Annotated in this window: 47 protein-coding genes (2 of these 47 running past the window's edge); 37 read left to right on the forward strand and 10 right to left on the reverse strand. The window is 67.2% G+C overall.

Annotated features, from left to right (window positions below; all coding sequences use genetic code 11):
- The 3 genes from A5688_RS05255 to A5688_RS05265 all read left to right on the forward strand — a co-directional run.
- Window positions 1–1,001 carry the 3' portion of a CaiB/BaiF CoA transferase family protein gene (locus tag A5688_RS05255; RefSeq protein ID WP_207546605.1) on the forward strand. The gene continues 256 nt to the left of window position 1, outside the view, so the window shows 1,001 of its 1,257 coding nt (coding positions 257–1,257); the start codon falls outside the window, past its left edge; the stop codon is at window positions 999–1,001.
- Window positions 1,002–1,131: 130 nt separating this feature from the next.
- Window positions 1,132–2,496, forward strand: coding sequence for a wax ester/triacylglycerol synthase domain-containing protein (locus A5688_RS05260; protein ID WP_067838853.1), 1,365 nt, complete (start codon window positions 1,132–1,134; stop codon window positions 2,494–2,496).
- Between the two features lie 239 nt (window positions 2,497–2,735).
- On the forward strand, window positions 2,736–3,023 hold the full coding sequence (locus tag A5688_RS05265) for an ANTAR domain-containing protein (RefSeq protein ID WP_067838856.1): 288 nt from the start codon (window positions 2,736–2,738) through the stop codon (window positions 3,021–3,023).
- A 240-nt stretch (window positions 3,024–3,263) separates the two neighbouring features.
- Here the strand turns inward: A5688_RS05265 and A5688_RS05275 are convergent, their stop codons facing one another.
- Window positions 3,264–4,055, reverse strand: coding sequence for an IclR family transcriptional regulator (locus A5688_RS05275; protein ID WP_120312476.1), 792 nt, complete (start codon window positions 4,053–4,055; stop codon window positions 3,264–3,266).
- A gap of 21 nt (window positions 4,056–4,076) precedes the next feature.
- Between A5688_RS05275 and A5688_RS05280 the strand changes: the two genes are divergently transcribed.
- Window positions 4,077–5,417: an FAD-binding oxidoreductase gene (locus A5688_RS05280; RefSeq protein WP_067913347.1), complete on the forward strand. Its 1,341-nt coding sequence runs from the start codon at window positions 4,077–4,079 to the stop codon at window positions 5,415–5,417.
- Complete coding sequence (locus A5688_RS05285; RefSeq protein WP_067838869.1) at window positions 5,417–6,247, forward strand: DAPG hydrolase family protein; 831 nt, start codon at window positions 5,417–5,419, stop codon at window positions 6,245–6,247. The genes A5688_RS05280 and A5688_RS05285 overlap by 1 nt, the downstream gene beginning before the upstream one ends.
- 7 nt (window positions 6,248–6,254) lie before the next feature.
- On the opposite strand, the gene A5688_RS05290 is transcribed toward A5688_RS05285, so the two are convergent.
- Complete coding sequence (locus A5688_RS05290; protein ID WP_067913350.1) at window positions 6,255–8,084, reverse strand: DUF4407 domain-containing protein; 1,830 nt, start codon at window positions 8,082–8,084, stop codon at window positions 6,255–6,257.
- Between the two features lie 224 nt (window positions 8,085–8,308).
- Here A5688_RS05290 and A5688_RS05295 point away from each other — a divergent pair, with 224 nt between their 5' ends.
- Window positions 8,309–8,866, forward strand: coding sequence for a hypothetical protein (locus tag A5688_RS05295; protein ID WP_067838875.1), 558 nt, complete (start codon window positions 8,309–8,311; stop codon window positions 8,864–8,866).
- Between the two features lie 110 nt (window positions 8,867–8,976).
- Entirely contained in the window at window positions 8,977–9,405 is a 429-nt protein-coding gene (locus A5688_RS05300) for a type II toxin-antitoxin system Rv0910 family toxin (RefSeq protein ID WP_067838878.1), read from the forward strand.
- A 15-nt stretch (window positions 9,406–9,420) separates the two neighbouring features.
- Here A5688_RS05300 and A5688_RS05305 read toward each other — a convergent pair whose 3' ends face one another.
- The 5 genes from A5688_RS05305 to malQ form a co-directional block, all read right to left on the reverse strand.
- On the reverse strand, window positions 9,421–9,696 hold the full coding sequence (locus tag A5688_RS05305; RefSeq protein WP_067913353.1) for a hypothetical protein: 276 nt from the start codon (window positions 9,694–9,696) through the stop codon (window positions 9,421–9,423).
- A 98-nt stretch (window positions 9,697–9,794) separates the two neighbouring features.
- Complete coding sequence (locus tag A5688_RS05310) at window positions 9,795–11,537, reverse strand: molybdopterin-dependent oxidoreductase (protein ID WP_067913365.1); 1,743 nt, start codon at window positions 11,535–11,537, stop codon at window positions 9,795–9,797.
- A 306-nt stretch (window positions 11,538–11,843) separates the two neighbouring features.
- Complete coding sequence (locus tag A5688_RS05315) at window positions 11,844–12,314, reverse strand: nuclear transport factor 2 family protein (protein WP_067913368.1); 471 nt, start codon at window positions 12,312–12,314, stop codon at window positions 11,844–11,846.
- On the reverse strand, window positions 12,311–13,192 hold the full coding sequence (locus A5688_RS05320; protein WP_067913371.1) for an LLM class F420-dependent oxidoreductase: 882 nt from the start codon (window positions 13,190–13,192) through the stop codon (window positions 12,311–12,313). Before A5688_RS05320 ends, A5688_RS05315 begins: the two co-directional genes overlap by 4 nt.
- Window positions 13,193–13,227: 35 nt before the next feature.
- Window positions 13,228–15,387 (reverse strand): 4-alpha-glucanotransferase, encoded by a 2,160-nt coding sequence (gene malQ, locus A5688_RS05325; protein WP_067913374.1) that lies wholly within the window; start codon window positions 15,385–15,387, stop codon window positions 13,228–13,230.
- A gap of 428 nt (window positions 15,388–15,815) precedes the next feature.
- On the opposite strand from malQ, the gene eccB reads away from it, so the two are divergent.
- Window positions 15,816–17,333 carry a type VII secretion protein EccB gene (eccB, locus tag A5688_RS05330; protein ID WP_067913377.1) on the forward strand — a complete coding sequence of 506 codons (1,518 nt, stop codon included), beginning with the start codon at window positions 15,816–15,818 and terminating at the stop codon, window positions 17,331–17,333.
- Entirely contained in the window at window positions 17,330–21,490 is a 4,161-nt protein-coding gene (gene eccCa, locus A5688_RS05335; RefSeq protein WP_067838895.1) for a type VII secretion protein EccCa, read from the forward strand. The genes eccB and eccCa overlap by 4 nt, the downstream gene beginning before the upstream one ends.
- Before the next feature lie 42 nt (window positions 21,491–21,532).
- Here eccCa and A5688_RS05340 read toward each other — a convergent pair whose 3' ends face one another.
- On the reverse strand, window positions 21,533–22,696 hold the full coding sequence (locus A5688_RS05340) for a cytochrome P450 (RefSeq protein ID WP_067838898.1): 1,164 nt from the start codon (window positions 22,694–22,696) through the stop codon (window positions 21,533–21,535).
- A 289-nt stretch (window positions 22,697–22,985) separates the two neighbouring features.
- Here A5688_RS05340 and A5688_RS05345 point away from each other — a divergent pair, with 289 nt between their 5' ends.
- The 23 genes from A5688_RS05345 (at window position 22,986) to A5688_RS05450 (ending at window position 49,080) form a co-directional block, all read left to right on the forward strand.
- Window positions 22,986–23,180, forward strand: a complete 195-nt coding sequence (locus A5688_RS05345; protein ID WP_067838900.1) for a ferredoxin — start codon at window positions 22,986–22,988, stop codon at window positions 23,178–23,180.
- 497 nt (window positions 23,181–23,677) lie between these two features.
- A complete protein-coding gene (locus tag A5688_RS05350; protein WP_067838903.1) occupies window positions 23,678–24,937 on the forward strand; it encodes a PPE family protein in 1,260 nt (419 codons plus the stop codon).
- A 73-nt stretch (window positions 24,938–25,010) separates the two neighbouring features.
- On the forward strand, window positions 25,011–25,310 hold the full coding sequence (locus tag A5688_RS05355; RefSeq protein WP_067838906.1) for a PE family protein: 300 nt from the start codon (window positions 25,011–25,013) through the stop codon (window positions 25,308–25,310).
- Window positions 25,311–25,317: 7 nt separating this feature from the next.
- Window positions 25,318–26,541: a PPE family protein gene (locus A5688_RS05360; protein ID WP_067838909.1), complete on the forward strand. Its 1,224-nt coding sequence runs from the start codon at window positions 25,318–25,320 to the stop codon at window positions 26,539–26,541.
- 458 nt (window positions 26,542–26,999) lie between these two features.
- Window positions 27,000–28,250 (forward strand): PPE family protein, encoded by a 1,251-nt coding sequence (locus tag A5688_RS05365; RefSeq protein ID WP_067913380.1) that lies wholly within the window; start codon window positions 27,000–27,002, stop codon window positions 28,248–28,250.
- A 332-nt stretch (window positions 28,251–28,582) separates the two neighbouring features.
- Entirely contained in the window at window positions 28,583–29,803 is a 1,221-nt protein-coding gene (locus tag A5688_RS05370) for a PPE family protein (RefSeq protein WP_067838915.1), read from the forward strand.
- A gap of 479 nt (window positions 29,804–30,282) precedes the next feature.
- Window positions 30,283–30,582 (forward strand): PE family protein, encoded by a 300-nt coding sequence (locus A5688_RS05375; RefSeq protein WP_007771419.1) that lies wholly within the window; start codon window positions 30,283–30,285, stop codon window positions 30,580–30,582.
- A gap of 319 nt (window positions 30,583–30,901) precedes the next feature.
- The gene (locus A5688_RS05380) at window positions 30,902–31,198 is read left to right on the forward strand and encodes a WXG100 family type VII secretion target (protein WP_007771418.1); all 297 of its coding nucleotides are present in this window, start codon (window positions 30,902–30,904) and stop codon (window positions 31,196–31,198) included.
- 51 nt (window positions 31,199–31,249) lie between these two features.
- Complete coding sequence (locus A5688_RS05385; protein WP_007771417.1) at window positions 31,250–31,534, forward strand: WXG100 family type VII secretion target; 285 nt, start codon at window positions 31,250–31,252, stop codon at window positions 31,532–31,534.
- Between the two features lie 94 nt (window positions 31,535–31,628).
- Window positions 31,629–32,531, forward strand: a complete 903-nt coding sequence (locus A5688_RS05390) for an ESX secretion-associated protein EspG (RefSeq protein ID WP_067834975.1) — start codon at window positions 31,629–31,631, stop codon at window positions 32,529–32,531.
- A gap of 267 nt (window positions 32,532–32,798) precedes the next feature.
- Window positions 32,799–34,310 (forward strand): type VII secretion integral membrane protein EccD, encoded by a 1,512-nt coding sequence (gene eccD / locus A5688_RS05395; protein WP_067834972.1) that lies wholly within the window; start codon window positions 32,799–32,801, stop codon window positions 34,308–34,310.
- Window positions 34,288–36,141, forward strand: a complete 1,854-nt coding sequence (locus A5688_RS05400) for a S8 family serine peptidase (RefSeq protein ID WP_067913385.1) — start codon at window positions 34,288–34,290, stop codon at window positions 36,139–36,141. Before eccD ends, A5688_RS05400 begins: the two co-directional genes overlap by 23 nt.
- 19 nt (window positions 36,142–36,160) lie before the next feature.
- A complete protein-coding gene (gene eccE / locus A5688_RS05405; protein WP_067834968.1) occupies window positions 36,161–37,369 on the forward strand; it encodes a type VII secretion protein EccE in 1,209 nt (402 codons plus the stop codon).
- Complete coding sequence (gene eccA5, locus A5688_RS05410) at window positions 37,366–39,198, forward strand: type VII secretion system ESX-5 AAA family ATPase EccA5 (RefSeq protein ID WP_067834965.1); 1,833 nt, start codon at window positions 37,366–37,368, stop codon at window positions 39,196–39,198. The genes eccE and eccA5 overlap by 4 nt, the downstream gene beginning before the upstream one ends.
- Window positions 39,199–40,694: 1,496 nt before the next feature.
- Complete coding sequence (locus tag A5688_RS05415; protein ID WP_067834963.1) at window positions 40,695–41,954, forward strand: PPE family protein; 1,260 nt, start codon at window positions 40,695–40,697, stop codon at window positions 41,952–41,954.
- Window positions 41,955–42,022: 68 nt separating this feature from the next.
- On the forward strand, window positions 42,023–43,426 hold the full coding sequence (locus A5688_RS05420) for a PPE family protein (protein ID WP_067913388.1): 1,404 nt from the start codon (window positions 42,023–42,025) through the stop codon (window positions 43,424–43,426).
- A gap of 49 nt (window positions 43,427–43,475) precedes the next feature.
- The gene (locus tag A5688_RS05425) at window positions 43,476–43,802 is read left to right on the forward strand and encodes a DUF732 domain-containing protein (RefSeq protein WP_082951229.1); all 327 of its coding nucleotides are present in this window, start codon (window positions 43,476–43,478) and stop codon (window positions 43,800–43,802) included.
- Window positions 43,803–43,921: 119 nt separating this feature from the next.
- Complete coding sequence (locus A5688_RS05430; RefSeq protein WP_067834957.1) at window positions 43,922–44,245, forward strand: DUF732 domain-containing protein; 324 nt, start codon at window positions 43,922–43,924, stop codon at window positions 44,243–44,245.
- A 247-nt stretch (window positions 44,246–44,492) separates the two neighbouring features.
- Window positions 44,493–45,209, forward strand: a complete 717-nt coding sequence (locus A5688_RS05435; protein WP_067834952.1) for an MgtC/SapB family protein — start codon at window positions 44,493–44,495, stop codon at window positions 45,207–45,209.
- Window positions 45,210–45,383: 174 nt separating this feature from the next.
- A complete protein-coding gene (locus A5688_RS27520; RefSeq protein WP_131812157.1) occupies window positions 45,384–45,806 on the forward strand; it encodes a hypothetical protein in 423 nt (140 codons plus the stop codon).
- Window positions 45,807–46,188: 382 nt separating this feature from the next.
- Window positions 46,189–47,292 (forward strand): cytochrome P450, encoded by a 1,104-nt coding sequence (locus tag A5688_RS05440; RefSeq protein WP_067913391.1) that lies wholly within the window; start codon window positions 46,189–46,191, stop codon window positions 47,290–47,292.
- Window positions 47,293–47,362: 70 nt separating this feature from the next.
- Window positions 47,363–48,307, forward strand: a complete 945-nt coding sequence (locus A5688_RS05445; protein ID WP_067913394.1) for a sterol desaturase family protein — start codon at window positions 47,363–47,365, stop codon at window positions 48,305–48,307.
- Between the two features lie 92 nt (window positions 48,308–48,399).
- Window positions 48,400–49,080: a hypothetical protein gene (locus A5688_RS05450; protein ID WP_067913397.1), complete on the forward strand. Its 681-nt coding sequence runs from the start codon at window positions 48,400–48,402 to the stop codon at window positions 49,078–49,080.
- 6 nt (window positions 49,081–49,086) lie between these two features.
- On the opposite strand, the gene A5688_RS05455 is transcribed toward A5688_RS05450, so the two are convergent.
- Window positions 49,087–49,533, reverse strand: coding sequence for a nitroreductase family deazaflavin-dependent oxidoreductase (locus A5688_RS05455; RefSeq protein WP_067834944.1), 447 nt, complete (start codon window positions 49,531–49,533; stop codon window positions 49,087–49,089).
- 122 nt (window positions 49,534–49,655) lie between these two features.
- Between A5688_RS05455 and A5688_RS05460 the strand changes: the two genes are divergently transcribed.
- The 3 genes from A5688_RS05460 to A5688_RS05470 all read left to right on the forward strand — a co-directional run bounded on the left by A5688_RS05460 (window position 49,656) and on the right by A5688_RS05470 (window position 52,537).
- Entirely contained in the window at window positions 49,656–50,342 is a 687-nt protein-coding gene (locus A5688_RS05460; protein WP_067834942.1) for a TetR/AcrR family transcriptional regulator, read from the forward strand.
- A gap of 130 nt (window positions 50,343–50,472) precedes the next feature.
- Window positions 50,473–50,973: a VOC family protein gene (locus A5688_RS05465; RefSeq protein WP_067834941.1), complete on the forward strand. Its 501-nt coding sequence runs from the start codon at window positions 50,473–50,475 to the stop codon at window positions 50,971–50,973.
- Between the two features lie 70 nt (window positions 50,974–51,043).
- A complete protein-coding gene (locus A5688_RS05470) occupies window positions 51,044–52,537 on the forward strand; it encodes an FAD-binding protein (protein WP_067913400.1) in 1,494 nt (497 codons plus the stop codon).
- A 59-nt stretch (window positions 52,538–52,596) separates the two neighbouring features.
- Here the strand turns inward: A5688_RS05470 and A5688_RS05475 are convergent, their stop codons facing one another.
- Window positions 52,597–54,516, reverse strand: a complete 1,920-nt coding sequence (locus tag A5688_RS05475; RefSeq protein ID WP_067834938.1) for an ABC transporter ATP-binding protein/permease — start codon at window positions 54,514–54,516, stop codon at window positions 52,597–52,599.
- Window positions 54,517–54,609: 93 nt separating this feature from the next.
- On the opposite strand from A5688_RS05475, the gene A5688_RS05480 reads away from it, so the two are divergent.
- Both A5688_RS05480 and secA2 read left to right on the forward strand, forming a co-directional pair.
- On the forward strand, window positions 54,610–56,253 hold the full coding sequence (locus A5688_RS05480; protein WP_067913403.1) for an acetolactate synthase: 1,644 nt from the start codon (window positions 54,610–54,612) through the stop codon (window positions 56,251–56,253).
- A 124-nt stretch (window positions 56,254–56,377) separates the two neighbouring features.
- Window positions 56,378–57,671, forward strand: the 5' portion of a protein-coding gene (gene secA2 / locus A5688_RS05485; protein WP_067913406.1) for an accessory Sec system translocase SecA2. It continues 1,037 nt past the right edge of the window; the window shows 1,294 of its 2,331 coding nt (coding positions 1–1,294); it begins with the start codon at window positions 56,378–56,380; its stop codon lies off the right edge, out of view.

Consider the following 57,671-nt stretch of genomic DNA (forward strand, 5'->3'; position numbering starts at 1 on the left):
GCAGCATCGCGATCGACATCAAGACGGACACCGGTCGCGAGTTGTTCGGGCGGCTATTGGCCAGTGCCGATGTGTTCCTGACCAATTGGCTGCCGGGTGCGCTCGAACGGGCCCGGCTGACCGTAGAGGACATCCGCTCGTTCAACCCGAACATCATCATCGCGCGCGGCACCGGGCTGGGCGTCCGCGGACCCGATCGCGATCGTGGCGGATTCGATGCGGCGACGTACCTGGCGCGCGGTGGGGTCGCATACACGCTCACGCCCTTCGGCAGCGAGACACCCGCCGTCCAGGGGCCCGGCTTCGGTGACCTGCAGGGCGGGGCCACGCTGGCCGGGGGCGTCTGCGCCGCGTTGTTCCACCGGGAGCGCACCGGCGAACCGAGCATCGTCGACTCGTCGCTGCTGGCGCAGGCGATGTGGTCGATAGCGCCGTCGATTTCGGCGGCCGACTTCTTCGATATCGACGGGATCCCGGGCGCCCCGCCGGGCCTGGCCATCAATCCGCTCGTCAACCGGTACAAGACCAAGGACGACAGGTGGATCCAGCTGGTGTTCCTGCAGCCCGACAAGTTCTGGGTGGGCTTCTGCCGGCGCATGGGTCTGGCGGAACTGGCCGACGACGAGCGGTTCGTCCCGTCGGCCAACCTGATCGCCAACGCGGCGGCGGCGACCGAGCTGCTGGCCGACACCTTCGCCCGTCACGACCTCGCGCACTGGCAGGCGGTGCGCGAAGACGAGCCGGGCGTGTGGGGTGCGCTGGCGACGCCCCGGGAGACTTTGAACGATCCGCAGGTGGAACCCAACGGATACGTGGTGACCAACGTCGACGACCACGGCGAGAAGTACCGAATCGTCGCCGCGCCAGTCCAATTCAACGAGACTCCACCGTCTCCTGCGCGCGCCCCGGAGCACGGGCAACACACCGAGGAGATTTTGCTGGAACTCGACGTCGACTGGGACGACATCGCCAGGGCGAAGGACAGCAAGGCGATCCTGTAGGGCGGCCCTGTCCAGGGGAGCCGGGGGAGTCGACGAAAGGCGCAATCTGTGAGGACCAAAGTCATCGCCTGCCGGTAACCGGGTGACCCAGAGCGCCCGCAGTCGTACGTTCGGTGCAAGGAGCACTGATATGGCTGTATTCATGCGCGCAAGCGACGCGTTCACCTGGGCGATGGAGAGCGACCCGCGGCTGCGATCGACCGTGGTCAGCGTCGTGCTCCTGGACCGAACTCCGGACTGGGACGAGGTGCGCAAGCGGTTCGACCTGATCAGCCGCAAACTGCCGATGTTCAGGCAGCGGGTGGTGCAGTCACCCCCGCCGGCTCCGCCGCGGTGGGAGCATTACCGGGATTTCGAGCTGGATTACCACCTGCGGAAGGAAACCATTTCCGGCGCCGGAACCCTCGACGACGTGCTGGAAGTGGCGCGAGTGGCCGAGATGCAGGATTTCGATCGGGCCCGCGCGCTATGGGAAACGACGTTCATCGACGGTCTGGAAAACGGTGGCGCGGCCGTGATCTGCAAATTTCACCACGCGCTCACCGACGGGGTCGGCGGAATCCAGATCGCGATGCACCTGTTCGATCTCTCCGAGGAGATCTACCCCCTTGAACCCATGCCGCCCGAGCCACAGGTCGCGGCGTCCTCGCCGCTGAGCGGCTACCGCGATGCCGTGCGCTACGACACCGGCTTGCTCAACAGCGCCCTGGCGGGCGTGGCCACCCGCGTGCCACGGGTCATGTACGACGGGGTACGGCGGCCCGTCGCGACCATCAGGTCCGCGGCGACCACCGCGGCATCGGTCTACCGAACGGTCCGGCCGATCAACCGACCCGGGTCATGCTTGGCGACGGATCGCGGCCTGATCCGGCGTCTCGGGGTGCATGAGGTGCCGAAGCGGCCGCTTCGGGAAGCGGCGCACCGTTGCGGTGGGGCGCTGAACGACGCCTTCGTCGCCGGGGTCGCGGGCGGCCTGCGCATCTACCACGAGAAACACGGCGTGGCGGTGGGCGACTTGCACATCACGATGCCGATCAGCCTGCGGACCAAAGACGACGACATCGGTGGGAATCGGATCACGCTGATGCGCTTCGACATTCCCGTCGGCGAGCCCGATCCGGCCAAGCGGATCAAGGCGATACGGGAGCGCACCGCCGCGGTGCGCAACGAAAGATCGCTGCCTTACACGCAATTGATCGCCGGGGTGCTGAACCTGGCGCCGCGGTGGTACATCGGTTCGGTGCTGCGGCACGTGGATTTCGTGGCCAGCGATGTGCCGGGCGTTCCCGTGCCGGTGTTCCTCGGCGGTGCCGCGGTCCGCGCGCAGTACGCGTTCGGGCCCACCATCGGTGCGGCGGTCAACATCACCCTGCTCACCTATGTCGATACTTGCGGGCTCGGTTTGAACATCGACACCACCGCGATTCCCGACTATGACGTTTTCCATGACGCCATTGTCGGCGGCTTCGACGAGTTGCTCTCTTTGGCAACGTAATTCGGCATCCGCGTGTTCGAGCACCGGCCTTGCGCGGTGCGGGAGTCGTTGGTGAGCAGCAGATTCCGAAACGGTCACAGCCGCATATCAATGTCAGTGGCGGACTGGCACAACGCGGGGGATCCGCAAATCATTGCACAGGGCGCCTTTTGGGGATTGCGGCCGCGACGAAGCAGACGAATTCCTGCCGCTATGCGTGTAGCGGTTCCGCGAGGGCGCAGCAGGAGGTATCACACAGCATGACGACGAACTGGGTTCCTGCCCAAACTTCATGCGGACCGAACTCCGGTCGCATTCTCGACACCGCGCGGGGCATCCTCATCGGACTTCGCCGGTGTCCTTCCGAGGCCGCATTGGATGAACTGCACAGCGCGGCGATACGGCACAAGGTGCCGGTGTTCGCGATGGCGTGGGCGCTGGTCCACCTGGCCGGCGATGGTGAGAAGACTCCCAGCTTCGTCGACGCGCAGTCCGCGGCCCGCCACGAATGGGGTCCGCTGTTCAAATCCGCCGCCCTGACGGGTTGAGCGCGCATCAAGACGTTGGGGCGGCCGAGCTTTCGAGGGGTAACCCGGCCGTCTCCAATTACAACAACATCGACCCGACGGCGCGCACGGAAGTCAGTGCCTTGCGGCTCAGGTTGCAGTGGCCGACGCGGGGACGGGGTGTGCGGCGCCGGCGAAACCGGCGCGCGGTCAATCCGCCGGCGCCCGAAATCGACTACGGGATCCGGCTGTTCCGCTAGTCGTGCCGCGCACCGGGCGCGCCTAGCGTGTCCAGGCCGGCGAGTCGGCGGCCGCGCGCAGCGCATCGACGATGCGCTGTTCCTTTTCCGCGAAGCGCTCCGTGGGCGCCGGCACCGAGATGGCGACGACGGTGCCGCCGACGGCCCGCCGGGCGACGGCCGCGGCCGAGATCCCCGGGGTGTGTTGGTCGCGGTCGAACGCGATGCCGGTGCGTCGTATCTCGGCGAGCTCGGCCCGCAGCGGGTCCGCGTCTTCGGGTCGGAGCCGGGTCACCACGGCCTCGGCATCGGCGTCGTCGAGCGCGGCGAGGGCCGCTTTTCCGTTGGCCGTCGATTCCAACGGGAAGCGCACTCCGATCGCCGAGACCGCCCGCAGCCGATGTGACGACTCGATCTGGTCGACGAACCACATGCGCTGCCCGCGCAGGATCGACAGGTCGACCGTCTCGCCGTCGGTAGCCCACGCCACGCGTTCGATGGTCGGGCGGAAGATCGCGGAGACCTGAGCTCCGTCGGGTTTGCCGAGGCCCAGTAGGCGCTCGCCCGGCGAGAAGCGGCCCTGCGCATCGACGCTGGCCAGGCCGACTTCGACCAGGCCGAACAGCAAACGGCGGGCCGTCGACTTGGCCAGCCCGAGTCGCTCACCCAGGTCGACCAGCCGCAGGTGCCCCGGCTCGGCGGCGATCTCGTCCAGCGCGGCGGCGGCGCGACGTAAAACCTGGATGCCCTCGTCGCGACCAGTTGGCAAATTTTCCCCCGTTGGCGGCACATGCCCACTATAGTGATCCGCATTACGGATCGCAAAGGACCGCATCACGGATCAAGGGAGCTCCAGATGGGTGTGTTACCGGCCGGACGGCACTGTTTTCGCGGCGACGACGGTTACGAGGCCGCCCGCCGGGCCACCGTGTGGCACCAGCGGGTGCCGGACCGGTGCCCCGAGGTGATCGTGCAGGCGGTCGATACCGACGACATCGTCGCCGGTATCCGGCACGCCAAGGCCAACGGCCTGCGGGTCAGCATCGTGTCCGGAGGGCACAGCTTCGCGGCCAGCCACCTGCGCGACGGGTCGGTGCTGCTCGACCTCAGCCGCCTCGACCACGCCACGATCGATGCCGACAGGGGTTTGGCCGTCGCCGGTCCGGGCAAGGGCGGCAGCCTGCTGATGGCCGACCTGGAAGCGCAGAACCTCTTCTTCCCCGGTGGCCACTGCAAGGGTGTGTGCCTGGGTGGGTACCTGCTGCAGGGCGGATACGGCTGGAACAGCCGGATCTACGGCCCGGCCTGCGAGAGCGTCATCGGCCTCGACGTCGTCACGGCGGATGGCGAGCAGATCCATTGCGACGAGGACAATCATCCCGACCTCTACTGGGCCGCCCGCGGGGCCGGTCCGGGCTTCTTCGGGGTCGTCACGTCGTTCTACCTCAAGCTGTATCCGCGGCCGGCGGCCTGCGGCACCAGTGTCTACGTCTATCCGTTCGACCTGGCCGACGAGGTCTTCACCTGGGCCCGCGCGGTCAGCGCCGAAGTCGACCCCCGGGTCGAGCTGCAGGCCGTCGCGTCGCGCGGTGAACCGAACATGGGCATCACCGAACCCGTCATCTCGTTCGCCTCGCCGGCGTTCGCGGACTCCGACCAGGAGGCCGAACAGGCCCTGGCACTGTTCGGGACCTGCCCCGTCGCCGAGCAGGCACTGGTCAAAGTCCCTTACATGCCAACCGATTTGCCCACCTGGTACGACGTCGCGATGAGCCACTACCTGTCCGACCATCACTATGCGGTGGACAACATGTGGACGTCGGCACCGGCCGAAGACCTGCTCCCCGGTATCCGGACCATCCTGGACACGATGCCCCCGCACCCGGCGCACTTTCTCTGGCTGAACTGGGGGCCGTGCCCGACCCGCCAGGACATGGCCTACAGCATCGAGGGCGACATCTACCTGGCCCTCTACGGCTCGTGGAAAGACCCGGCCGACGAGGACAAGTACGCGGATTGGGCGCGGTCGAACATGGCCGCGATGTCCGAATTCGCCCTGGGCATCCAGCTCGCCGACGAAAACCTGGGCCGGCGGCCGGCGCGGTTCGCCAGCGATGACGCCATGGCCAAGCTCGATCGCGTTCGCGCCAAATACGATCCCGACGGCCTGTTCAACAGCTGGATGGGACGACTCTGATGTCCGGCGACCCATATCTGGGATATCGCGGCGACGACGCAAAGACACCGTTCGGCAAGTACTTCAACCCCGAAATGGCCTCGCTGCCAACACATGTGGTCGAGGCGCTGCAGCACGGGCCGCAGGGCGCCATGGCGCTGGTGGCATTCGAGGAGGCCGCGAGCGTCGCCGACGAGGGCTACCAGCAGACCGAGAACGGCTACGGGGTGCTCGACGACGGCGGCTATCACGTGTCGGTACGCACCGACATGCCGGGAGTCACTCCGGCGATGTGGTCGTGGTGGTTCGGCTGGCACGGCTGCGACTCCCGCCGGTACAAGCTGTGGCACCCGCGGGCGCACCTTCGCGCCGCCTGGAAGGGCCAGGCGAACAACGGCCAAGACGATGAGGCCGCCGGCCGCCGGGGCGCTGCGCGCTACATCGGTCGCTGGTCGTTGATCAGCGAGTACATCGGCTCGGCGATGCTCAACGGCGCAATCCAATTCATCGATCCGGCGAACCTGGGCTGTCCCCCCGACAGCGACGCTGCGGTGGCGATCTGCGCGCGGCTGGGCTCCAGCGACGTCCCGGTCGACGTCGGATGGTTCATCCACCATGTCCGAGAGACCCCGAACGGGGCCGAGATGCGGTCACGATTCTGGATGGGCGGGCGCCACATCGCGGTCCGTCGCGTCCCCGGCGTCGCATCCCGGGCGGTGCGCCCGATCGCGGCGCGGGTGCTCGGCGACCCGGCGAGCAGCGCCCGCAACCTGATGGTGCATTGCGCCCAGGAGATGAACCACCTGGCCGGTTTTCTGCCCGAACTCTACGAAGCCTTCGGTTCCGAATAGCGACAGGCTATTTCGATGGCGGCAGCTGGAGTGGGCCGTCGGGCGGACCCAGTTCCGGCGGCCCGTCCCGCTTCGTCAGGGCCCGCCGACCGCCGCCTTCCGCGGACTCCACCGACAAAGCGTCAGGTGCGGCCCGCCGGGGCAGGGCCGAGCGGGAATCGCGACCGGTCACCCGGCGGTGCGCCCGCGTGCCGGGGCGTTGGCGCGACGAGGTGACGAAATCCGTTGATACCGAGGGTGGCTCGGCGCCGGCGGGTTGCCCGGACAGCTGGGTGTCTGAGGCCTCGGAGTTGACCGTCACCTTGCGGGTGCGCTTGAGCGTGAAGGTGATCTCCTCGGTTTCTTCGAGAACGCCCTCGAACACCTGGCGCGCGGTGCGCAACGGTTGGGTGGTGGTGTCGATCACCCGCGCCACGAAGGGTGGCACCAACGGGCGAATCCAGCGGGCCGCCGCCTTGGTGGCTTCCGGAATCGAGGGGATCAACGGGGCATTCCGTTCTTCGTGCGGCTCGACCTCGCCGCCCGGCGGCAGGGGAGCGGGCAGGTTCTCCGTCACCTCGGGGGTTTCGGGAGTGGCCAGGCCCGGGGCCGGCTCCGGCACGGGCAGTTGGGTGATCGCGCGGCTGGCCGCCTCGGCTTCGGCGGCGATCGGCAGATACACGTCGTCGTCGCCCGGCTCGAACGCCCGCTGCGACGGCGCATGCACCGGAGCCCCCAGGGCTTCGGAGACCCGGCGGCGTTGCTGTTCGCGGTCGATCTCGGTCTGCGCCTCGATGGCCAGCCGAGCTTGCGTCAGTTGGTGCTCGGCCCAGAGGATTTCGGCCTCGCGGCGCACCTCGGCCCGCTTGACCGCGATGGCGGTGTCGGCGTCGAGTTCGGCGCGTTCGCGCTGGGCGCGCGAGGTGGCGTGGCGATCGTGCGTTGTCTCACCGCGCCACAGCGCCAGGATCAGCGGCGCCAGGTAGAGCAGCACGCACACCCCGATAGTGAACAGCCGCAGGGTCATTGCCCCGGCGTCGGCCGCGGTGAGGTCATTCATGGCGACCCAGCGTGCGCCCAGACCCCGGCCGGAATTCGCGACGACGCCGTCGCGTGCGTCGCGCAGGGTTTGCTCCTGTCGCGAGATCGCGGCGTCCAGCTCGGGTGCGCGGCTGTCCCGCGCCGCCAGAGCCGTGTCCAGCTCGTGTTGGGCGTCGGCGAGAAGCTCGTTGGCCGAGCGTGTTTCGGGCCCGGCGCCGGGATCACCGGTGATCCGGGTCTGCGGGCAGCCGGGTGTGGGGTGATACTCGCAGCGGGCAACGACCAAGGCCTGGTCCTGGCGGTCACGGGCCTGCGCGACGGCGCCGTCGAGTGCGGTGCGGGCGCCCCTGGTCTGTTGCAGGGACGCCGAGGCCTGCGCCACGGCCGGCGCCGATTCGGCGTTGCGCAACGCCCGTTCGTCGAGGCGGTGGTCGATCGAGCTGGCAAGAAGGACCAGTGCGGCGAGTTCACCGACGACGACGCCCACCGCCGCCGCCACCGCGACGCGCCCCACGACGCCGGGGCGGCTCCGCTCGGGCCCCGGGATCGTGCCGTGGGTGATGGCGCCGACCAGCAGACCGACGACAAGGGTGAGCGACACGACGGCCGGCAGCGGCAAGTGAACCGACCCGCTCACGGCCAGGGTCGCGACCAGCCAGGCCAGCAGCGCACCCAACAATGTCACCGCGCCGGCGACGGCGTGAGTGGACCGTTCGTGACGCTCACCCAGCTCGCGCCGGTGTCCGCCACCGAGCCAGATGAGCACCCCCGACGCCCGGGCCAGGCCCGGGCTCTGCTCCGTTACTTCCTGGGGCATGAGACTGAAAACACCTCCACCATCAAGCTTGCAGGCCACCGCCCGACACATCGAATCGAAGCACCCCGCCTGTGGCGCGCTTCACAAACCCGCGGAATCGACGCAGATCATCCGCGGGCATCGATCGGTTTGCTGGCCCGGGGTTAATTGGATCCGACGCGGAATTCTGCGACGCGAGCAGATCAGCGACCGTTCAGGCAGGTGACATGAGACGGTATAAGCCTATGACGAATCACGATTATGTCACCTACGAGGAGTTTGGTCGCAGGTTCTTCGAGGTCGCCGTCACCCCCGAGCGGGTCGCTGCCGCATTCGCCGACATAGCCGGCAGTGAGTTCGCCATGGAGCCGATCGCGCAGGGGCCCGGCGGGATCGCCAAAGTCAGCGCCAACGTCAAGATTCAAGACCCCAGGGTGACGCGCCGGCTGGGCGACAGCATCACCTTCGTCATCCACATTCCGCTCTCGATCGACCTGTTGGTCGACCTGTGGCTCGACAAGCAGCGTTTCATGGTCTCCGGAGACATCCAATTGCGCGCGACGGCGCGCGCGGCCGAACCGCTGCTGCTGATCGTCGACGTCGCCAAACCGCGGCCATCCGACATCACCGTCAACGTCTCGTCGAAGTCGATCCGCGGCGAGGTGCTGCGGATCCTGGCCGGCGTCGACGGTGAGATCCGGCGGTTCATCGCGCAGTACGTCGCCACCGAGATCGACACGCCGCAGTCACAGGCGGCACAAATCATCGACGTGGCCCATCAACTGGACCAGGCCTGGCCCTGAGCGGGCCGGCGACGAATACGCGCGAGGGCCTCGGGGTACCCAGCCAGGGTTGTGCGTTTGTCGCCGGTGCGCGAGGTGACGGCGTTTGTCATCGCCAGGGGAGGAAAACGTTGGCCCGTGTAAATGTCTCGGTATCGTCGCAGGTCGAGCCGGAAGCGGCCTGGAAGCTGGCGTCCGACTTGGACCGATTCGACGAGTGGATGACGATCTTCGCCGGGTGGCGGGGACCGGTGCCCGACACGATCGAAAAGGGCACCTGTGTGTCGTCGTGCGTGAAGGTCAAGGGCTTCCGCAACGTCATCCACTGGGAGGTCACCCGGTACGACGAGCCGAAAGCCATTGAGCTGCAAGGTCGCGGACGCGGCGGTATCCGCCTCACGGTGGCGATGACCGTCGCCGACGACCACCCGGGATCGACCTTCCACCTCACCGCCGATCTGGGCGGCGGGCTGCTCAGCGGGCCGGTCGGGGGACTGGTCGCGCGGGTGCTGCGCTCCGATGTGCAGAAGTCCGTGAACAACCTCGCGGCCCTGCAATAATCGCCCACTGCGGCGCTAGCGGGCCTGGTGGTTGATCACCCACTCCCGCTCCGCGTCGCGAATCCGCCTGCGGTCCATCGCAAGCCAGGACAGCCCCGCCCCGAACGCGAGCATGGAGATGATCGCGGCGTCCACGCCCGCCCCGGCCTCACCCAGGGCGAAATCGGTCACGCACACCGCGAACGCCAGCGCGGCCGCCGCGACCACCAGGATCCCGGGCGTTCGCGCCGCGGCCGATTCTCGCGGGTGCCGGTCGGCGGACCGATGGTGGTCGACAAAGCTGTGCCTCATGGCCGTCTCCTCTGCTGTCACATCCGTTTCAGCCGATGTGTTGGTGCTACCCAAAAGGCCGTCCGGAGAAACGACTTCGCCGAGGTGACGCGGAAAACTCAGAGTGTTTGGTGCCGCCCGAAGTACTTGTGGTCTTCGCTGTAGCCGCCGTAACCGCTGCCGATGTCGTGGTAGTCGGCGACGAACTCGATGCCCTTGATCCACTTCACCAGTTTGAAGCCGTGCTGCAATTCGTTGCGCAGCCGCAGCGGTCTGCCGTGCATGTAGGGGAGCTGCTGGTCGTTCATGTTGTAGGCCAGCATCGTCATGTGGTGGTCCATCTGGCCGATGTGATGGGCGTTGTAGTAAATGCCGCCCGTGGCGCCCAGACCCATCGAATAGAAGACGGCCCATTTGGCTTCGGGAAGCGGTTTCACGATGTCCATGATCGTTTTCATTTGCACGCCACCCCATTTGGCGACGCCCGACCACGCCTGGATGCAGAAGTGCTGGCTGATCTGCTCGTGGTAGGGCAGCGCCATCAAGTCCTCGAGCGAGAATTCCATCGGGTGCTCGACCAGACCGTAGACGCGCAGCCGCCAGTCCTTGAAGTCGTCGCGCTCCAGCTCCTTGTACTCGACCGTCTCCGGCAGGCGGCCGTTGCGCCAGTGGTGCGGCGAGATGTCCTTTTCGGTGAACGCGCCGGGCTTGGGGTCCAACCGCTCGAGCACCCGCTGGAACGGTCCCACAAGGGCATACCCGACCCGCTGCACCACGCGGGGGTGCTTGATGGTGAACGGCGTGGCCCACACCCAGGCGATCGCGGTCAGCACCATTGCCGCGGCGAAGATGCCGAAACCCACCCAGCTGTTGTCGTCGCGGGAGGCGAACATGTGGTTGAGGTTCCGCAGGGCCTCGGTCGTCAAAACCATCGTGACGTGCACCAGGATGAAGAACAGGAAGTAGACCAGCACCACGAAATGCAGCGAGCGTGCGTGCTGGATGCTCAGCCGCTTGCTGAGCCAGTGGACCCGCTGGGACAGCGCCGGCGACATGCCCAGGCCGGTGATCAGCGCGGCCGGGGCGGCGATGAAGACGGTGGTGAAGTACGCCAGCAGCTGCAGACCGTTGTAGGCGACCCAGCCGTTGTCGGTCGGCCAGTCCAGCGACAGGTACTGGATGGCCACCGACGCCGCGTTGGGGAAGACGTCCCAACTGGTCGGCACGATGTGGCGCCACTGACCGGTGGCGAACAACAGCACGTAGAAGACCGCGCCGTTGACGAGCCACAACACGTCGACGCCCAGGTGCCACCACCGGGCCAGGCCGATGGAGTGCCGGAACCCCGGTAGCCCCAACTGCGGCGGGAGGGCGACGGTGTCGGCGTTGGCGGTCCACAGCTCGTCGTCCGGCACCGGCGGCCCCACCCGCAGCCACTCGTCCTTACCCGGGGTGGCGTTGCGGCTGAAGTAAAGCCGGGGATGGTCGCAGAGGATCTGGATCCCCGTCCTGATGATGAACATCATCATGAAGAGGTTGAAGAAGTGCGTCCAGCCGATCCAGGCCGGCAGGCCTTGGGGGACGCCCGCGCTGTCCGAACCGGGGTAGCGGTGCAGGAACGACTGCACCGCGGGCACGTTGTGCAGGCCTTTGCCCACCGCGATCCCGGCGATCAGCACGGCAAAGCCGATCGGGATCAACCACAGCAGGTTGAACCACCGGTCGCGGCCGATGCGCAGTTTCGGGGCGGTGGCCCGCCTGGTGAGGTCGAAGCCGCCACCGTAGTGCTCCACATCGATGACGTCTTCGGCGGTGTGTATCTCGTTGCGGTAGTCCGGGATGGACGTCAGGGGCGTGCCCACTGCCAGCGTCGATACCGAGCCCTGCTGCGCCGCTCGCCCTCCACCGGTCCCCGCGGAATCAACGGTGTTCGTCACGCGGCCGAAATTACACGAATGAGCCTGGATAAATTGGAGTCAATCGGGAAGAACGGCCCCGGTCGCCCCGTCGCTCGCGGCGACAATGACCGGTGAGCGCGTCCAGCGCGCAAAATCTGGGTGAGCCTCGGCGGCGTTAGCCGCACCTACCCAAAGAAAGCCCCGATTTGCGCCGCAGATACGAATTGATGAGGTTAGCTGTGAGTGTGCGCACAATCTGCTGCCAACACGCTAGTCGGGGTCCTGCGGCAGCAGCCGGCGCACCGGCCCGGTCTCGATGGCGTTGACCGTCAATGCCCGGCGGCTGATGCGCCATCCCGCGTCGGTCAGCACGTACGCGTCGTCATAGCGCAGGTGCCACACCACGTCCACCACCTCGGCGTCGCGCTCGTTCCAGTGGTGCGCGACGCACGCGATGCGCCCGCGCGCGGTGCCGGGTTCCGCGGCCGCGTCGTACACCTCACCGACGATCGCGTGCTCGGTGCGGGCGACCGCGGCGACGGCCGCGACCGCGGTGGTGATGGCCTGCCGTCCGCGATGCGAATGGACCGGGCGCAGCTCGGCCGGCGGTGCGGGCACCACCAGCTCCGCATCGGCGGCGAAAAGGTCTGCGACAGCACCGAATTCGCGGTCATCCACGTGGGCCGCATACCGGTGCACCACATCGCTGAGCGCGGCGCGCTGTTCGGCGGAAAGCGTCACGGGCTCAACGACAGCCGTTGCGCACACGCCGACAACAGGTCTTTGGCCTGCTCGATATCGCTGGTCGGCGGCATGGCCAGCACCAGACGGTCGGCGCCCTGATCGGCCAGGCCGCCCGCGCGCTCGGCATCGATCTTGGCGACCGAATGGCCCAATGACACTTCCAGCGCCGCCGGATCGCGGCCCGCCGCCGACGCCTCGTCGCGCATGAGCGTGAGCAGCGACTCGAGTCGCAGCCCGGTGACCCCGAGTGGCTGGAATCCGTCGCCGAGGCGTCCGGCGCGGCGTGCGGCGGCCCGGCTGTGCCCGCCGATGTGAATCGGGAGATGTTCGGCCGCAACGGGCTTCGGATAGCACATGATGTCCTCGAAGCCGAAGAATTCGCCCGCGAAGGACGCCCCATCGGGCCGCTGGACCCACAGCGCCCGCATGACGGCCAACTGCTCGTCGGCCCGCCGGCCACGGCTGTCGAACTCCACATCGCAGGCCGCCAGCTCTTCGGAGAGCCAGCCCACCCCCACGCACAGGCGCAGTCGTCCGCCCGACAGCGCGTCGACGGTGGCGGCCCGCTTGGCCAGCACCACCGGGTGGTGGTTGGGCAACACCAGCACGCCGGTGGCCAACCCCAGGCTGCTGGTGTGGCCGGCCAGAAACGCAAGCAGGTCAAGCGGATCGGGGATCGGGCAGTCCGCGGCCAGGCCGACGCGTCCCGAATTGTCGTAGGGATAGACGCTGTCGTAGCGGGTGAGCAAAACGGTGTGCTCGACCACGACGATCGATTCGAACCCGCAGGCTTCGAGGTGGCGCGCGAAGGCCACCATCCAGTCGGGGTCCGCGGTGACACCGTCGGCGACCGGAGCCACGACTGAGACCTTCATGGCTTCCGAAGCTAACAAGGCACCCGAGCGGGCGACTAGCGGGCCGTGCTTTCGGCGGCGACGGGTGCGATCGCGGCACGCACCGCTTCGGCGAGCGTGGCGGTCCTGCGATCGGTGAAGACGTCTTCGAGCATCACCGCGCGCCCGTCGGGACCCGTCAGCGGCACCCGCCAGTTCGGGTATTCGTCGGTGGTGCCGGGCTGATTCTGAGTCCGGCGGTCACCGACCGCGTCGGTCAGCGCCACGCCCAGCAGCCGCGACGGCGTCCTGCCCAGATAGCGGTACAGCGCCAGAACGACCTGCTCGGGGTCGTCCTCGTCGCCGTCGTCGAGCAACCCGACCCGGCGCAGCTCGGTCATCCACGCGGCCAGGTCGGCCCGGTCGGACTCGAGCTCCTCGTCGACGGGCCGGGTCAGCAGCCCCAACGAATCGCGCAGGCGCACATGGTCACCCGCCAGATAGCCGGCGGTCGGAGGCAGGTCGTGGGTGGTGACCGAGGACAGGCAGTACTCGCGCCAGCGCTCGCCCGGCAGCGGACCGCCGTTACCGTCGCGGTCCAGCTCGAACCAGAGGATCGAGGTGCCCAGCAGGCCCCGCAACAAGAGGTAGTCGCGCACCCAGGGCTCGACCGTGCCGAGATCCTCGCCGACGACGACGGCGCCGGCCCGGTGCGCCTCCAGGGCGACGATGCCGATCATGGCTTCGTGGTCGTACCGCACGTAGGTGCCCTCGGTCGGTGACGCGCCCCGCGGGATCCACCAGAGCCGGAATAAGCCGATGATGTGGTCGATGCGCACCCCGCCGGCATGCCGCAGCACCGCGCGGATCAGCGCGCGAAAAGGCCGATATTCGTGCTCGTCCAAGCGGTCTGGCCGCCACGGCGGCTGCGACCAGTCCTGGCCGAGCTGGTTGAACTCGTCCGGCGGGGCGCCCGCGGTCACCCCGAGCGCCATCACGTCCTGCAGCGCCCAGGCGTCGGCGCCGTTGGGATGCACACCGACGGCCAGGTCATGCATGATGCCCAACGCCATCCCGGCCCGGATTGCCTGTGACTGCGCCCCGGCGAGCTGCTCGTCGAGTTGCCACTGCAGCCAGCGATGGAAATCGACCGCGTCCGAATGCTTTTCGACGAAGGCCGCGACCCCGGAAGCGTCCGGGTGCTGTAGCGCCCCGGGCCAGGAATGCCAGTCGTCGCCGTACTTCTCGGCCAGCGCGCACCAGGTGGCGAAGTCGTCCAGCGCGCGGCCCTCCCGGTCGCGGAATGCCTTGTAGGACAGCTCCCGTCCCGCCGATCGCGGTTCTTGATGCAGCAGCCGCAGCGCTGCCCGCTTGGCCGCCCACGAGCCGTCGCGGTCGATGGCGTCGACGCGGCCGGCGCGCTGCTGGACCTCCGAGCGCAGCCGGCGGACCCGGCTGCGCTTGGTCAGGTCGGCGAATTCGGGGATCGCCTCGACGCGAAGATAAAGCGGGTTGACGAAGCGCCGCGACGTCGGCAGGTACGGCGACGGCTCCATCGGCTTGGTCGGGGCCGCGGCGTGCAGGGGATTGACCAACAGGTAGTCGGCGCCGTGGCGGGACGCCGACCACACCGCCAGGTCGGTCAGGTCGGTCAGATCGCCGACCCCCCACGACTGCCGCGACCGCACGCTGTACAGCTGCGTGGCCAGGCCCCACGCGCGTCGGGCGCCGAGCCGCTCCGGCAGCCCGAGCCAGTCCGGCGTCACGATCAGCGCGGTGCTGGTCTTCCAGTCACCGGAGCGCAGGTGCACCCGGTGATAGCCCAGCGGCAGGTGGGCGGGCAGCAGGAAGCTGGCCTCGCCGACCCAGCGCCCGTCCAGGTCGTAGGGCGGGGTGAAGTTGTCGACCTGTTCGACACCGCCGCGCACCGTGCCGTCTTCGAGCTGCAACCACAGCTCGGCGGGATCGCCGTGGGTGACGTGCGCCCAGAACCGGATCTGCTCGCCGGTACGCCCGACGATGGTCGCCGGCAGCCGGCGCGCCCAGTGCGACCGCAGCTTCGCGGTCAGCGCGACGTTGCGCTCCTGTTCGTTGTCGGCCGCGACGCCGAGGGCGCCCAGCACCGCCTTCAACGTCGCCTCGGGAACCCCCACCCGGCGGCCGGTCCAGTCCTCGTAGTCCGTCGCGATGCCGTACCTGCGGGCGAGTTCGATCAGCGACGGTGCGAGTTCAGCCATACCCGTCATCTTGCTGTCCGGATTCGGCGGCCGGCGACTCGGACCCGGCGCGAGTTAGCGCAATCTTTGCTGGGCGGTGGCCTGCCATTCATTTATCCGTCCTCCCGGCAAGGGCGTCGTGCGCTCGACAGGACGAGACGGCCCGCGGCCACTACGATGCCCTGAGGAGACGAAAAGGATCCGTTCAGCTCATCCGTGGGGGAAGAGAAACTGCCAGCTCAGTGGCGCATGTCGGTGCCGACCTCGCTGGCGGCCCGGCGCGATGAACGCGGCCGGATCCGGGTGCATAAAGAGATGTAGAAGTGAATGCGCATTGGCGCCGCGTGGCGAGGTCCTCGCAGGTGCCTTACGGTTGTCATGTAATTCGCGCTGGATCGGTTTTCCAGGGACAATATCCAGGCGCATCAGCAGACCGGATGGTGAATTAAGTGGCGGAAGAGAGTCGCGGGCAGCGCGGGTCGGGGTACGGCCTCGGGTTGTCGACGCGGACCCAGGTGACCGGCTATCAGTTCCTTGCGCGCCGGACCGCGATGGCACTGACCCGGTGGCGCGTCCGCATGGAGGTCGAGCCGGGACGGCGCCAGAACCTCGCCGTGGTGGCGTCGATCTCCGCTGCGCTGGTGATCTGCCTGGGCGCGCTGCTCTACTCCTTCATCAGCCCGGCGGGCCAGATCAACGAATCGCCGATCATCGCCGACCGCGATTCTGGCGCGCTGTACGTCCGCGTCGGAGAGAAGCTGTATCCGGCCCTGAACCTGGCGTCGGCGCGGCTGATCACCGGCCGCCCGGACAACCCGCACCTGGTCAAGTCCAACCAGATCGCCACGCTGCCGCGCGGACCGATGGTGGGCATCCCCGGTGCACCGTCGAGCTTCCACCCGAGCAGTCCGGCCGCCTCGTCCTGGCTGGTCTGCGACACCGTGGCGAACTCGACCGGTTCCGGGGCGCCGTCCGGTGTGACGGTGACGGTGATCGACGGCAACCCGGATTTGAGCAACCACCGGCGGGTGCTGACCGGGTCGGACGCGGTGGTGCTGAACTACAGCGGGGACGCCTGGGTCATCCGGGACGGACGCCGCTCGCGCATCGACGGGTCGAACCGATCGGTGCTGCTGCCGCTGGGGCTCACCCCGGAGCAGGTCAGTTTGGCGAAGCCGATGAGCCGCGCCCTCTACGACGCGCTGCCGGTGGGTCCGGAGCTGACGGTGCCGCAGATTCAGAATGCGGGCGCCGGGGCGTCGTTCCCGAACGCGCCCGGCCCGATCGGCACGGTGATCGTCACCCCGCAGATCAGTGGGCCGCAACAGTATTCGCTGGTGTTGGCCGACGGTGTGCAGACGCTGCCGCCGCTGGTGGCCCAGATCCTGCAGAACGCCGGACCGGGCAACACCAAACCGGTGACCGTGGAGCCGTCCGCCTTGGCCAGGATGCCTGTGGTCAACAAGCTGGACCTGTCGTCCTACCCGGACGCGCCGCTGAACGTGATGGACATCCGCGAGAACCCGGCGACGTGCTGGTGGTGGCAGAAGACCTCCGGTGAAAACCGGGCCCGTGTCCAGGTCATCTCCGGCGCGACCATTCCGGTCGAGCAGAAGGACATCAGCAAGGTGGTGTCGCTGGTCAAGGCCGACACCACCGGCCGCGAGGCCGACCAGGTCTTCTTCGGGCCCGACTATGCGAATTTCGTGGCCGTCACCGGAAACGATCCCGGAGCCAAGACGACCGAGTCTCTGTGGTGGCTCACGGATGCGGGCGCCCGGTTCGGCGTCGACGACACCCGCGAGGTACGAGAGGCGTTGGGCCTGAAGACGAAACCGGGCCTGGCGCCGTGGGTGGCGCTGCGACTGCTACCGCAAGGGCCGACCTTGTCGCGGGCGGATGCGCTGGTGCAGCACGACACGCTACCGATGGATATGTCCCCAGGAGAGTTGACGGTACCGAAGTGAAACGTGGATTTGCGCGGCCGACGCCGGAGAAGCCTCCGGTAATCAAGCCGGAGAACATCGTCCTCCCGACGCCCCTGAGCATTCCGCCGCCGGAGGGCAAGCCCTGGTGGTTGATCGTGGTCGGCGTCGTGGTGGTCGGCCTGCTGATCGGTATGGTCGCCATGACCTTCGCCAGCGGCTCGCACGTGTTCGGTGGCGCGGGCTCGATCTTCCCGATCTTCATGATCGGTGGCGTCGCGATGATGATGTTCGGCGGCCGGTTCGGCGGCCAGCAGCAGATGAGCCGGCCCAAGCTGGACTCGATGCGTGCCCAGTTCATGCTGATGCTGGACATGCTGCGCGAGACCGCGCACGAGTCGGCCGACAGCATGGACGCCAACTACCGGTGGTTCCACCCGGCACCAACCACCCTGGCCGCCGCGGTCGGGTCGTCGCGGATGTGGGAACGCAAGCCCGACGGCAAGGACCTGAACTTCGGCGTGGTCCGTGTCGGCGTCGGGATGACGCGTCCCGAGGTGACCTGGGGTGAGCCCCAGAACATGCCCACCGACATCGAGCTCGAGCCGGTGACCGGTAAGGCACTTCAGGAATTCGGTCGCTATCAAAGCGTCGTCTACAACCTGCCCAAGATGATCTCGGTGCTGGTCGAGCCGTGGTACTCGCTGGCCGGAGACCGCGAGCAGGTCGTCGGGCTGATGCGCGCGATCATCTGCCAGCTGGCCTTCTCGCACGGCCCCGACCACATGCGGATGATCGTGGTCAGTTCGAATCTGGACGAATGGGACTGGGTGAAGTGGCTGCCGCACTTCGGTGACCCGCGCCGCCAGGACGCCGCCGGCAACGCGCGGATGGTGTACAGCGCGGTGCGCGAGTTCGCCGCCGAGCAGGCCGAATTGTTCGCCGGCCGTGGGTCTTTCACGCCCCGCCACGCGAGTTCGTCGGCCCAGACGCCGACGCCCCACACCGTCATCATCGCCGACGTCGTCGACCCGCAATGGGAGTACGTGATCAGCGGCGAGGGCGTCGACGGCGTGACGTTCTTCGACCTCACCGGCTCCGCGATGTGGAGTGCGGTTCCGGAGCGCACCCTGCGGTTCGACGACAAGGGTGTGATCGAGGCGCTGCCCCGCGACCGCGACACCTGGATGGTCATCGACGAGAAGCCGTGGTTCTTCGCCCTCACCGACCACATCAGCATCGCCGAGGCGGAGGAGTTCTCGCAGAAGCTGGCACGGTGGCGCCTTGCCGAGGCATACGAAGAGATCGGCCAGCGGGTGGCGCACATCGGCGCCCGGGACATCATGGCCTACTACGGAATCGACGATCCCGGCCACATCGACTTCCAGTCGCTGTGGGGTAGCCGCAACGACTCGATGGGCCGGTCGCGGCTGCGTGCGCCGTTCGGTGTCCGTTCCGACAACGGCGAGCTGCTGTTCTTGGACATGAAGTCGCTGGACGAAGGCGGCGACGGTCCGCACGGCGTCATGTCCGGTACGACCGGTTCGGGTAAGTCGACCTTGGTGCGAACCGTGATCGAATCGCTGATGCTCAGCCACCCGCCGGAGGAGCTGCAGTTTGTGCTGGCCGACCTCAAGGGTGGGTCGGCGGTCAAGCCGTTCGCCGGCGTGCCGCACGTGTCCCGGATCATCACCGACCTGGAAGAAGACCAGGCGTTGATGGAGCGCTTCCTCGACGCGCTGTGGGGTGAAATCGCGCGCCGCAAGGCGATCTGCGACAGCGCCGGCGTCGACGACGCCAAGGAATACAACTCGGTCCGCAGCCGGATGCGCGCGCGTGGCCAGGACATGGCGCCGCTGCCGATGCTCGTGGTCGTCATCGACGAGTTCTACGAGTGGTTCCGCATCATGCCGACGGCGGTCGACGTCCTCGACTCGATCGGCCGTCAGGGCCGCGCGTACTGGATCCACCTGATGATGGCGTCGCAGACCATTGAGAGCCGCGCCGAAAAGCTGATGGAGAACATGGGTTACCGGCTGGTGCTGAAAGCGCGTACCGCCGGTGCGGCGCAGGCGGCCGGTGTGCCGAACGCGGTCAACCTGCCCGCCCAGGCCGGTCTGGGCTACTTTCGCCGCAGCCTGGAAGACATCACCCGATTCCAGGCCGAGTTCCTGTGGCGGGACTACTTCCCGCGCGGCCTCACCGACGACGGGGACGAAGCGCCGGCGCTGGTGCACAGCATCGACTACGTCCGTCCGCAGCTGTTCACCAACTCGTTCACCCCGCTGGAGGTCAGCGTCGGCGGGCCCGAAATCACCCCGGCCATCCCGGCGAACGGTGACGCGCTCCCGATCGAGGCCACTGAGGACGACGCCGAAGGGATCAGGACGCCCAAGGTCGGTACGGTCATCATCGACCAGCTGCGCAAGATCGACTTCCAGCCGTACCGGCTGTGGCAGCCGCCGCTGGACCGGCCCGTCGCCATCGACGAGTTGGTGAACCGGTTCCTCGGCCACCCCTGGCAGCAGGACTACGGCACCGCGCAGAATCTGGTCTTCCCGATCGGGATCATCGACCGTCCCTTCAAGCATGACCAGCCGCCGTGGACGGTCGACACCTCCGGGCCCGGTGCCAACGTATTGATCCTGGGCGCCGGTGGTTCGGGTAAGACCACCGCACTGCAGACGCTGATCTGCTCGGCGGCACTGACCCACACACCCGAGCAGATCCAGTTTTACTGCCTGGCCTACAGCAGCACCGCGCTGACCACGGTCGCCCGTCTGCCCCACGTCGGTGAGGTGGCCGGCCCGACCGACCCGTACGGTGTGCGCCGCACGGTGGCCGAACTGCTGGCCCTGGTTCGCGAGCGCAAGCGCAGCTTCCTCGAGTACGGGATCGCCTCGATGGAGGTGTTCCGGCGGCGGAAGTTCGGTGGCGAGCCCGGCCCGGTTCCCAACGACGGGTTCGGCGACGTCTACCTGGTGGTCGACAACTACCGTGCGCTGGCCGAGGAGAACGAGGTCCTGATCGAGCAGGTCAACGTGATCATCAACCAGGGCCCCTCGTTCGGGGTGCACGTGGTGGTCACCGCCGATCGCGAATCGGAGCTGCGGCCGCCGGTGCGCAGCGGTTTCGGCTCCCGGGTCGAGCTGCGGCTGGCCGCCGTCGAGGACGCCAAGCTGGTGCGTTCCCGGTTCGCCAAGGACGTTCCGGTCAAACCGGGTCGCGGCATGGTCGCGGTCAACTACGTCCGCCTCGACGCCGACCCGCAATCCGGTCTGCACACACTGGTGGCGCGGCCCGCGCTGGCCAGCACGCCGGACAACCGCTTCGAGTCCGACAGCATCGTCGAAGCCGTCAGCCGGATCACGAGCGGTCAGGCTCCGCCGGTGCGCCGGCTGCCGGCGATCTTCGGTGTCGAACAGCTTCGGGAGCTCGCCGCGCAAGACACCCGTCAGGGCGTCGGTGCGGGCGGAATCGCTTGGGCCATCTCGGAATTGGACCTGTCGCCGGTGTATCTCAACTTCGCCGAGAACGCGCACCTGATGGTGACCGGCCGTCGCGAATGTGGGCGTACCACGACGCTGGCCACCATCATGTCCGAGATCGGGCGGTTGTACGCACCCGGAGCAACCAGCGCGCCGACACCACCGCCGGGGCAGCCCTCGGCGCAGGTGTGGCTGGTGGACCCGCGCCGTCAGCTGCTGACCGCGCTCGGCTCCGACTACGTGGAGAAGTTCGCCTACAACCTCGACGGCGTCCAGGCGATGATGGGCGAACTGGCCGCGGTCCTGGCCGGCCGCGAGCCGCCGCCGGGGTTGTCCGCCGAGGAGTTGCTGTCGCGGAACTGGTGGAGCGGGCCGGAGATCTTCCTGATCGTTGACGACATCCAGCAGCTGCCGGCAGGTTTCGACTCGCCGCTGCACAAGGCCGCCCCGTGGGTGACCCGGGCGGCGGACGTCGGCCTGCACGTGATCGTCACGCGCACGTTCGGTGGTTGGTCCTCGGCCGGCAGCGACCCGATGCTGCGGGCACTGGCCCAGGCGAACGCGCCGCTGCTGGTGATGGACGCCGACCCCGACGAGGGATTCATCCGCGGCAAGATGAAGGGTGGTCCGCTGCCGCGTGGTCGAGGCCTGCTGATGGCCGAGGACACCGGCGTGTTCGTCCAGGTCGCGGCGACCGAGCTGCGTAAGTAAGACGGGCGCGGCTGCGCCGGGGCTGACCGGTTACACCAGGATTCAGCCCCAGCGCAGCGGTAATGCCTTGAGCGCGAAGCTCTTTGACGGGTAATTGATCACGGGGGAGTAGTCCTCGGGCAATTCGAAATCCGGAATCTGGCTGAGCCACTCCGCGACGATCACCGTCAATTCGATGCGTGCGAGGTGAGAGCCCAGGCAGCGGTGCGGCCCACCGCCGAATCCCCAGTGCCGGTGGACTTTTCCGTCCATGTTGAGCTCGTTGGTGGACATCGCGTCGCTGTCGTCGCGGTTGACCGCCGCCATGCACAGCCGCACCGATGTACCGGGCGGCAGCGTCATGCCGCCGACTTCGACGAATTCGGTGGTGATCCGCGGCGCCACGGGTGCCGACGGTTCGAGCCGGACAATCTCTTCGATGAAAACCCTGATCTGCCTTGGGTTGTCGCGCAACTCCTTGCGCAGCGCAGGCCTGCGTGCCAATTCGAATAGCGAGAATCCGATGGCCGCGGTCACCGTGTCCAGCCCGGCCAGGATCAACAGGTGACTCATGCCCAGGAGTTCGAGGTCGGTGAAGTCACCCTTGCCGGTCATCACTTTCGACAACATGTCCGACCCCGGGTTCTGCCGGCGCTGCGCGATGGCGTCGACCAGATACGCCAGCAACCGCTCGGACTTCTCTACGTCGGCCTGGGTGATGAAGGGCTTTTCGCTGACGACGGCGTCCTTCCAGTCGATGAGAAGGTCGCGATCCTCCAGCGGCAGGCCATAGAGGTCCATGAAGACCTGAAACGGGTACAGGTGCGCGAAATCCGCCATCACTTCGCACTCGCCCCGGCCGGCCAGGGCCCCGATCATGTCGCTGGCGTGACGCTGCAGCACCGGACGCGACTTACTCAACGCGTGCGGGCTGAAGTACGGCTGCAGAATTTGGCGGTAGCGGGTGTGTTGCGGCGGATCAAAGGCCAGTGGCAGCACCGGCAATGGGTGTCCCGGGGGCTGCAGCACCGTCGATGAGAACACCTTGGTGTTGCGCAGTGCGGCCAGCACATCCTCGCGACGGGTGATGTAGTAGTGGCCGTTCATGAAGACCACCGGTCCGGCGTCGCGCAGTGCCTTCCACCCGAGGCCCCGATCAACCGTCATCGGTAGTTCGGCGAAATCAAGCCGGGGTAGGTAGAAGGAACCCTGTTGGCCTTCGCTCATGCGCTTCGATCTCCGGTTGTCTGTCTGTGGTGAATAACCCCGACGCGATTGCGCCTTTGTCGGACTCGGGCGATATCAACACGTGGCGGCACATCAATATTGCATGCGCGGCAAAGGAACACGATCCGGCTGCTTGAACTAATCCAAGGTTTCCGGTGCCCGGAATCGGTTGGCGAACATCTTCGACACTTTACCGACCGACTAATCTGAGTATCGAATCGTGAAACCCGAGCCCGGCCGATCGCGACGACGTTGACCGGCGTACCGGGCCGCCAAGGGAGGAAGCCTCGTGAGGGTTCGTCTGGAACAGTCGAAATGCGTCGGCCACGCCCAGTGTTACGCCGTCGACCCGGACCTGTTTCCCATTGACGAGTCGGGCTATTCGATTCTCGAGGCGCGCGAGGTCAGGCCCGAGGACGAGCAATCGACCCGCGACGGCGTCGCTTCCTGCCCCGAAATGGCGTTGATTCTCGAAGACGACTGACGGCGCGCGCCGCCTGGAGGCGCCCCGCCGTCGATTGGTCGATAGGCAAACGATCGATGAACAATCCGTTGCCATTTATGAACTCTCGCCGACCGGGAATGAACAGTGGCTGGCCATTGATGAACAGGTGGCTTTGGGGTGTCGGTGTTTGCCTCATAACGAACTAATCTCAGTGCCGGGCGGCAGTTCGGGCACACGCGAGCTGCCGCTCGGTTGCTGATAGTGGGGGATTAGCCGAGGCCAGAAGGTGCATGTCGTTCCTGACCAGATGTCCGAGAAGCGCGGTGGGAGACCACCTTTGCGGACGCAGCCAATCGGTCAGTATGCGTCATCAGGCTCAGCTGATGGGGTCGCAGGCGGATGGCATCGCTCAGTGACTCCTCACCGAATCGGCAGCCAACCGGTGGCGTCGTCTACAGAGCCGTGACCACGGCCACCACTGATTCCTATGTGACAGCCGAGACCGCTCGCGTTCCCGGCCGACTGAGGAGGACACGGTGTTTGACTTCGCGGCGTTACCGCCCGAAATCAATTCCGGTCGCATATATGCGGGTCCGGGGTCGGGGCCAATGATGGCCGCGGCTGCCGCCTGGGACGAGCTTGCGGCGGAATTGGGTGTAGCGGCCAGCGGCTACAACTCGGTGGTTACCGAGTTGACCAGCGGGCCATGGGTGGGGCCGGCATCGATGTCGATGGTCTCGGCGATCACCCCGTTCGTGAGCTGGCTCAGTGCGGTGGGGGCACAGGCTGAGGAGACCGCCAGCCAGGGCCGGGCGGCCGCGGCGGCGTTCGAGGCCGCGTTTGCGATGACGGTGCCGCCCCCGGTGATCGCGGCCAACCGGGTCCTGCTGGCGAACCTGATTGCCACGAATTTCTTCGGGCAGAACACTCCGGCGATCGCGGCCACCGAGGCGCAGTACATGGAGATGTGGGCGCAAGACGCCGCCGCCATGTCCGGTTACGCCGCCTCGTCGATGGCCGCCTCGACGTTGAGCCCGTTCGTCACGCCGCCAAACACGACCACCCCGGAGGCGGGTGCCGACCAGGCGGCCGCGGTGAGCCAGGCCCTCGCCCAGCCGGCGGGCAACACCGCACAAACCACGGCCCACGCGACTTCGCAAATGGCGACGCTGAACGCATCTTCAGCGATTCAGCCCGCGGCGGTGACGCAAGCGAGCGCGTCGCAGCCCGGGCCGTTCACCTGGCTCACGAGTGCGATCCAAAACTTCATGCAGTCCGGTTTGCCCACCCCGACGAACAACTACCTGGGGCTGAACGCCACCTTCTACACGACGATCTTCAAGCAAACCTCCGGTCTTGCGTATTTCTCGAATGGTATTCCGGCCTTTTGGGCGCAGCTGGCCCAGCAGTTGGTCTTCGGTCCCGGTGGTAGCACGGCCGGTGCCACTGGTGCGTGGTATCCCACTCCGCAGTTCGCGAGCTTGGGTTTGGGCAACTTGGGCGGTGTGGGCCACGTCGGTGCGGTCTCGGCGGGTGCCGGGCAGGCCGCCCGGGTGGGGATGCTCTCGGTGCCCCAGCATTGGGGGACGTTGACCTCGGCGGTCAGTCCGGCGGCGTTGTCGGAGGAGACCACCACGGTGGAGGCCGCGGCGGCCGGCGGGACGAATTCGCCTGTCAATGGTCTGCTGCGCGGCATGCCGGTCGGGTCGTTCGGGCGCCGCGGCGCCGCCGCCGGCTACGTCAACAAATACGGCTTCCGCTACAGCGTGCTGACCCGCCCACCGTCGGCCGGATAACGGAAGCCAGATGAATGCCATGAACCACCACAACGCAAGCCTCGCCGGGCACTACGGAAGGGAAAGAATCTAGATGTCTTTTGTGACCACGCAGCCCGAGGCGCTCGCCGCCGCAGCGGGAAGTCTGCAAACCATCGGCTCAACGCTGAGCGCCCAGAACGCCGCGGCGGCGGCCCCAACGACGGGGGTGGTGCCCGCGGCTGCCGACGAGGTGTCGGCATTGACCGCGGCGCAGTTCGCCGCGCACGCGCAGTCGTACCAGGCCGTCAGCGCTCAGGCTGCGGCGATCCACGAAATGTTTGTCAACACCCTGAGCACCAGCTCCGGGTCGTACGCGATGACTGAGGCGGCCAACGCGGCCGCGACTGTTTAAGGAGTCAATGATGTTGGATTTCGGAGCGTTTCCGCCTGAGTTCAATTCGGCGCGGATCTATTCTGGTCCGGGGTCGGGGTCCTTGATGGCCGCGGCATCGGCGTGGAGCGCGCTGGCGGCCGAGCTCAACTCGGCGGCGCTGAGCTATGAGCAGGTGGTCACCGCGCTGAGCAGTGAGGATTGGACCGGCACGGCGTCGGCGACCATGGCCCAGGCGGTGGCGCCTTACATCACCTGGATGACCACCACGGCCGCGCAGGCCGAGGAGGCGGCGACCCAGGCGCGTGCGGCAGCCGCGGCCTACGAGACCGCGCTGGCCTCCTCGGTGCCGCCCCCGCTGATAGCGGCCAACCGGATGCAATCGCAGCAGCTGCAGGCCACGAACGTCTTGGGCCAGAACACGCCACTGATCGCGCAGCTGGAGGCGCAATACGGCCAGATGTGGGCCCAGGACGCCGGCGCGATGTACAGCTACGCCGGCCAGTCGGCGACGGCGTCGAACGTGACGCCGTTCCAGAAGGCGCCGGAGACGACCAACCCGACGGGTCAGGCCACCCAGGCCGCGGCGGTCACCAACGCGACGACCAATTCGACGGCGACCAACACGACCAAGGCGTTGCAGTCGCTGGCGCAGCCGGCGACAAGTTCGACGGTCAAGGCCGCGGCGACAACCACGACCCAGGCGACCCAGGCCACGGACCCGCTGACCGAGATCTGGTTCCTGTTGACCGGGCAGACCACCTTGCCCACCAACCTGGGCACGGCGGTCAACGGCTACAACCCGTTCTCCAGCCTCTTCTACAACACCGAGGGTCTGCCGTACTTCAGTACCGGTATGGCCAACACCTTCACCCAGATCGCCAAGTCGACCGGTCTGCTTACCGGGCCGGCCCCGGCCGTGGCCAAGGCCCTGCCGGGTCTGGGTGGTTTGGGTGGCATGTTGGGTGGCGGTGCGGCGGCCGCGCATCCGGTGGCGGCGCTGGGCAGCGCGGCCTCGGTGGGCGGCAAGCTGTCGGTGCCGGTGGCCTGGTCGGGTGCGCCGGCCGCGCCGGCGCTGGGTCACGCGATCCCGGTCAGCAGCATCAGCGCTGCCCCGGAGGCCGCCGGCGGGCCCGGAAACCTGCTCGGCGGTATGCCGCTGGCGGGTGCCGGTGCCGGCGGGCACGGCGTGGTCGGTCCCAAGTACGGATTCCGGCCCACCGTCATGGCCCGACCGCCCTTCGCGGGATAGACCCGAGCCGGCCACACACCGGCGCGAACCACAACGCGCCCTGCCCCGAACATCGGCGGCAGGGCGCGTTTTCGCGTGCATCGGGGGCCCGCTCAGCGAACCTCGTGGCGGCTTTATCTGCGCCCGGATTTTATCCCGCGCTGGGGTTTTCGCCCCGGCGCAGCCGCCCCGAAACGGCGCCAGGGATGGGCACCGTGCGCCCGTGATGGAGCGCGCTACTGGGATGTTCCTGCAGGTAATGACCGCGATGGTGCCATGCGGCCGGCGACGCCCCGATCTTGCTGCCGCACCGGAACAGCGCACGCGAACCATCGCCGCCGCAGCGGTGGCCCGATCGCGTGGCGGCGAGGGGGCGGTGTGGCGTTTTAGCCTCCGAGGCAAGCAATTTCTGATGGTCAATCACCCAGAGATCACTCGTCGAGGGGATGCATGTCGTTCGAGCCCGGTGCTTCGTAGCCATGGACTTCGGGGCATTACCGCCGGAGATCAACTCCGGTCGCATATATGCGGGTCCGGGGTCGGGGCCGATGATGGCGGCGGCCGCCGCCTGGGATGAGATTGCGGCGGAAGTGGGTGTGGCGGCCAGCGGCTACAACTCGGTCGTCACCGAGCTGACCAGCGCCCCCTGGGTGGGTCCGGCCGCGGCGTCGATGCTGTCGGCGGTTGCGCCGTACGTGAGCTGGCTGAGCGTTCTGGCCGGGCAGGCCGAGGAGACCGCGGCCCAGGGCCGGGCGGCCGCGGCGGCGTTCGAAGCGGCGTTTGCGATGACGGTGCCCCCGCCGGTGATCGCGGCCAACCGGGTCCTGCTGGCGAACCTGGTCGCGACGAATTTCTTCGGGCAGAACACGCCGGCCATCGCGGCGACCGAGGCCCAGTACATGGAAATGTGGGCCCAGGACGCGGCCGCGATGTACGGCTATGCCGCATCGTCCGCGTCGGCCTCGCAGCTGACCCCGTTCACGTCACCGCCCAATACGACCACCCCGGAGGCGGGTTCGGACCAGGCCGCCGCGGTCGCCCAGGCCCTAGCCCAACCGGCGGGCAACACGGCACAGAGCACGGCACAGCTGGCGACGCCACAAGCGTTGTCGGCCACCACGACTCAGGCGGCGGTGACGCAAGCGAGCGCGTCGCAGCCGGGACCGTTCACCTGGCTCACGAGTGCGATCCAGAACTTCATGCAGTCGGGCCTGCCGACCCCGACGAACAATTACCTGGGGCTGAATCCCACCCTCTACACCGTGCTGCTCAAACAGACCACAGGCCTTGGCTACTTCTCGAACGGCATCGTGGCCTTTTGGTCGCAGCTGGCCCAGCAGTTGGTGTCTGGTCCCGGTGGTAGCACGGCCGGTGCCGCTGGTGCCTGGTACCCCACTCCGCAGTTCGCGAGCCTGGGCCTGGGCAACCTGGGCGGGGTGGGCCACGTGAGTGCGGTTTCCGCGGGTACCGGGCAGGCCGCCCGGGTGGGGATGCTCTCGGTGCCCCAGCATTGGGGGACGTCGACCTCGGCGGTGAGCCCGGCGGCGTTGTCGGAGGAGGCCACCACGGCTGAGGCCGCGGCGACCGGTGGCGCGAATTCGCCTGCCAATGGTCTGCTGCGCGGCATGCCGGTCGGGTCGTTCGGGCGCCGCGGCGCCGCGGCCGCGGGCTACGTCAACAAATACGGTTTCCGCTACAGCGTGCTGACACGCCCGCCGTCGGCCGGATGAGCGGCGGAATCGGGCATGTACTCCCTCACCTTTATCCGCGGCCGGATTTTATCCCCGGCCGCCACACACGTGCGCCCGGCAGCGCCGGCATCACACCGCCCGGCGCCCGGCCGGCAGGTACTCCCGCCCGACGATTCCCGCAGCTCACGCTCCCTAGTGGGGCCGGAGTTCGGGCGGCCGGCGGGCGCCGAGCGACTGGCCCGGGCATCCGGCGCAAAGGCGCGCCAAACAGCTGCTACGCCACCGACCGGCGCGGCGGTGGTCACCAGCGGATTAACGTTTTTCACTACCCGACGCATCGATTCGAACGGCATAGGTTAAGGGGCATATTCGTGGTGGATTATGGGGCGTTCCCACCGGAGTTCAATTCGGCGCGGATCTACTCGGGTCCGGGGTCGGGTTCGTTCATGGCTGCGGCGTCGGCGTGGAGCGCGCTGGCGGCCGAGCTCAACTCGGCCGCGCTGAGCTACGACAACGTGATCACCTCGCTGAACAGCGAGGAGTGGCTGGGGACGGCCTCCACGGCGATGGCGCAGGCGGCCCAACCGTATGTGGCCTGGCTGACCACGACGGCCGCGCAGGCCGAGGAGGCGGCGACCCAGGCGCGTGCGGCCGCCGCGGCGTACGAGACGGCGCTGGCCTCGTCGGTGCCGCCCCCGCTGATAGCGGCCAACCGGATGCAATCGCAGCAGCTGCAGGCGACGAACGTACTGGGGCAGAACACCCCGCTGATCGCGCAGCTGGAGGCTCAGTACGGCGAGTACTGGGCCCAGGACGCGGGTGCGATGTACGGCTACGCGGGCCAGTCGGCGTCGGCGACGAAGGTGGCGCAGTTCCAGAAGGCGCCCGAGGTCACCAACCAGTCGGGTCAGGCCACTCAGGCCGCCGCCGTCACCAACGCGACGGCGAATTCGACGGCGACCAACACCTCGAAGACCCTGCAGTCGCTGGCGACGCCCGCGGCGACCACCACCACCAACGCGACGACCAACGCGACGACCGCCGCGACGACGGCCACCGATCCGTTGTCCGAGATCTGGTTCCTGTTGACCGGGCAGACCACCTTGCCCACCAACCTCGGCACGCTCGTCAACGGCTACAGCCCATTTGCGGGTTTGTTCTACAACACCGAGGGTCTGCCGTACTTCAGTACCGGCATGGCCAACACTTTCACGCAGATCGCCAAATCGACCGGTGCCCTCGGTGGTGCGGCCCCGGCCGTGGCCAAGGCCCTGCCGGGTCTGGGTGGTTTGGGTGGCATGTTGGGTGGCGGTGCGGCGGCCGCGCATCCTGTGGCGGCGCTGGGCAGCGCGGCCTCGGTGGGCGGCAAGCTGTCGGTGCCGGTGGCGTGGTCGGGTGCGCCGGCCGCGCCGGCGCTGGGTCACGCGATCCCGGTCAGCAGCATCAGCGCTGCCCCGGAGGCCGCCGGCGGGCCGGGAAACCTGCTCGGCGGTATGCCGCTGGCGGGTGCCGGTGCCGGCGGGCACGGCGCGGTCGGTCCCAAGTACGGATTCCGGCCCACCGTCATGGCCCGACCGCCGTTTGCCGGCTGAGCACCGCACCCCGGGCGGATCGGCGTCGCCAATGGCCACGCAGCAGCCAGCGTTGACAGCATGACGTGCCTCGAGTTTTCACGATCGCTTCCGGGATCCGCGTTCGGCGGCCACCGGGGCAATCGGACCGCTGAAATGGGCGAAAGGAGGTCTGGACGGCTCGTCAGCGGGGATGGTCGTGACATCGACTCGTCGCGACGGGTTAATCGACGATCAGATTTTTATGCCGGCCAGCGTAGCCACAGCGTTCCGGGTGACGATTACCAGCAACTTTTTAGACCGGGGGCTGGTACCGTTTGCTATGACCGCTCCGCGAGGGGCAGCGGTCGAGGTCAGACGCTGTTACTGTGTCGTTACCAAAGATGAATTCGGCGTACCGCCAAGTGAACAATTGCAAACACCGGGCTTCCGCACCGACTCCGGGGGCCGCAGTCATCTAGTCTCGCAGAGTCGGGGGATTGAACCAGGAGGGAATAGATATGTCGTTCGTGACCACACAGCCGGAGGCTTTGGCCGCGGCGGCCGGGAACCTGCAGGCCATCGGGTCGACCTTGAGCGCCCAGAACGCTGCCGCTGCAGCCCCAACGACGGGGGTGGTACCCGCCGCAGCCGACGAGGTGTCGGCGTTGACCGCGGCTCAGTTCGCCGCACACGCGCAGATGTACCAAGCGGTGAGCGCCCAGGCCGCCGCGATCCACGAGATGTTCGTGAACACCCTGTCGACCAGCTCCGGTTCCTACGCAGCAACCGAAGCGGCCAACGCAGCCGCCGCCCTGTAGATCGGACGGGCGGTTCGGGGGCTTGGGACAGATCGTCACCGACGTGGGTTCCAACGTAACTGCCCAACCGGGGGCGATCGCCGGGCCGCGAAGCCGTGCCGGCCGAGCGTCCCGCATCGCAACACGCACTCCGTCAACTCAAACGCCGCGGTTCGGGTTTGACGTCCGTCTCACCGTGACAGCACCCGGTGGCCGCCGGCTGACGGAAAGGGGGGGTCATTTCTATTCATTCGGCTCGGCGGTTGCGTAACGCGTAAACGATCCGGCCACCGTCTTTACAACATCACCCATTAACCACGTAATAAGGAGAACAGCCGACATGGCAACACGCTTTATGACCGACCCGCACGAGATGCGGGCGATGGCGGGCCGCTTCGAGGTGCACGCCCAGACCGTTGAGGACGAGGCTCGCAAGATGTGGGCGTCGTCGATGAACATCGCCGGCTCGGGCTGGAGCGGTCAGGCCCAGGCCACCTCGTACGACACCATGGGTCAGGTCAACCAGGCCTTCCGCAACATCGTCAACATGCTCCACGGAGTGCGCGACGGACTGATTCGCGACGCGAACAACTACGAGCAGCAAGAGCAGGCCTCGCAGCAAATCCTCGGCAGCTAGCGCCAGCAAACGCTGCTGCGTAAAATCTCAAGACATTAGGAGAACACCGTTATGAGCATTAACTACCAGTTCGGCGATGTAGACGCCCACGGTGCGTTGATCCGCGCCCAGGCCGCGTCCTTGGAAGCTGAGCACCAGGCCATCGTTCGCGATGTGCTTGCTGCCGGCGACTTCTGGGGCGGTGCGGGTTCGGTGGCCTGCCAGGAGTTCATCACCCAGTTGGGTCGCAACTTCCAGGTCATCTACGAGCAGGCCAACTCCCACGGACAGAAGGTTCAGTCCGCGGGCAGCAACATGGCCAGCACTGACAGCGCCGTTGGGTCCAGCTGGGCCTAACCCGCAACTTCAGGCGCGGCAGCACACCACCCGTCGGTGTGCTGCCGCGTCCTGCGGTTTCCGTGCAGTTAAATAGGGACCGATTGAGGAACTGATGGACCAACAGAGCACCCGCACCGATATCACTGTCAACGTCGACGGATTCTGGATGCTCCAGGCGCTGCTGGACATCCGGCACGTCGCGCCTGAGTTGCGGTGCCGGCCATATGTGTCGACCGACTCGAGCGACTGGCTCAACGAGCATCCCGGAATGGCGGTGATGCGCGAGCAGGGCATAGTCGAGAACGATCAGGTCAACGAGCATGTGGCCGCGCGGATGAAGGTGCTCGCCGCGCCCGACCTCGAAGTGATCGCTCTGCTGTCCCGGGGCAAGCTGGCCTACGGCGTCCTCGACGACGAGAACCAGCCCCCGGGCTCGCGCGACATCCCCGACAACGAGTTTCGGGTGGTCCTTGCCCGCCGCGGACAGCACTGGGTGTCGGCGGTTCGCGTCGGCGGTGAGATCACCGTCGACGACGTCGCCGTCGCGGACAGCGCCTCGATCGCGTCGCTGGTGATCGACGCCCTCGAGTCCATCCACCACGCCGAACCCGCAGCCATCAACGCGGTCAACGTGCCGCTGGAGGAAATGCTGGAAGCGACGAAGTCGTGGCAGGAGTCGGGATTCAACGTGTTCTCCGGCGGAGACCTGCGGCGGATGGGTATCAGCGCCGCGACCGTGGCCGCACTGGGCCAGGCGCTGTCCGACCCGGCCGCCGAAGTCGCGGTGTACGCGCGCCAGTACCAGGACGACGCCAAGGGCCCGAGTGCGTCGGTGCTGTCACTCAAAGACGGTTCCGGTGGCCGGATCGCGCTTTACCAGCAGGCCCGCACCGCGGGGTCGGGTGAGGCGTGGCTGGCCATCTGCCCGGCGACCCCCCAGCTCGTGCAGGTGGGTGTCAAAACCGTGCTGGACACACTTCCCTACGGAGAGTGGAAAACTCACAGCAGGGTGTGACATTCGCGCGAAACGCAGAGTTCACCAATGTCTTTGCACTCAACATGCGGTTGAGCTGCGAACACGGCATACTTCTCTCAAGACATCAGCAAATCTCGAACCGGTGTCGACGACAACTCTTAATCGCAAGGCGAGGCAGATGGAATTCCAATTAGTCGGAATGCACTTTGCGGGGGGCCGCAGCACCACGACGAGTTCAGCGGCACCCGCCCGCGCGCGACTGGCGGCACGGGCTCACACATTCATCACGGTAGGGAGTGCAAGGCGATGACTGCGGTAGTCGAAGTACCACAGCCCGATGTAGAGGGAATCTCGCAGCCTCAGGCAGTCGTCGTCGGCGTGATGGCCGGCGCGGGTGTTCAGATCGGTGTCCTGCTGGATGCCAACGCGCCCGTCTCGGTGATGACCGACCCGTTGCTGAAGGTGGTCAACAGCCGGCTCCGGGAGCTCGGCGAGACTCCGCTGGAGGCGTCGGGCCGGGGCCGCTGGGCGCTCTGCCTGGTGGACGGTTCACCGTTGCGGGCCACTCAATCGCTGAGCGAGCAGGATGTCTACGACGGCGACCGGTTGTGGATCCGGTTCATCCCGGACACCGAGCACCGCTCGCAGGTCATCGAGCACATCTCCACCGCCGTCGCGGCTGATCTCAGTAAGCGCTTCGCCGCCATCGACCCGGTCATCGCCGTGCAGGTCGGTGCGTCGATGGTCGCCATCGGGGTGACCACCGCCGCCGGGCTGCTGGGTTGGTGGCGCTGGCACCACAACTCGTGGCTGCCGACCGTGTACGCGGGCGTGATCGGCGCGGTCGCGCTCGGCGTCTCGCTGCTGCTGTTGATGCGGGCGCGCACGCAGCAGGAACGGCGCGTCGCGGACACCATGCTGTTGAGCAGCCTGGCGCCGGTGGCGGTCGCAGCGGCGTCGGCTCCGCCCGGTGGCGTCGGATCGCCGCATGCGGTACTGGGCTTCGGTGTTCTCACCATCGCCGCAATCCTCGCCCTGCGCTTCACCGGGCGCCGGCTGGCGATCTACACCGCCATGGTCACCGTCAGCCTGATCGCGGCGGTGGCCGCGCTGGCGCGCATGGTCGCCATGACCAGCGCCGTGACGCTGTTCACCTGCGTCGTACTGGTGTCGGTCATGATCTACCAAAGCGCGCCGGCGATTTCGCGCCGGCTGGCCGGCATCCGGCTGCCCGTCTTCCCGTCGGCCACCAGCCGGTGGGTGTTCGAGGCCCGGCCCGACCTGCCCACCACCGTGGTGCGCTCCGACGGCGGTCCGCCGGTCCTGGAGGGGCCCGCATCGGTCCGCGACGTGTTGACCCAGGCCGAACGCGCCCGCTCCTTCCTGTCGGGTTTGCTGATCGGGCTCGGCGTGCTGATGATCGTCTCTCTGACCGCGCTTTCGGATCCACGCACCGGACAGCGCTGGCTGCCGCTCTTGCTGGCCGGCTTCTGCGCCGGATTCCTGATGCTGCGCGGCCGCTCCTACGTCGACCGCTGGCAGGCGATCACCCTGGCGGGAACGGCGGTGCTGATCGTCGGTGCGGTCGTGTTGCGGTACGCGCTGGTGCTGCAGTCGCCGCTTGCGGTCTCGATCAGCGCGGCGATCCTGGTGCTGTTGCCGGCCGCCGGATTGACGTCGGCTGCTGTCGTGCCGAACACGGTCTACAGCCCGCTATTCCGCAAATTCGTGGAATGGATTGAATACCTCTGCCTGATGCCAATTTTCCCGCTGGCATTGTGGTTGATGAATGTCTATGCAGCAATCCGCTATCGCTAACGGCAAGGTGTGGCGTGGTCGCGCGTCCGCCGCGACCATCGCCGCCATGTTGCTCGCGTCGGGGGCATTGGCCGGTTTGCCGCCCGCGTACGCGATCTCGCCCCCGACGATCGACGCCGGGGCGGTACCGCCGGACGGTCCGCCCGGACCCGGGGCGCCGATGAAGCAGAACTCGTACTGCACCGAGGTCGGCGTGCTGCCCGGGACAGATTTCCGGCTGCAGCCCAAGTACATGGACATGCTGAATCTGCAGGAGGCGTGGCAGTTCGGTCGTGGTGCCGGCGTGAAGGTGGCCGTCATCGACACCGGAGTGACGCCGCACCCGAGGTTCCCGCACCTGATCCCCGGCGGTGACTACGTCATGGCCGGGGACGGATTGTCCGACTGCGATGCGCACGGCACCATCGTGGCGTCGATGATCGGCGCGGCGTCGGCCAACGGCGCGGGCGTCCCGCCGGCGGCACCGCGCAAACCGGTGACCATCCCCACCACCGAGCCCCCGCCGAAAGCGCCACCGCCGCAGACGGTCACCCTGTCACCGCTGCCCCAGACGGTGACGATGGTCCCCCCGCCGCCGCAGTCTCAGGAACAAGCGCCCCCGGGCCCCTTCGGGGCGCCGCCGGCACCGGAGGCCCCGGCGCCCGCCGGCCCGCCCCCGGGACCGCCGCAGGGCGGGCAAGCTCCTAACGGTCAAGCGCCTGCGGCCAGTCATGGCATCGGCACGGTGACAATCCCCGGCTACCCCGGGGGTGGGCACGTGGCCAACGTTGACAATCTGCGCGGCCCGCGCCCGCTCGACCCGCCGCCACCACCGCCGCCGCCGCCGCCCCCGCCGCCCAAGGCCGGTCCGGATGCGTTCAGCGGGGTGGCGCCGGATGTCGACATCATCGCGATCCGGCAGTCCAGCCAGGCTTTCGGCCTCAAGGACGCCTACACCGGTGACGAGGATCCGCAGACATCGGCGAAGATCGACAGCGTGCAGACGATGGCGCGGGCGATCGTGCATGCCGCCAACATGGGCGCGCAGGTCATCAACATCTCGGATGTGACCTGCATGAGCGCGCGCAACATCATCGATCAGCGTTCGCTGGGTGCGGCGGTGCGCTACGCGGCGGTCGACAAGAACGCCGTCATCGTGGCCGCCGCCGGCGACACCAGCAAGAAGGATTGCAAGCAGAACCCGCCCCATGATCCGTTGCAGCCCAACGATCCTCGCAATTGGAGCGCGGTCACCACGGTCGTGACGCCGTCCTGGTTCAGCGACTACGTCCTGACGGTCGGCGCGGTCGACACCGAGGGTCGCCCGTTGAGTCAGGGCAACCAGGGCCAGGCGTCGACGAGCGTGGCGGGGCCGTGGGTGGGCATCGCAGCACCGGGAACGGACGTCGTGGGACTTTCGCCCCGCGACGACGGCCTGATCAACGCGATCGACGGACCGGACAACACCCTGCTGGTTCCGTCGGGCACCAGCTTCTCGGCGGCGATCGTGTCCGGCGTTGCGGCGCTGGTGCGGGCCAAGTTCCCGCAACTGTCGGCCTATCAGGTCATCAACCGGCTGACTCGCACCGCCCGCGCGCCCGCGCGTGGCGTGGACAACCAGGTCGGTCACGGTGTCGTCGACCCGGTGGCGGCACTGACGTGGGATGTACCCGACGGTCCGGTGAAACCGCCGCAGCAACTATCGGCACCGCTGAACATTCCGAAACCCGTCCCGCACCGGGATATGGTGCCAGTGTGGGTGGCCGCCGGTGGCTTGCTCGGCGCGCTGCTCATCGGCGGCGGAGTGTTCGGTACGGCGATGCTGATGAAGCGATCGCGGAAACAGCAATAGGGGCGGAGCAGCAGCACTCATGAAGCGTCAGCGCAGGTTTGGGTTGTCCTTGTCGTGGCCGCGGCTGACCACGGTGTTCTTGATCGACGTCGTGATCATGTTGGTGGCCAGTCACTGCCCCGAGTCGTGGCAGGGCACGTATCGCATCGCGTTCTGGGTGGGTGTCGGTCTGGCCGTGCTGGTGACGCTGCTGTCGCTGGTCACCTACCACGGCCTCACGGTGACGTCGGGGCTGGCGACCTGGTTGTGGGATTGGTCCGCCGATCCCGGCTCGGCGCTGGCCGCCGGTTGCACCCCGGCCGTCGATCACCAGCGCAAGTATGGGCGCGACAAGGTCGGCGTGCGCCAGCACGACGGCCAACTGGTCACGGTGATCGCCATCAACGGCGGTGACGACGAATCGGCCTCGCGACTCCGTCATCGGAATTCGCCCCCCACCCTGCTGGTGTCGGCCGTCGCTTCGGGCCTGCGCCAGTTCGACATTCACCTCGACGACATCGACATCGTGTCGGTGAAGGTCCGGCGCGGCGGCCCGGAAGCCAGGGCCGCCGAGTTGTCCAAGCTGGACGACTGGGGCCCCGAAGAGTGGGAGGTGGCCCACGATCAGCCCACCTCGTACGTTCGCCGCACCTGGCTGGTACTGCGGATGAATCCGCAGCGCAACGTCGCCGCCGTGGCCGCCCGCGATTCGCTGGCGTCGACCCTGGTGGCGGCCACCGAGCGGCTCGCCCAGGATCTCGACGGGCTGACCTGTGCGGCCCGGCCGTTGACCGCGGAGGAGCTCGCCGAGGTCGACCGCGCGGTGCTGGCCGATCTGGAACCGACGTGGAGCCGTCCCGGCTGGCGCCGCCTCAAGCACTTCAACGGATTCGTCACCAGCCTGTGGTTGTCGCCGTCCGACATCACCACCGACAAGCTCGATGAGCTGTGGGAGGACGAGACTTTCGCCACGGTGCTCACCATCCGGCTCACCTCGCGCGGCGGCCGGCCGCAGGTATCGGCGTGGGTGCGCTACCACACCGAGAAGCGGTTGCGCAGGGACGTCTCGTCGGGCCTCAACCGTCTCACCGGACGCCAGCTGGCCGCGGTCCGCGCCAGCCTGCCCGCCCCGACCGCGCGCCCCCTGTTGGTCGTGCCAGGCCGTCCATTGCGCGCCGACGACGATGACCTAGCGTTATCCGTCGACCAGCTGCGAGGGAGCTCGGCCGGCGTGCCTGTAGCGCAATGACGAGGCCGCAATCAACCGCTGAGAGCGCCCGTAACGCGATGGTCGCCGGGCTGTTGGCCTCCGGCGTCTCGGTCAACGGGCTGCAGCCCAGCCACAATCCGCAGGTTGCGTCGCAGATGTTCACCACCGCGACCAACCTGGATCCCGGGATGTGTGACGCCTGGCTGGCACGGATCCTGGCGGGGGAGCAGAGCCTCGACGTCCTCGCCGGCGCGTGGTCGTCGATCCGGACATTCGGGTGGGAGACCCGCCGGCTCGGCGTGACCGAATTGCAGTTCCGCCCCCAGGTTTCCGACGGGTTGTTCCTGCGGCTGGCGGTGACCAGCGTGGAGACGCTGGCATGTGCGTACGCCGCGGTTCTGGCCGAGGCGAAACGCTACGAGGAAGCCTCGAAGCTGATCGAGGGCGTCGAGCCCCGCCAGCCCGTCGATGAAGAGCTGGTCAGCTACGTGCGGGGCGTGCTGTACTTCCGCACCGCTCGGTGGCCGGACGTGCTCACCGAGTTTTCTGAGGGCAAAAGCTGGCGGCAGCCCGAGTTGAAGGCGGCCGGCGCGGCGATGGCCACCACGGCACTGGCCTCCCTCGGTGTGTTCGAGGAGGCCTTGCGCCGGGGTCAGGAGGCCATCGAGGGCGACCGGGTGCCGGGCGCGGCCAACATCGCGTTGTACACCCAGGGCATGTGCCTGCGCCACCTGGGCCGCGAGGACGAGGCCGTCGAGCTGCTGCGGCGGGTGTACTCACGGGATCCGAAGTTCACCCCGGCCCGCGAAGCGCTGGACAACCCCAACTTCCGCCTGGTCTTGACCGACCCGGAGACGATCGAGGCCCGCACCGATCCGTGGGACCCGGACAGCGCGCCGACCCGCGCCGAGACCGAGGCCGCTCGCCACGCCGAAGAGGCGGCGAAGTACCTGGCCGAAGGCGACGCCGAGCTCAACGCGATGTTGGGCATGGAACGCGCCAAGCGCGAGATCAAGCTCATCAAGTCGACGACCAAGGTGAATCTGGCACGCGCCAAGATGGGCCTTCCGGTGCCGGTGACGTCGCGCCACACCTTGCTGCTCGGCCCGCCCGGTACCGGAAAGACATCAGTGGCAAGGGCTTTCAGCAAGCAGCTGTGCGGGCTGACCGTGCTGCGCAAACCCGTGGTGGTGGAAACCAGCCGCACCAAGCTGCTGGGCCGGTACATGGCCGACGCGGAGAAGAACACCGAGGAGATGCTCGAGGGCGCCCTGGGTGGCGCGGTCTTCTTCGATGAGATGCACACGCTGCACGAGAAGGGCTACCAGCAGGGCGACCCGTACGGCAACGCGATCATCAACACGTTGCTGTTGTACATGGAGAATCATCGCGACGAACTGGTCGTCTTCGGCGCCGGTTACGCCAAGGCCATGGACAAGATGCTCGAAGTGAATCAGGGTCTGCGGCGCCGTTTTTCGACCGTCATCGAGTTCTTCAGCTACACCCCCGACGAATTGGTTGCGCTCACCCGGTTGATGGGCCAGGAGAACGAAGACGTCATCACCGACGAGTCGGCACAGGCGCTGTTGCCGTCGTACACGAAGTTCTACCTCGACGAAAGTTATTCGGAGGACGGCGATCTCATCCGCGGCATCGATACGCTCGGCAACGCCGGCTTCGTGCGTAACGTGGTGGAGAAGGCCCGCGATCACCGCAGTTTCCGTCTTGACGACGAAGATTTGGATGCGGTGCTGTCCAGCGACGTGACCGAGTTCAGCGAACGTCAACTGTTGCGGTTCAAGGAACTGACGCAGGAGGATCTGGCCGAGGGCCTGAGCGCGGCGGTCGCCGAGAAGAAGCCGGAGTAACAGGTTCGCGGCCGTTCAGCCGTTGAACCTGCTGGACCGCAACCGTTTTGGGCGAGACTAACGGTGATGCCGCTCCCGCCGGCGCCGAACGGCAAGACCGGCAGGAATGCCCGACGGGCCGCTGCGTTGGCCCAGGCGGCCAATACGTGAGTGACCCGGCCTCCTGCGCTTCTGGGGGCGGACCGCTCGCAGGCTAGGCTGGCCGCCACGTTTCGGTCGCGAAAAGCCGGCATCCCGTGCAGGGCCGGCCAGGTTATCCGCGGCCAGTGGGCTCCACCCTTAAACGGAGATCCAGGACCCTCGGGTGATTGCGCCCGTGGGCCCGTCAAGGGTTAACAACGTGCGCAATCCGAATTAACGTCCGGCGAACGGAATTTTTCCACAATCCTGGTTTGGGAAATGCCGTCGTGCCAGCAACGCGGTGAAGCGGCTTTCGAGGCCATTAGTGGACCTGGAAATATCGGTGTGAACAGCCACGGGATGCCCCACAGGAAACTGTCAGTAGCTAATCAGTGCTACGGCAGACTGACCACGTCTACTCGTATAGGTGAATCCGAGGAGAACAGTGTGAGGATCAATTGCGAGTTCGGTGATGTCCATTGCCACGCCGTCGCGATCCAGGCCCGGCCCGTGTCCCCGGCGGCCGAGCGCCGGGCCACCCTCATTGGCGCTGGTGGTGCCGGCGCCCGTTGGGGCGGTGCGGGATCGGTGGCGGCCGGCGGTGCATCGCCGGCGTCGCGTCGCGATCGGGGGCCGTCGATGGGCAGGCGGACTCCAGCGCACAAATGGTTCACCGCGGAGGTAGCAACATTGCGAGTACCGACAACGCCGTCGGCTCAATTCGGGTTCGATTGAATTGCCCGAATAATGACCAAAAAGATAAGTACGGGGCCCGGCGCCAAATTCTCGATCACAGGTCCGTTGTGGGTCCATTCCGATTTAAATGTTAAACGCAATACCATGCATCGGACGTGAGCCAATATTGGAGGTTACTCAAATTAAAGATCCTATACATTAAAAATAGCCCTTGAGGCGGTCGATCAGATCGGCGACGGAGCCGATTTGAGGCAATTATTCTTCACGCCATCGGACTAAATCGATAAATCTTTTAGTCCGCAGTACGCTACTGCCTTCAACCGGCCATATCAGTGATCTGGACCACAAAACCGCTGGTTGTTGCCAGCGTCTCTCACACGGCTCCAGGGCTCACGATATTTGTTTTTTACACAGATTTACCTGACGGGAACGTCCACCGAAATATGTTATGGGCACCATCGTCAAAGCGATAGCAGCGTGGCTTGACTAGTCGTTCGTACGCCATTACGGCGCCGATTCACAGCTAGGAACAGGATGAGTTTGTTGTCGACAGCACATGGGATCTGCACATGTATTCGCTAGCAGATTCGATGAATTCCCTTAGAGCTGCGACTTCGTCGATGCCGGGACCGCGAACCCGCGCCTACCATGGCGGCCACAAGAGGGACCGGAGGTATTAGATGTTGGATTTCGGGGCTTATCCGCCGGAATACAACTCGGGGCGGATGTACATCGGAGCAGGCTCGGGGCCGCTGCTGGCCGCTGCCGCGGCGTGGGACGAACTGGCCGCGGAGCTGCAGAGCACCGGCGCGTCGTACAACTCGACCATCGAAACCCTGGCGACGGGTCCGTGGACCGGCCCGTCGTCCATGGCGATGGCGGCTGCGGCGGCACCCTACGTGGCGTGGATCCATGCCACCGGCGCGCAGGCCGAGCAGGCGGGGGCCCAGGCCAAACTCGCGGCCGGGGCCTACGAGACCGCGTTCGCGGCGACAGTTCCGCCGCCGGTGATCGCCGCCAATCGCGCGCTGCTCGCGACCTTGGTCGCCACCAACATCCTGGGTCAGAACACCCCGGCGATCGCCGCAACCGAAGCGCACTACATGGAGATGTGGGCGCAGGATGCCGCCGCGATGTATGCGTACGCAGCGGCCTCGGCGAGCGCCTCTCAGCTGATCCCGTTCGCCGAACCGCCGCGGACCACCAACGATTCGGCCGGGCCGATGCAAGCGGCCGCGGTCACCCAGAGCAGCGCGCAATCCGGCTCGAACACCGTCAGCCATCTGGCGCAGCTGAGCACCACGATGCAGCCGGCGGCGCAGGCGGTGACCAATGCCGGCACCGCGGGGACCGCGTCGACGCAATTGACTACGCCGTCGTTCATCACGAACTGGAACGAGTTCTGGTCGGTGGTGACCGGGGTGTACTCGCCGCAGTCGTGGAGCACCATCCCCGGCGGGCCGTTCCTGTCATTCGGCCAGGCGTACGCCTGGGGACAAAACGGGCAGGGCGCGGCCGCCTATCTGGCTGGGCCCAAGGCGATTTCCGGGGCGTTGGCGCCGCTGGCCAGTGGCGCCAACGCCGTCAAGCCCATGCTGAGCTCCGCGGTCGGGGCGGGGCAGGCGTCGGGGTCCATGGGCAAGGCCGCTCTGGTGGGCAGCATGTCGGTGCCGCAGGGCTGGACCGAAGCCGCGCCGGCGATCCGGACGGTCGCCCAAGCGTTGCCGGCCAACCTGGCCGCGGCGCCGGCGGCGATGGCCGGTGAGGAGGGCGCGTTCAGCCAGATGGCGCTGTCCAGCCTGGCCGGACGCGCCGTCGCGGCCGCCGCGACCCGTCCCGTCGGTGGTGCCGCCTCGGCGGCGGGTTCGCTGGGCGGCGTTGCCGCCGAAGCCGATCCGGCCGCGGCCACCATCATCGTGATCCCGTACATCGAGGAATGACCGTGACAACCAAATCGTTTGGCAGCCAAGCGCTGTCGTCCCAGGCAGCCAGGTAGGGGGTACGAGAGATGTTCTACGGAGCCTTTCCGCCGGAATTCAACTCGGGCCGGATGTACAGCGGCCCCGGAGCGGGGTCGTTGGTGGCCGCGGCGACGGCCTGGCAGAACCTGGCCGCCGAATTGCAGTCCACCGCTTCGTCGTATTCGTCGGTGCTTTCGAGCCTGACGGCCGGACCGTGGGTGGGCCCGTCCTCGATGGCGATGGCGAGCGCGGCCGCCCCGTACGTGGCCTGGATGCAGCAGACCGCCGCGCAGGCCGCACAATCCGCCACCCAGGCCACCGAGGCGGCGGCAGCGTACGAGACGGCTTTCGCCGCCCATGTGCCGCCGGCGGTGATCGCGGAGAACCGGGCCCTGCTCGCACAGCTGGTGGCCACCAACCTGTTCGGGCAGAACACGTCGGCGATCGCGGCGACCGAGACCCAGTACGGCGAATTTTGGGCTCAGGACGCCACGGCGATGGACACCTACTTCGCCTCGTCGGCGACCGCCTCCAACAAGTTGACGGAGTTCAGCCCGGCGCCCAGCACCACAAATGCGGCCGCGGAGCCGATGCAGGCCGCCGCGGTATCTTCGGCGGCCAGCACCCCGGCCGCCAACGTCGCGAATGCCGCGGCAGCGGCGGCGACAACCACCCTGCCCTACAGCGGGCCGTTCTCGATCCCGGCGAACTTGGCCTATCTCTACCAAACGTTCATGACGAATCTGTTCAACACCGTCCCGGGCGGGGCCAGCTTCTACACGAGCATGTACAACGCCGTGAAGGTGCCGCTCGGCCTCACCACGCAATTCAACGACATCGGGTTGCTGATCAACTTTCCGCTGTCACAGTGGCTCAAATTCGCCCCGCCCGTCGGCTACGGCGCGCTGCCGAAAGACGCGCTGGGTGCCGGGCTCGGGGCGTTGGGCTTCGGCCGCGGCACCTTGTACAGCTCGATCAGCCCGATCGCCGGGATGGGCAATGCGGGCACCCTGGTCGGAAAGCTGTCGATCCCGCCGAGCTGGGCCACGTCCACCCCGGCCATCAGAACCGTCGCCGCCGCCCTGTCGGCCGCCGGGACCGAAGCGATTCCGGCGGCCGCGCTGGGCGAGGGAAGCCTGTTCAGTTCGATGGGTTTGGCCGGGATGCTGGGCAGCGCCGTGGGTTCCGGTGGACCCACGGTGGCGCGTGCGGGCGTGCGCAATCGGATGGCTCCGATCAAGGACCTCAAAAACAAGCAATCGCCGGAACAGCTCAAACGCCTTGTCGCACAGATCTCGGAGAAGCCCGAAACCGTGCAGCACCACAATGTCGACCAGGAAAACCTCGACGCTCTCCTCGAGCAGCTGGCGAAGAAGCCGGGCATTCACGCGGTGCATCTGAAGAAGGGCGACAAATCAAAGGTCATACCTGCGGACGCCCAATTGGGTTGAGGGACAGAGGCAGATCCGTGTTCCTGGCCGCCACAACGGAAGGGTGATAGTGATGAAACGACTGCTCGCACTGCTGGGTGTTTCCGCGATGGTCGGCCTTGCCGCACCGGCGCATGCCGGTCCTCCACCAGTGCCGGACGGCGACGACGGGGGTTTCGTGGCCGCGCTACAGCAGGCCGGCTTCAGCTTCAACAGCCCGGGTTCGGCCGTCGCCGCCGGCAGGGCGGTATGTTCCTGTCTGAACAACGGCGAGTCGGGGCTGGAGTTGGTCCACGACGTGAAAACCCACAATCCGGGGATGGATATGGAGATGGCATCGAATTTCGCGCTGATTTCCGCGAAGTTCTATTGCCCCCAACAGCTCTCCAAGACCTGATCCGCGGTCGGGGTGGCGACCGTAGCGGTCGGTGAACTCGAATGCCTTGCCGCTCAACAGATCTGTGGGACGTCAGCGGGCACTGCTTACATCGTCGCGGCGTGCGACAATCACGAGCTATGAGACTGCAGCTGGCGCTGAGCGTTGGCGTTTCGGCCGTGATCGGCCTTGCCCCGCTCGCGCATGGCGACCCGGGGACAACCGGCGGTGATGAAGCCGGCTTCCTCGCGTCACTGCGGAATGCGGGGATCACCTACTCCAACCCAGAGGGGGCGATCAAGTTCGCCAAGGCGGTCTGCGTCTCACTGGGCAACGGTGAGTTCGGCCCTCAAATGCTCGACGAACTGAAGAGTCAAAACCCGGGACTCACCAACGATCACGCAACGTCATTCTTGGCGATCGCGGCGAAATACTATTGCCCGCAGCAACTTAACCGAGGGTAGCCGGGGCCGGCCGGCCCACACGACCGTTCATCGGGTGGCTTCGGTGCAACCAATCGGCTGCCCGCAGGTTTCACCCGTGTGGCCGCCCCGTGCCCGATTGGGCGCGGGTCCATCTACCGTTCACCTCCGCGTGGTTAGCTGCGCCGGCAGGCACCACGCCGGGTCCGCAAACCGCAATCTGCCGGCGCGGCCGGGGGATACTCGACAGCGAAAACCCGGGGAAAACCCCAGGGAAAGGAGTGAGTCGTTGGAGACGCTGAGCGCTCTCGATTTCGTGCTCCGACTGGGCGTCGGCGTGGGCTGCGGCGCGCTCATCGGTCTGGAGCGGCAGTGGCGGGCGCGCCGGGCCGGCCTGCGCACCAACGCGCTGGTTGCCGGGGGCGCGACTCTGTTCGTCCTCTACGCGGCGGCCACCTCCGACACCAGCCCGACCCGGGTCGCTTCCTATGTCGTCTCCGGCATCGGGTTCCTGGGCGGTGGCGTGATCCTGCGCGAGGGCGTCAATGTCCGGGGCCTCAACACGGCCGCCACCTTGTGGTGCTCGGCGGCGATCGGGGTGCTGGCCGCTTCCGGGCATTTGGTGTTCGCGCTGATCGGCACCGGCACCGTCATCGGCATCCACCTGCTGGGGCGGCCACTCGGCCGGCTGATCGACCGCGACAACAGCGCCGAAGAAGACGAGAGCCTGCTGCCGTATCTCGTGCAGGTGGTCTGCCGTTCGAAGCATGAGAAGTACGCGCGGGCCCAGATCGTTCAGCACGCCGGCAGCAATGACATCACGCTTCGCGGAATCCATACCGGCAACCCGGCCGACGACGAGGTCACCCTCACCGCCCACTTGCTCATGAACGGCGATGCCCCCGCGCGGCTGGAGCGGCTGGTAGCCGAATTGTCGCTGCTGCCGGGCGTCCGCGCGGTGCAGTGGTATGCCGGCGACGAGGTGCAGTCCGACGATCGCCGCTGAGACGGGCGTCCGTTTCCGAGTGCGGCGTGCTTGCGTCCGGCGCGGGCTCGCGTGAATCACGCGCATCGTACTTTGAAGATCTTCACAGCTTGCTGGCGGCAGAGCCTAAGGATCGGGTCGTAACGTCATGCCATTGTGGGGCTTTGGGACGCTTCTACGAATAGACCATGGCGGTTGACCGTCGGCCTCGTCGTCGTACTGAGCGTATTCATTGCCGTGATCGTCGGGTCCTCATTGCGTCCCCAATTAGTCGCTGCCGCAATGCCGGAGCCCGCGGCGTGGACCCATCGGAATGATGCTGTCGACGCGCACGCCGACCGGCTGCAACGTGGTGATGACATCCACCTTGCCAACGATCGGGAGCACGGCTTCGCGCCGGGCTCCGTACCGGCGAATAAAAAGCCATTTCGCAACACGTGGATGACCCGGGATCGGCCGGTTGGTTGGATTCACTTATCGCCCCAGTCGGGCTGGATGCTGTTGCCGGTGTCGTTTGTGACAACACGGCCGCAGCTGGAGGAAAACGCACGGGCTGCAACGGAAGTCGGTTACAACAGCCGAGATCGCTCGATCCAGTTTTGCGTGCTTCGCTGCTGAGAGGTCAGCGGTCCGTCGTCGGGTCTTGAGCGCCTGACACGAAACAACTTTGCCCATGGATGCGGCTTCGCGGCGCGAAGGCATCCTAGGGATCTTCGCTGATCATCCCGAATCGCGCCCGGCTACCGCGCTGCGAGTCGTCGGATTCGACGGCACCGCCGCAGGGCCGGCCGATTCCTCAAAGCCATTGTCTTGGAGGAACAGTCATGCTTGCACGCACAGCTCAGCGCGCCCACACATACGCGAATCAGGCGCGGCAGCAATGAATTCCGGGGCGCAAGCGGCGGAGGGCGCTTCCGCAGAGGTCCGTCAGGGTCGGACCATTGACCAAAGCCCGCCGCCCGCGTTCCACCTGCCGCGACTGGAAGCTTCCGCGTTGCCGATGGGCTCCGATCGAGGCCTCGGATGGAAAATGTTGCGAGACAGCGGCGCGGTCGTGTTCATGAACGGCGCCTATTACCTGACCCGCCGCAAGGATGTGTTGGCGGCGCTCGTCCAACCCAACCTCTTCTCCGCGCAACTGGCCCTGCAGCCGCCCGGCACCCCGGTGCCGGTGTTGCCTTCGGCCTTCGACCCGCCCGAGCACACCCGCTACCGCAAAATCCTGCAGCCGTATTTCGGCCCCCACGCGCTGAACCAGTACCAATCCATGATGGAGCGCCACGCCGTTGAAATGATCACTGCCCTCGCCGGCCGCGGCGAGTGCGAGGCGATGGCGGATTTCGGGCGCCTCTACCCGTATCAGGTGTTCATGGACCTGTTCGGGTTGCCACTCGAGGACCGAGACAGTGTGATCGGCTGGAAGGACGCAGGCGTAGCCGGCAAGCCGGGAGGGTGCGAGCTGTTGGCGTACTTCGCCGACGTTATTCAGCGACGCCGGAAGAAGCCGGGGTCTGACATGTTGTCGCAGATGATGGCCGATCCGGGCGGCCTCAGTGACCTCGAGCTGCTCGGCATGAGCCACCTGTTGATTCTGTCCGGACTGGACACGGTGGCCGGGGCGATTGGCTTTGCGCTGTTCGAATTGGCACGCAGGCCCGAGCTCCGCGGAGAGCTCCGCCGTGATCCGGACCAGATCAGGCCCTTCATCGAAGAGATCGTCCGACTCGAGCCCGCGGCGCCAATGGCGGCCCGGGTCACCACCGACTTCGTCAACGTGGGCGGCATGACGCTGCCCCCGGGGACGCCGGTGCGATTGTGCACTGCCGCGATCAACCGCGACGGCGGCGACGCGATCTCGACAGACGACCTGGTCATGGACGGCAAGGTGCACCGGCACTGGGGATTCGGCGGCGGACCGCACCGCTGCATAGGTTCACATCTAGCGCGGATGCAGCTGACCATCGTCATCAAGGAGTGGCTCGACCAGATTTCCGACTTCGAACTGCCACCGGGCTATACGCCCGAGATCCCGTTTCCCGCGCCGTCATTTGTGCTCAAGTCCCTACCGCTGCGCTGGAAGCGAGGCCCCCGGGAATCGCCCTGATCAGCCACGGGGGCGCCATCGCGGACCAAAGCGGGCCGTGTCTCGCGGCGTTCGTCGTAGTCTTAGTTCTGTGAGTGCCCTGTCAGGCTTCTTGTCCGCGCTGCCGCCGCAGATGCGGGACCCGGTGCTGTTTGCCATCCCGTTCTTCCTCCTGCTGCTGACCCTCGAATGGACCGCGGCCCGCAAACTGGAACGCCTCACGGCCGAGGCCGCCGACTCGGCGAGGCCCGCGTCGGGGGCGCACTTCACCCGCGACTCGGTGGCGAGCATCTCGATGGGGCTGGTGTCGGTGGCCACCACCGCCGGCTGGAAGACGCTGGCGTTGTTCGGCTATGCCGCGATCTATGCCTACCTGGCGCCCTGGCACCTGTCGCCCACCCACTGGTACACGTGGGTCATCGCGATTCTCGGAGTGGACCTGCTCTACTACGCCTATCACCGGATCGCACACCGGGTGCGATTGATATGGGCGACGCACCAGGCCCATCACTCCAGCGAGTACTACAACTTCGCCACCGCGCTGCGCCAGAAGTGGAACAACAGCGGCGAGATCTTGATGTGGATTCCGTTGCCGCTGTTGGGGATTCCGCCGTGGATGGTGTTCTTCAGTTTCTCGCTGAACCTGATCTACCAGTTCTGGATCCACACCGAGCGGATCGACAAGTTACCCCGGCCGTTTGAGTTCCTGTTGAACACACCGTCGCATCACCGGGTGCACCACGGCATGGATCAGGTGTATCTCGACAAGAACTACGGCGGCATCTTCATCGTCTGGGATCGGCTGTTCGGAACCTTCCAGGCCGAGCTGTTCCGGCCCCATTACGGCCTTACCAAGCGCGTGGACACGTTCAACATCTGGAGGTTGCAGACCCACGAATACGTCGCGATGGCCCGCGACTGGCGATCGGCGACGCGCCTGCGTGATCGGCTGGGTTACGTGTTCGGCCCGCCCGGCTGGTTGCCGCGGGCAGCCCGTCAAACCGACGCCGCCGTCCCGGTCGTGACCTCGCTGTAACATTTGCTTCGGACGGCGCGAAAACCTGAGCGTGGAGGGGATACGCCGTAGCCTCACCCTCCCGTCGGTATCGGCCCGATGGATCGGAGTTCATGGTGCATCGTCGTCTGGCAACGCGCACGTTCGCCGCGTCGACCACTGTCGCCGCGCTCGCCTCCTTGCTGCCGGCTGCGCCGGCCAAAGCCGACGTCGTGGTGTATCCGGGCATGGAGATACGCCAGGACAACCGCGTCTGCACGCTGGGATACGTCGACCCCAGCCTGAAAATCGCCTTCACCGCGGGACACTGCCGCGGCGGGGGCGGTGTGGTCACGGACCGGGGTGGTGCCGTCATCGGCCGGATGGCGGCCTTCCGGGACAACACCCCCAGCGGGACAACCGTGTCCACCAGCCAGGTGATCAGCGATTACGAAGCGATCGTGCTGGACAACAGCGTCATGGCGAACAATATCCTGCCGGGCGGTCGTCCGCTGGTCTCGGACCCCGGCCTCGCGCTCGCGCCCGGGCAGCCGGTCTGCCATTTCGGCGTGATCACCGGGGAAACCTGCGGCACCGTGGAGAGCGTGAACAACGGCTGGTTCACCATGTCGCACGGCGTGCAGAGCCACAACGGCGACTCGGGTGGCCCGGTGTACCTGGCGCCCAACGGCGGCCCGGGACAGCTCGTCGGCATCTTCAACAGCGTCTGGGGTGATTTCCCGGCGGCGGTGTCGTGGGGGGCCACGTCACAGGAGGTTCGCGAGGACCTCGGGGTGCGCGACAACGCGCACTAGGGGCGGTCAGCCCACCGGGGTCAGCGCAAACACCGGAATCGTGGGCGCCACGGCGCGGAATTCCTCGTCGCTGCTGTCCGGGGTCAATCCGCCGACGTAATCCTTCACCTGCCAGTACCACCTGGCCAGATAACGCCTCAACAGCTCGGGTTTGGCCGCGTCATCGACCTCGCTGGCGCGCACGCGTCGCCGGTGCCAGCGCGGACCCACCTCGACGACGGACGTGGCCCGGACGTTTCGCGCCCACTGGGTGTTGCCGCGCGGCGAGACCAGGTAGTCCACACCGTCCACGGTCAGCAGGTTGATCACCACCGCGCGCGGCTTGCCGGTCTTGCGGCCGCGGACGCGCAGCGCCCGGGTTCCGGCGATGCTGATCCCCGCCTCGGCAAGCCAGCGGATCATCCCGTTGGCTGCGCGGGCGGCCCTGTTCGGTTCTTCGTATCGCGTGGACATGATGCCACCCCTCAGCGAATCTTGGTCAAATTTGAGAGAGCAGTGCTCTCTGAAAGGAACACGCTGCCACAACTCGCTACGGAAAGCAAGAGCGGTGTTCTCGGTTATGCCAGACTGGCCGCGTGGGCAAACGCCAGGAATCGCGGGAGCAGATCGAGGCGCGAATCGTCGAACTCGGCCGCCGCCAGCTGGTGGAGCGCGGCGCGGCCGGCTTGTCGGTGCGGGCCATCGCGCGCGAGCTGGGCATGGTGTCCTCGGCGGTGTACCGCTACGTGTCCAGCCGTGACGAGCTACTGACCTTGCTGCTGGTGGACGCCTATTCCGACCTGGCCGACACCGTTGATCGCGCCCGCGAAACCGTCGGGGACCTGTGGAGCGACGATGTCATCGCGATCGCGCGGGCGACGCGGGAGTGGGCCGTCGCGCACCCGGCGCGCTGGGCCCTGCTCTACGGCAGTCCCGTGCCCGGATATCACGCACCGCCCGAGCGCACGGTGGCGGTGGGCACCCGGGTGGTGGCGGCGCTGTTCGACGCGGTGGCAGCCGGAATCGCCACGGGCGATATCCGTCTCACGAACGACCTTGCGCCGCAGCCGATGTCATCGGACTTCGAGCGAATTCGCCACGAATTCGGGTTCCCCGGTGACGACCAGGTCCTCGCCAAGTGCTTTTTGCTGTGGGCGGGGGTGCTGGGGGCCATCAGCCTCGAGGTGTTCGGGCAATACGGCGCCGATACCCTGACCGACCCGGAAGCCGTCTTCGACGCCCAACTGCGGATGCTGGTGGACGTGCTGAGCCAGCACCGGTGAGGGGCCACAGCCGCGGACAGCTCGAATTAGAACGTGTTCACCCGGTTTTTTGCCGTTCGGATGCGAACGCCATGGCAAAGTCGTGTGGGCCCTTTCTGGCGGCCCGGCGGCTGGACTATTCTGCGAGGCGATGACGCTTCCCGTTGAATCGCCAACGCAGGTTGCCTGGGTTACCGCGGATCTGAATGCCACCGAAACGGCCCTTACCGGCCTGTTAGGCGTGCGGAAGTGGGTGCGCATACCCGATGTGCACTTCGCTCCGGACGCGTGTAGCTACCGCGGCAATCCCGCCGACTTCGTTGCCAGCATCTCGCTGAGCTACCTCGGCGACATGCAGTTGGAGCTGATCCAACCGGTTCGCGGGGAGAACATCTATAGTGACTTTCTGTCCGAGTGCGGGCCCGGTCTGCACCACGTCTGCGTGGAGGTCGACAGCCCCGAGCACCTCGAAGCGGCGGTGACCGAGGCCGCCGATCGGGGCGCCGCGGTTGTGCAGCGAGGCGCGATGCCGGGCGGCATCCAATTCGTGTACCTATCGGCGCCGCAGGCGGGCGTGCCGTATGTCGAATTCGCGTACGTCCCGCCCGAAATGAGGGCGTTTTACGACTACATCAAACAGGAGCAGCGGTGAGCCGCAGCGACGATGCACTGGGGGCACCTCCCGCTTGCGGGGGACGCAGCGATGAGAAGGAGTGGCGCCAATGAGCACGGAGATACCGGCGACAGTCAGCGCGGACGGCGTGACCACGTGGTCGGATGACGTCGACGTCGTGGTGATCGGGTTCGGCATCGCCGGCGGGTGCGCCGCGGTGAGCGCGGCCGCGGCCGGTGCGCGGGTGCTGGTGCTGGAACGCGCGGCCGCAGCGGGTGGCACCACTTCGCTTGCCGGGGGCCACTTTTACCTTGGCGGCGGGACCGCGGTGCAGCAAGCCACCGGCCAGGACGACTCCGTCGAGGAGATGTACAAGTACCTGGTCGCGGTGTCGCGCGAGCCCGAACTCGACAAGATCCGCGCGTACTGCGACGGCAGCGTCGAGCACTTCAATTGGCTGGAAGACTTGGGCTTTCAGTTCGAGCGCAGCTACTACCCGGGCAAAGTCGTCGTCCCGCCCGGCACCGAGGGGCTCAGCTACACCGGCAACGAGAAGGTGTGGCCCTTTTGCGAGCAGGCGAAGCCGGCGCCGCGCGGCCACTCGGTGCCGGTGCCCGGCGAGTTAGGCGGCGCGAGCATGGTGGTCGACCTGCTGCTCAAACGCGCCGACGCCCTGGGCGTGCAAATCCGCTACGAGACCGGGGTGACGAACCTGGTCACCGACGACGACGGCGCCGTGGTCGGCGTCGCGTGGAAACACTTCACCGAGACCGGCGCCATCAAGGCCAAGTCCGTCATCATCGCGGCGGGCGGATTCGCGATGAACCCCGATATGGTCGCCGAGCACACCCCCGCACTGGGCCAGCAGCGACGCACCAAGCATCACGGCCTGGTGGCGCCCTACATCCTGGGCAATCCCAACGACGACGGACTGGGCATCCGAATGGGCGTCTCGGCGGGCGGCGCGACCAAGAACATGGACGAATTGTTCATCACGGCGGCTGCCTATCCGCCCGAGGTCCTCCTGACCGGCGTGATCGTCAACAAAGAGGGCAAGCGTTTCGTCGCCGAGGACTCCTACCACTCGCGCACTTCGGCTTTCGTGTTGGAACAGCCCGACCAGACGGCGTACCTGATCGTCGACGAGGCGCACACCGAGATGCCCGCCATGCCGCTGATCCGCTTCCTCGACGGGTACGAGACGATCGCGGAAACGGAAGCCGCGCTTGGCATTCCCGCGGGCAACCTGGCGGCCACGCTGGACCGCTACAACGAGCACGCCGCCGCGGGCGAAGATCCCGATTTCCACAAGCAGCCGGAATTCCTTGCGCCACAAGACAACGGCCCCTGGGCGGTGTTCGACCTGTCGCTGGGGCGGGCGATGTATTCGGGATTCACCATCGGCGGCCTCGCGGTGACGGTCGACGGCGAGGTGCAACGGGCCGACGGCACCGTGGTGCCCGGTTTGTACGCCGCCGGCGCGTGCGCGTCGAACCTCGCCCAGGACGGCAAGGGCTACGCGAGCGGAACGCAGCTGGGTGAGGGGTCGTTCTTCGGCCGCCGCGCCGGAGCGCACGCGGCCCGGCGGGCCGGGGGAGCGTAGGCGCGCCACCACACAGCGCCGGAGCGCACGCGGCCCGGCGGGCCGGGGGAGCGTAGGCGCTAGACGCGCGCGGGCTCCTTTTCGACCGGACCCAGTTGCCACGGGCCTCCGCCGAGCAGATGGAGCTGCTGCTCGTGGTGCTGTTCGACGGTGGGCCGGTGGCTCACGCTGACCATGACGCACTCCGGCAACTCAGCCCGGACCAATTGGTACAGCGCGTATTCCAGGCCTTCGTCCAGCGCGGAGGTGGCTTCGTCGAGGAACACCGCCTTGGGTTTGGTGAGCAGGATTCGCGCGAAGGCGACACGTTGCTGCTCGCCCGGGGACAGCACCTTGGCCCAATCCTGGTCTTCGTCGAGCCGGTTGATCAGCGGCGCCAGGGCGACTTTGGTGAGCACCTCGCGCAGCTGCTCATCGGAGATGTTGTCCGGCGAATTCGGGTAGCACACCACGGTGCGCAGGCTGCCGAGCGGCACATACGGCAGCTGCGACAAGAACATCGTCGCGTTGTCGCCGTCCGGGCGGCACAGGGTCCCCGAGGCGTACGGCCAAAGTTCGGCGAGGCTGCGCAGCAGCGTCGTCTTTCCGGCACCCGAGCGGCCGGTGATCACCAGCGAATCACCTTCCGCGAGTTCGACATCCAGCGGGTCGATCAACCGGTCTCCGTCCGGCGTGCGCACCTCGATGCCGCGGAGCTCGACCGTCGACTCTTCGCTGGGTTTCACCAGAATGGTTGGCAGCGCACGGCCCTGATCGTTGGCGTCCACCAAGCCGTGCAGCCGGATGATCGCGGCCCGGAAAGCGGCGAAGGCGTCGTAGTTGTTACGGAAGAAGGACAGTGAGTCCTGAATGTTGCCGAACGCGGTCGCGCTCTGGCCGACGTCGCCGAAGTCGATCCGGCCGGCGAACAGTCGCGGTGCCTGAATCACCCAGGGCAACGGCACGATCGCCTGCGACACCGACCAGTTCCAGCCGTTGAAGATGATCGTCCGGCGAACGAACTTGCGGTAGTTGTCGATGATCGGGGTGAACCGCCGCCACAGCTGCGCACGTTCGACCCGCTCGCCGCGGTAGAAGCCCACCGCCTCCGCGGCGTCGCGCAACCGCACCAGGGCGTAACGGAACGCGGCATTGAGCTTCTCGTTGTTGAAGCTCAGCTGAATCAGGGGATGCCCCAGCCAGATTGCCACCACCGTGGCGACCACGACGTAGACCAGGACGGTCCAGAACATCGCGCGGGGCAGCTCGATGCCCAGAACGTTCAGGTTGCCGGACAGGCTCCACAGAATCGCGGCGAACGAAATCACCGAGGCGACGGCATTGACGGCGCCGAACAGCAACGTGCTGCCCGTCCCGTTGGACGGAATGTTCGGGGTGCCGCCGGCGTTGGCGGTGAAGATGTCGATGTCCTGCTGGATGCGCTGGTCGGGGTTGTCAATGGTGTTGTCGATGAACAGATCCCGGTAATAGGCCCGGCCGCTGAGCCAGTCATCGGTGAGATTGGCGGTCAGCCACATGCGCCAGGCGATGATGAATCGCTGCGTCAGGTAGATGTCCACCATGAACCGGAAGACGTACAAGACCGCCAGCACGCTGAAAATTGCGATCGACATCCAAAAGCCGTGGATACCTGAGGCTTTGACCGCGTCGTCGTCGGCCGCGATGCCCTGCACCGCCTTCTGCACCGCCGTGTACAGGTCGTTGCCCTGGTAGCTGAGCAGGACCATCAACCGCACCGACAGCAGCACCGACAGCAACAACACGCCCAGCATGAGCCACACCCGGACGCTGTGTGCGCCGACGAAGTAGCCGCGGGTGATCCGCCAGAACTGCCGGCCCCAGGGGGTGAGGTAGCGGAACGCCAGCAGGACCCCGAACAGGCAGATGGCGCTGACCACCCACGCTATGGCGACCCATCGCAAGGAATCGATGGGTGCCGACGACCAGTTGATCGATGGCTTGAATGGCTTTGGGCCCATCGTCGATGTCTCCTTACGGCCGAGGTGGCCGGACTCTCCTGTAGTTCAAATCCTTGGGCGAAGGTACCCGACGGATCTGGTTAGGCTGCGGTCATGACTACCGACGCCGTCCCCGCACAAACATTGCACGCCGGCCGGCTCGTCGCGCGGCGTCTGCGGGCCAGTGGTGTGGACACGGTCTTCACGCTCTCCGGCGGCCACCTGTTCTCCATCTACGACGGGTGCCGCGACGAGGGTATCCGGCTGATCGACACCCGCCATGAGCAGACCGCGACCTTCGCCGCCGAAGGCTGGTCGAAGGTGACCAGGTCGCCGGGCGTGGCCGCGCTGACCGCGGGGCCGGGCATCACCAACGGGATGAGCGCCATGGCGGCGGCGCAGCAGAACCAGTCGCCGCTGGTGGTGCTGGGCGGCCGGGCCCCGGCCCAGCGCTGGGGCCAGGGTTCGCTGCAGGAGATCGACCATGTGCCGTTCGTGGCGCCGCTGGCCCGCTTCGCCGCCACCGCACAATCGGCGGACGACGCCGGCCGACTCGTCGACGACGCGCTGCGCGCGGCGGTCGGCGCGCCGTCGGGGGTGGGTTTCGTCGACTTCCCGATGGACCACGTGTTCTCCATGTCCGACGACGACGGCCGGCCCGGGGCCCTGGTCGACCTGCCGGCGGGGCCGGCACCCGACGGCGATTCCCTGAGCCGGGCGGCCGCCCTGCTGTCCGCGGCCAAGCGGCCGGTGATCATGGCGGGCACCAATGTTTGGTGGGGACGCGGCGAGGCGGCGCTGCTACGCCTTGCCGAGGAACTCCAGATACCCGTGCTGATGAACGGAATGGCCCGCGGCGCGGTTCCCGCCGACCATCCGCTGGCCTTCTCCCGAGTTCGTGGAAAAGCCTTGGGGGAGGCCGATGTTGCGCTGATAGTCGGGGTGCCCATGGACTTCCGGCTCGGGTTCGGCGCGGTGTTCGGGGCGCAGACCCAGCTCATCGTGGCGGACCGTGTCGAACCCGAACGCCGCCATCCGCGGCCGGTGCAGGCCGAGCTCTACGGCGACCTGTTGACGATTCTCGCGGCGCTGGCCCCCGCCACGGGGGCCGACCACCGGGACTGGATCGGCGAACTGCGGACCGCCGAGACCGCGGCGCGCGCCAAGGAGAAGGCCGAGCTCGCCGACGACCGCATTCCGCTGCACCCCATGCGGGTCTACGCGGAGCTCGCACCCATGCTGGACCGCGACGCGATCGTCGTCATCGACGCCGGTGATTTCGGGTCGTACGCCGGACGGGTGATCGACAGCTACCAGCCGGGTTGCTGGCTGGACAGCGGCCCGTTCGGGTGCCTGGGTTCGGGCCCCGGCTACGCCCTGGCCGCCAAGCTGGCCCACCCGGATCGCCAGGTGGTGCTGCTGCAGGGCGACGGCGCGTTCGGCTTCAGCGGCATGGAATGGGACACCCTGGTGCGGCACCACGTGCCCGTCGTGTCCGTGATCGGCAACAACGGCATCTGGGCTCTCGAAAAACACCCCATGGAAGCCTTGTACGGCTATTCGGTGGTGGCGGAGCTGCGTCCGGGGACGCGCTACGACGAAGTGGCCCAGGCCCTGGGCGCCCACGGCGAACTGGTCACCGCGCCCGGCGAGCTCCGGCCGGCGCTGGAACGTGCCTTCGCCAGCGGGCTGCCCGCCGTCGTCAATGTGCTCACCGACCCCGATGTCGCGTATCCACGCCGGTCCAACCTCGCCTGATGGGTCGGCTCGCCCCCTCGCCGCTTCGCGGCTGGGAGGTACCCCCACCTCACGCCGCTGCGCGGCCTGCATCGTCACCGACTGGCTTGAGCCCGCCCAGGAAGTCACCGCGTACCGTTGACCTGTGCCTAAGACGACCCGCGCTCAACCTGGCCGGCTGAGCAGCCGCTTTTGGAAGCTGCTCGGCGCCAGCACCGAAAAGGACCGCAGCCGCTCGCTCACCCAGGTCACCGACTCGTCGGAGTACGACGACGAGGCGGCCGGTCTGACCGACCAGCAGCTGCGCAAAGCGGCCGGGCTGCTCAACCTCGACGACCTCGCGGAGTCCGAGGACATCCCGCAGTTCCTCGCCATCGCCCGGGAGGCGGGCGAGCGGACGACCGGGTTGCGGCCGTTCGACGTGCAGCTGCTGGGGGCGTTGCGCATGCTGGCCGGCGACGTGATCGAGATGGCCACCGGTGAAGGCAAGACGCTGGCCGGTGCGATCGCCGCGGCCGGATACGCGCTGGCCGGACGGCACGTGCACGTGGTGACCATCAACGACTACCTGGCCCGTCGTGACGCGGAGTGGATGGGCCCTGTCATCGAGGCCATGGGGTTGACCGTCGGGTGGATCACCGCCGAGTCGACCAGCGAGGAACGCCGAACGGCGTACGGCTGCGACGTCACCTACGCCTCGGTCAACGAGATCGGCTTCGACGTGCTGCGCGATCAGCTGGTGACCGACGTCGCCGACCTGGTATCGCCGAACCCCGACGTAGCCCTGATCGACGAGGCCGACTCGGTGCTGGTCGACGAGGCGCTGGTGCCGCTGGTGTTGGCGGGAACCACCCACCGGGAGACGCCGCGGCTGGAGATCATCAAGCTGGCCGGGCAGCTGGAGGCGGGCGTCGATTACGACACCGACGCCGACAGCCGCAACGTTCACCTCACCGAGGTCGGTGCGCGCAAGGTCGAAAAGGCGCTCGGCGGGATCGACCTGTACTCCGAGGAGCACGTCGGCACCACTCTGACCGAGATGAACGTCGCGCTGCACGCGCACGTGCTGCTGCAGCGCGACGTGCACTACATCGTCCGCGACGACGCCGTGCACTTGATCAACGCGTCGCGCGGGCGCATCGCGCAGCTGCAACGCTGGCCGGACGGCCTGCAGGCCGCGGTCGAGGCCAAGGAGGGCATCGAGACCACCGAGACGGGTGAGGTGCTCGACACCATCACCGTGCAGGCGCTGATCAACCGCTACGCGACGGTGTGCGGCATGACCGGCACCGCGCTGGCCGCCGGCGAGCAGCTGCGCCAGTTCTACAAGCTCGGCGTGTCCCCGATTCCGCCGAACAAGCCCAACATTCGTGAAGACGAGTCGGACCGGGTGTACATCACCGGCGCCGCCAAGAACGACGCGATCGTCGCGCACATCG

This window comes from Mycobacterium mantenii, from assembly GCF_001667865.1.
Taxonomy (GTDB): Bacteria; Actinomycetota; Actinomycetes; order Mycobacteriales; family Mycobacteriaceae; genus Mycobacterium; species Mycobacterium mantenii_A.

Excerpts from the sequence above, each read along its gene's own strand:
- A5688_RS05440 (WP_067913391.1), top strand. The coding sequence starts at position 46,189 with ATGGGCTCCGATCGAGGCCTCGGATGGAAAATGTTGCGAGACAGCGGC.
- eccE (WP_067834968.1), top strand. The coding sequence starts at position 36,161 with ATGAAGCGTCAGCGCAGGTTTGGGTTGTCCTTGTCGTGGCCGCGGCTG.
- A5688_RS05365 (WP_067913380.1), top strand. The coding sequence starts at position 27,000 with ATGGACTTCGGGGCATTACCGCCGGAGATCAACTCCGGTCGCATATAT.
- A5688_RS05290 (WP_067913350.1), bottom strand. The coding sequence starts at position 8,084 with ATGCCCCAGGAAGTAACGGAGCAGAGCCCGGGCCTGGCCCGGGCGTCG.
- A5688_RS05340 (WP_067838898.1), bottom strand. The coding sequence starts at position 22,696 with ATGAGCGAAGGCCAACAGGGTTCCTTCTACCTACCCCGGCTTGATTTC.
- A5688_RS05415 (WP_067834963.1), top strand. The coding sequence starts at position 40,695 with ATGTTGGATTTCGGGGCTTATCCGCCGGAATACAACTCGGGGCGGATG.
- A5688_RS05280 (WP_067913347.1), top strand. The coding sequence starts at position 4,077 with ATGGGTGTGTTACCGGCCGGACGGCACTGTTTTCGCGGCGACGACGGT.
- A5688_RS05360 (WP_067838909.1), top strand. The coding sequence starts at position 25,318 with ATGATGTTGGATTTCGGAGCGTTTCCGCCTGAGTTCAATTCGGCGCGG.
- A5688_RS05450 (WP_067913397.1), top strand. The coding sequence starts at position 48,400 with ATGGTGCATCGTCGTCTGGCAACGCGCACGTTCGCCGCGTCGACCACT.
- A5688_RS05475 (WP_067834938.1), bottom strand. The coding sequence starts at position 54,516 with ATGGGCCCAAAGCCATTCAAGCCATCGATCAACTGGTCGTCGGCACCC.
- eccA5 (WP_067834965.1), top strand. The coding sequence starts at position 37,366 with ATGACGAGGCCGCAATCAACCGCTGAGAGCGCCCGTAACGCGATGGTC.
- A5688_RS05265 (WP_067838856.1), top strand. The coding sequence starts at position 2,736 with ATGACGACGAACTGGGTTCCTGCCCAAACTTCATGCGGACCGAACTCC.
- A5688_RS05375 (WP_007771419.1), top strand. The coding sequence starts at position 30,283 with ATGTCGTTCGTGACCACACAGCCGGAGGCTTTGGCCGCGGCGGCCGGG.
- A5688_RS05420 (WP_067913388.1), top strand. The coding sequence starts at position 42,023 with ATGTTCTACGGAGCCTTTCCGCCGGAATTCAACTCGGGCCGGATGTAC.
- A5688_RS05400 (WP_067913385.1), top strand. The coding sequence starts at position 34,288 with ATGCAGCAATCCGCTATCGCTAACGGCAAGGTGTGGCGTGGTCGCGCG.
- A5688_RS05455 (WP_067834944.1), bottom strand. The coding sequence starts at position 49,533 with ATGTCCACGCGATACGAAGAACCGAACAGGGCCGCCCGCGCAGCCAAC.
- A5688_RS05295 (WP_067838875.1), top strand. The coding sequence starts at position 8,309 with ATGACGAATCACGATTATGTCACCTACGAGGAGTTTGGTCGCAGGTTC.
- A5688_RS05355 (WP_067838906.1), top strand. The coding sequence starts at position 25,011 with ATGTCTTTTGTGACCACGCAGCCCGAGGCGCTCGCCGCCGCAGCGGGA.
- A5688_RS05385 (WP_007771417.1), top strand. The coding sequence starts at position 31,250 with ATGAGCATTAACTACCAGTTCGGCGATGTAGACGCCCACGGTGCGTTG.
- malQ (WP_067913374.1), bottom strand. The coding sequence starts at position 15,387 with ATGGCTGAACTCGCACCGTCGCTGATCGAACTCGCCCGCAGGTACGGC.
- A5688_RS05380 (WP_007771418.1), top strand. The coding sequence starts at position 30,902 with ATGGCAACACGCTTTATGACCGACCCGCACGAGATGCGGGCGATGGCG.
- eccD (WP_067834972.1), top strand. The coding sequence starts at position 32,799 with ATGACTGCGGTAGTCGAAGTACCACAGCCCGATGTAGAGGGAATCTCG.
- A5688_RS05305 (WP_067913353.1), bottom strand. The coding sequence starts at position 9,696 with ATGAGGCACAGCTTTGTCGACCACCATCGGTCCGCCGACCGGCACCCG.
- A5688_RS05480 (WP_067913403.1), top strand. The coding sequence starts at position 54,610 with ATGACTACCGACGCCGTCCCCGCACAAACATTGCACGCCGGCCGGCTC.
- A5688_RS05465 (WP_067834941.1), top strand. The coding sequence starts at position 50,473 with ATGACGCTTCCCGTTGAATCGCCAACGCAGGTTGCCTGGGTTACCGCG.
- A5688_RS05430 (WP_067834957.1), top strand. The coding sequence starts at position 43,922 with ATGAGACTGCAGCTGGCGCTGAGCGTTGGCGTTTCGGCCGTGATCGGC.
- A5688_RS05275 (WP_120312476.1), bottom strand. The coding sequence starts at position 4,055 with ATGCGGTCCTTTGCGATCCGTAATGCGGATCACTATAGTGGGCATGTG.
- A5688_RS05320 (WP_067913371.1), bottom strand. The coding sequence starts at position 13,192 with ATGAAGGTCTCAGTCGTGGCTCCGGTCGCCGACGGTGTCACCGCGGAC.
- A5688_RS05390 (WP_067834975.1), top strand. The coding sequence starts at position 31,629 with ATGGACCAACAGAGCACCCGCACCGATATCACTGTCAACGTCGACGGA.
- A5688_RS05470 (WP_067913400.1), top strand. The coding sequence starts at position 51,044 with ATGAGCACGGAGATACCGGCGACAGTCAGCGCGGACGGCGTGACCACG.
- A5688_RS05285 (WP_067838869.1), top strand. The coding sequence starts at position 5,417 with ATGTCCGGCGACCCATATCTGGGATATCGCGGCGACGACGCAAAGACA.
- A5688_RS05260 (WP_067838853.1), top strand. The coding sequence starts at position 1,132 with ATGGCTGTATTCATGCGCGCAAGCGACGCGTTCACCTGGGCGATGGAG.